General features: G+C 61.4%; 55 protein-coding genes and 2 pseudogenes (2 of these 57 only partly in view). 6 read left to right on the plus strand and 51 right to left on the minus strand.

Annotated features, from left to right (window positions below):
• The 13 genes from rpmC to CXY75_RS15985 form a co-directional block, all read right to left on the minus strand.
• A protein-coding gene (gene rpmC / locus CXY75_RS20815; RefSeq protein ID WP_104083774.1) for a 50S ribosomal protein L29 crosses the window boundary here: on the minus strand, positions 1–215 show its 5' portion. It extends 130 nt beyond the left edge of the window; the window shows 215 of its 345 coding nt (coding positions 1–215); its start codon is at positions 213–215; its stop codon lies beyond the left edge, outside the window.
• The gene (rplP, locus tag CXY75_RS15930) at positions 215–634 is read right to left on the minus strand and encodes a 50S ribosomal protein L16 (protein WP_104083775.1); all 420 of its coding nucleotides are present in this window, start codon (positions 632–634) and stop codon (positions 215–217) included. The genes rpmC and rplP overlap by 1 nt, the downstream gene beginning before the upstream one ends.
• Positions 634–1,416: a 30S ribosomal protein S3 gene (gene rpsC, locus CXY75_RS15935; protein ID WP_104083776.1), complete on the minus strand. Its 783-nt coding sequence runs from the start codon at positions 1,414–1,416 to the stop codon at positions 634–636. The genes rplP and rpsC overlap by 1 nt, the downstream gene beginning before the upstream one ends.
• On the minus strand, positions 1,416–1,781 hold the full coding sequence (gene rplV, locus CXY75_RS15940; RefSeq protein WP_092339439.1) for a 50S ribosomal protein L22: 366 nt from the start codon (positions 1,779–1,781) through the stop codon (positions 1,416–1,418). The genes rpsC and rplV overlap by 1 nt, the downstream gene beginning before the upstream one ends.
• A gap of 26 nt (positions 1,782–1,807) precedes the next feature.
• Positions 1,808–2,089 (minus strand): 30S ribosomal protein S19, encoded by a 282-nt coding sequence (rpsS, locus tag CXY75_RS15945; RefSeq protein WP_092107237.1) that lies wholly within the window; start codon positions 2,087–2,089, stop codon positions 1,808–1,810.
• 9 nt (positions 2,090–2,098) lie between these two features.
• On the minus strand, positions 2,099–2,938 hold the full coding sequence (gene rplB, locus CXY75_RS15950) for a 50S ribosomal protein L2 (RefSeq protein WP_092339441.1): 840 nt from the start codon (positions 2,936–2,938) through the stop codon (positions 2,099–2,101).
• Between the two features lie 22 nt (positions 2,939–2,960).
• Positions 2,961–3,263, minus strand: coding sequence for a 50S ribosomal protein L23 (gene rplW / locus CXY75_RS15955; protein ID WP_092107233.1), 303 nt, complete (start codon positions 3,261–3,263; stop codon positions 2,961–2,963).
• Positions 3,263–3,913, minus strand: coding sequence for a 50S ribosomal protein L4 (rplD, locus tag CXY75_RS15960; protein WP_092107231.1), 651 nt, complete (start codon positions 3,911–3,913; stop codon positions 3,263–3,265). The genes rplW and rplD overlap by 1 nt, the downstream gene beginning before the upstream one ends.
• Before the next feature lie 5 nt (positions 3,914–3,918).
• A complete protein-coding gene (gene rplC / locus CXY75_RS15965; protein WP_092107229.1) occupies positions 3,919–4,578 on the minus strand; it encodes a 50S ribosomal protein L3 in 660 nt (219 codons plus the stop codon).
• An 8-nt stretch (positions 4,579–4,586) separates the two neighbouring features.
• Positions 4,587–4,895 carry a 30S ribosomal protein S10 gene (gene rpsJ / locus CXY75_RS15970; RefSeq protein WP_035834607.1) on the minus strand — a complete coding sequence of 103 codons (309 nt, stop codon included), beginning with the start codon at positions 4,893–4,895 and terminating at the stop codon, positions 4,587–4,589.
• A gap of 482 nt (positions 4,896–5,377) precedes the next feature.
• Positions 5,378–7,222: a DUF4012 domain-containing protein gene (locus CXY75_RS15975; RefSeq protein WP_104083777.1), complete on the minus strand. Its 1,845-nt coding sequence runs from the start codon at positions 7,220–7,222 to the stop codon at positions 5,378–5,380.
• A 157-nt stretch (positions 7,223–7,379) separates the two neighbouring features.
• Positions 7,380–8,846 (minus strand): sugar transferase, encoded by a 1,467-nt coding sequence (locus tag CXY75_RS15980; protein ID WP_104083778.1) that lies wholly within the window; start codon positions 8,844–8,846, stop codon positions 7,380–7,382.
• A 179-nt stretch (positions 8,847–9,025) separates the two neighbouring features.
• Positions 9,026–9,448 (minus strand): VanZ family protein, encoded by a 423-nt coding sequence (locus tag CXY75_RS15985; RefSeq protein WP_158251226.1) that lies wholly within the window; start codon positions 9,446–9,448, stop codon positions 9,026–9,028.
• Between the two features lie 393 nt (positions 9,449–9,841).
• Between CXY75_RS15985 and CXY75_RS15990 the strand changes: the two genes are divergently transcribed.
• On the plus strand, positions 9,842–11,296 hold the full coding sequence (locus tag CXY75_RS15990; RefSeq protein WP_146069501.1) for an oligosaccharide flippase family protein: 1,455 nt from the start codon (positions 9,842–9,844) through the stop codon (positions 11,294–11,296).
• Positions 11,289–12,935, plus strand: coding sequence for a glycosyltransferase family 4 protein (locus CXY75_RS15995; RefSeq protein WP_146069502.1), 1,647 nt, complete (start codon positions 11,289–11,291; stop codon positions 12,933–12,935). The genes CXY75_RS15990 and CXY75_RS15995 overlap by 8 nt, the downstream gene beginning before the upstream one ends.
• Here the strand turns inward: CXY75_RS15995 and CXY75_RS16000 are convergent.
• The 12 genes and pseudogenes from CXY75_RS16000 to CXY75_RS16045 form a co-directional block, all read right to left on the minus strand.
• Positions 12,918–15,143: a hypothetical protein gene (locus CXY75_RS16000; RefSeq protein ID WP_104083782.1), complete on the minus strand. Its 2,226-nt coding sequence runs from the start codon at positions 15,141–15,143 to the stop codon at positions 12,918–12,920. The two genes, CXY75_RS15995 and CXY75_RS16000, sit on opposite strands and share 18 nt — an antisense overlap.
• A gap of 169 nt (positions 15,144–15,312) precedes the next feature.
• Entirely contained in the window at positions 15,313–16,872 is a 1,560-nt protein-coding gene (locus CXY75_RS16005; RefSeq protein ID WP_104083783.1) for a glucosyltransferase domain-containing protein, read from the minus strand.
• Positions 16,873–17,016: 144 nt separating this feature from the next.
• A complete protein-coding gene (locus CXY75_RS21110; protein WP_255411798.1) occupies positions 17,017–17,478 on the minus strand; it encodes an FdtA/QdtA family cupin domain-containing protein in 462 nt (153 codons plus the stop codon).
• Positions 17,479–17,499: 21 nt separating this feature from the next.
• Positions 17,500–17,844: pseudogene (locus tag CXY75_RS21115) on the minus strand (acyltransferase); the annotation flags it as partial.
• Positions 17,827–17,958 (minus strand): annotated as a pseudogene (locus CXY75_RS21120) (isomerase); the annotation flags it as partial. The pseudogenes CXY75_RS21120 and CXY75_RS21115, both read right to left, overlap by 18 nt.
• On the minus strand, positions 17,955–18,305 hold the full coding sequence (locus CXY75_RS16015; RefSeq protein ID WP_158251227.1) for a GtrA family protein: 351 nt from the start codon (positions 18,303–18,305) through the stop codon (positions 17,955–17,957). The pseudogene CXY75_RS21120 and the gene CXY75_RS16015, both read right to left, overlap by 4 nt.
• A gap of 37 nt (positions 18,306–18,342) precedes the next feature.
• Positions 18,343–19,299, minus strand: coding sequence for a glycosyltransferase family 2 protein (locus CXY75_RS16020; protein WP_104083786.1), 957 nt, complete (start codon positions 19,297–19,299; stop codon positions 18,343–18,345).
• Positions 19,296–20,405, minus strand: a complete 1,110-nt coding sequence (locus CXY75_RS16025; RefSeq protein WP_146069503.1) for a DegT/DnrJ/EryC1/StrS aminotransferase family protein — start codon at positions 20,403–20,405, stop codon at positions 19,296–19,298. Before CXY75_RS16025 ends, CXY75_RS16020 begins: the two co-directional genes overlap by 4 nt.
• A gap of 88 nt (positions 20,406–20,493) precedes the next feature.
• The gene (locus tag CXY75_RS16030; RefSeq protein WP_104083788.1) at positions 20,494–21,750 is read right to left on the minus strand and encodes a hypothetical protein; all 1,257 of its coding nucleotides are present in this window, start codon (positions 21,748–21,750) and stop codon (positions 20,494–20,496) included.
• Positions 21,743–22,654: a glycosyltransferase gene (locus CXY75_RS16035; protein ID WP_104083789.1), complete on the minus strand. Its 912-nt coding sequence runs from the start codon at positions 22,652–22,654 to the stop codon at positions 21,743–21,745. The genes CXY75_RS16030 and CXY75_RS16035 overlap by 8 nt, the downstream gene beginning before the upstream one ends.
• Positions 22,651–23,625, minus strand: a complete 975-nt coding sequence (locus CXY75_RS16040; RefSeq protein ID WP_104083790.1) for a glycosyltransferase — start codon at positions 23,623–23,625, stop codon at positions 22,651–22,653. The genes CXY75_RS16035 and CXY75_RS16040 overlap by 4 nt, the downstream gene beginning before the upstream one ends.
• Positions 23,622–24,455, minus strand: a complete 834-nt coding sequence (locus tag CXY75_RS16045; RefSeq protein ID WP_158251228.1) for a glycosyltransferase family 2 protein — start codon at positions 24,453–24,455, stop codon at positions 23,622–23,624. The genes CXY75_RS16040 and CXY75_RS16045 overlap by 4 nt, the downstream gene beginning before the upstream one ends.
• Before the next feature lie 566 nt (positions 24,456–25,021).
• Here CXY75_RS16045 and CXY75_RS16050 point away from each other — a divergent pair.
• Positions 25,022–27,442, plus strand: a complete 2,421-nt coding sequence (locus tag CXY75_RS16050; protein ID WP_158251229.1) for a discoidin domain-containing protein — start codon at positions 25,022–25,024, stop codon at positions 27,440–27,442.
• Between the two features lie 83 nt (positions 27,443–27,525).
• Here the strand turns inward: CXY75_RS16050 and CXY75_RS20120 are convergent, their stop codons facing one another.
• The 8 genes from CXY75_RS20120 to CXY75_RS16090 form a co-directional block, all read right to left on the minus strand.
• Positions 27,526–27,978: a hypothetical protein gene (locus CXY75_RS20120; RefSeq protein ID WP_104083793.1), complete on the minus strand. Its 453-nt coding sequence runs from the start codon at positions 27,976–27,978 to the stop codon at positions 27,526–27,528.
• Between the two features lie 213 nt (positions 27,979–28,191).
• On the minus strand, positions 28,192–29,385 hold the full coding sequence (gene tuf / locus CXY75_RS16060) for an elongation factor Tu (RefSeq protein ID WP_104083794.1): 1,194 nt from the start codon (positions 29,383–29,385) through the stop codon (positions 28,192–28,194).
• Between the two features lie 133 nt (positions 29,386–29,518).
• Positions 29,519–31,633: an elongation factor G gene (gene fusA, locus CXY75_RS16065; RefSeq protein WP_104083795.1), complete on the minus strand. Its 2,115-nt coding sequence runs from the start codon at positions 31,631–31,633 to the stop codon at positions 29,519–29,521.
• Positions 31,634–31,757: 124 nt separating this feature from the next.
• Entirely contained in the window at positions 31,758–32,228 is a 471-nt protein-coding gene (gene rpsG, locus CXY75_RS16070; protein WP_092107221.1) for a 30S ribosomal protein S7, read from the minus strand.
• On the minus strand, positions 32,228–32,602 hold the full coding sequence (gene rpsL / locus CXY75_RS16075; RefSeq protein ID WP_035834602.1) for a 30S ribosomal protein S12: 375 nt from the start codon (positions 32,600–32,602) through the stop codon (positions 32,228–32,230). The genes rpsG and rpsL overlap by 1 nt, the downstream gene beginning before the upstream one ends.
• A gap of 424 nt (positions 32,603–33,026) precedes the next feature.
• On the minus strand, positions 33,027–33,719 hold the full coding sequence (locus tag CXY75_RS16080; RefSeq protein WP_104083796.1) for a spermidine/putrescine ABC transporter substrate-binding protein: 693 nt from the start codon (positions 33,717–33,719) through the stop codon (positions 33,027–33,029).
• Between the two features lie 40 nt (positions 33,720–33,759).
• Positions 33,760–34,251 (minus strand): DUF6121 family protein, encoded by a 492-nt coding sequence (locus CXY75_RS16085; RefSeq protein WP_104083797.1) that lies wholly within the window; start codon positions 34,249–34,251, stop codon positions 33,760–33,762.
• A 164-nt stretch (positions 34,252–34,415) separates the two neighbouring features.
• Positions 34,416–35,540: a hypothetical protein gene (locus CXY75_RS16090; RefSeq protein WP_104083798.1), complete on the minus strand. Its 1,125-nt coding sequence runs from the start codon at positions 35,538–35,540 to the stop codon at positions 34,416–34,418.
• 338 nt (positions 35,541–35,878) lie between these two features.
• Here CXY75_RS16090 and CXY75_RS19875 point away from each other — a divergent pair, with 338 nt between their 5' ends.
• Positions 35,879–36,043, plus strand: a complete 165-nt coding sequence (locus CXY75_RS19875) for a hypothetical protein (RefSeq protein WP_158251230.1) — start codon at positions 35,879–35,881, stop codon at positions 36,041–36,043.
• Between the two features lie 139 nt (positions 36,044–36,182).
• Here the strand turns inward: CXY75_RS19875 and CXY75_RS16095 are convergent, their stop codons facing one another.
• From CXY75_RS16095 to CXY75_RS16145, 11 genes are all read right to left on the minus strand, one after another.
• Positions 36,183–36,830 carry a hypothetical protein gene (locus tag CXY75_RS16095; RefSeq protein WP_146069504.1) on the minus strand — a complete coding sequence of 216 codons (648 nt, stop codon included), beginning with the start codon at positions 36,828–36,830 and terminating at the stop codon, positions 36,183–36,185.
• 2 nt (positions 36,831–36,832) lie between these two features.
• Positions 36,833–37,492 (minus strand): hypothetical protein, encoded by a 660-nt coding sequence (locus CXY75_RS16100; RefSeq protein WP_104083800.1) that lies wholly within the window; start codon positions 37,490–37,492, stop codon positions 36,833–36,835.
• Entirely contained in the window at positions 37,489–38,541 is a 1,053-nt protein-coding gene (pilM, locus tag CXY75_RS16105; RefSeq protein ID WP_104083801.1) for a type IV pilus assembly protein PilM, read from the minus strand. The genes CXY75_RS16100 and pilM overlap by 4 nt, the downstream gene beginning before the upstream one ends.
• 76 nt (positions 38,542–38,617) lie before the next feature.
• On the minus strand, positions 38,618–39,460 hold the full coding sequence (locus CXY75_RS16110) for an A24 family peptidase (protein ID WP_199182482.1): 843 nt from the start codon (positions 39,458–39,460) through the stop codon (positions 38,618–38,620).
• On the minus strand, positions 39,457–41,091 hold the full coding sequence (locus tag CXY75_RS16115; protein ID WP_104083802.1) for a polymer-forming cytoskeletal protein: 1,635 nt from the start codon (positions 41,089–41,091) through the stop codon (positions 39,457–39,459). Before CXY75_RS16115 ends, CXY75_RS16110 begins: the two co-directional genes overlap by 4 nt.
• A complete protein-coding gene (locus tag CXY75_RS16120) occupies positions 41,076–41,651 on the minus strand; it encodes a type II secretion system protein J (protein ID WP_104083803.1) in 576 nt (191 codons plus the stop codon). The genes CXY75_RS16115 and CXY75_RS16120 overlap by 16 nt, the downstream gene beginning before the upstream one ends.
• Positions 41,648–42,034: a prepilin-type N-terminal cleavage/methylation domain-containing protein gene (locus CXY75_RS16125; RefSeq protein WP_104083804.1), complete on the minus strand. Its 387-nt coding sequence runs from the start codon at positions 42,032–42,034 to the stop codon at positions 41,648–41,650. The genes CXY75_RS16120 and CXY75_RS16125 overlap by 4 nt, the downstream gene beginning before the upstream one ends.
• Positions 42,035–42,108: 74 nt before the next feature.
• Positions 42,109–42,564: a prepilin-type N-terminal cleavage/methylation domain-containing protein gene (locus CXY75_RS20825; RefSeq protein ID WP_104083805.1), complete on the minus strand. Its 456-nt coding sequence runs from the start codon at positions 42,562–42,564 to the stop codon at positions 42,109–42,111.
• Between the two features lie 140 nt (positions 42,565–42,704).
• The gene (locus CXY75_RS16135) at positions 42,705–43,934 is read right to left on the minus strand and encodes a type II secretion system F family protein (protein WP_158251231.1); all 1,230 of its coding nucleotides are present in this window, start codon (positions 43,932–43,934) and stop codon (positions 42,705–42,707) included.
• The gene (locus CXY75_RS16140; RefSeq protein WP_304481713.1) at positions 43,934–45,190 is read right to left on the minus strand and encodes a type IV pilus twitching motility protein PilT; all 1,257 of its coding nucleotides are present in this window, start codon (positions 45,188–45,190) and stop codon (positions 43,934–43,936) included. The genes CXY75_RS16135 and CXY75_RS16140 overlap by 1 nt, the downstream gene beginning before the upstream one ends.
• A gap of 32 nt (positions 45,191–45,222) precedes the next feature.
• Complete coding sequence (locus tag CXY75_RS16145; RefSeq protein WP_104083930.1) at positions 45,223–46,944, minus strand: GspE/PulE family protein; 1,722 nt, start codon at positions 46,942–46,944, stop codon at positions 45,223–45,225.
• A gap of 263 nt (positions 46,945–47,207) precedes the next feature.
• On the opposite strand from CXY75_RS16145, the gene CXY75_RS16150 reads away from it, so the two are divergent.
• Both CXY75_RS16150 and CXY75_RS16155 read left to right on the plus strand, forming a co-directional pair.
• Positions 47,208–47,585, plus strand: coding sequence for a hypothetical protein (locus tag CXY75_RS16150; protein WP_146069505.1), 378 nt, complete (start codon positions 47,208–47,210; stop codon positions 47,583–47,585).
• The gene (locus tag CXY75_RS16155) at positions 47,575–48,249 is read left to right on the plus strand and encodes an RES family NAD+ phosphorylase (RefSeq protein WP_104083807.1); all 675 of its coding nucleotides are present in this window, start codon (positions 47,575–47,577) and stop codon (positions 48,247–48,249) included. The genes CXY75_RS16150 and CXY75_RS16155 overlap by 11 nt, the downstream gene beginning before the upstream one ends.
• Positions 48,250–48,407: 158 nt before the next feature.
• Here the strand turns inward: CXY75_RS16155 and CXY75_RS16160 are convergent, their stop codons facing one another.
• The 7 genes from CXY75_RS16160 to CXY75_RS16190 form a co-directional block, all read right to left on the minus strand.
• Positions 48,408–49,103 carry a hypothetical protein gene (locus CXY75_RS16160; RefSeq protein WP_158251232.1) on the minus strand — a complete coding sequence of 232 codons (696 nt, stop codon included), beginning with the start codon at positions 49,101–49,103 and terminating at the stop codon, positions 48,408–48,410.
• Entirely contained in the window at positions 49,093–49,986 is an 894-nt protein-coding gene (locus CXY75_RS16165) for a PP2C family serine/threonine-protein phosphatase (RefSeq protein WP_104083809.1), read from the minus strand. The genes CXY75_RS16160 and CXY75_RS16165 overlap by 11 nt, the downstream gene beginning before the upstream one ends.
• A gap of 3 nt (positions 49,987–49,989) precedes the next feature.
• Positions 49,990–51,303: a DUF5684 domain-containing protein gene (locus CXY75_RS16170; protein ID WP_146069507.1), complete on the minus strand. Its 1,314-nt coding sequence runs from the start codon at positions 51,301–51,303 to the stop codon at positions 49,990–49,992.
• Between the two features lie 3 nt (positions 51,304–51,306).
• Complete coding sequence (locus CXY75_RS16175; protein ID WP_158251233.1) at positions 51,307–53,901, minus strand: transglutaminase-like domain-containing protein; 2,595 nt, start codon at positions 53,899–53,901, stop codon at positions 51,307–51,309.
• A 29-nt stretch (positions 53,902–53,930) separates the two neighbouring features.
• Entirely contained in the window at positions 53,931–55,199 is a 1,269-nt protein-coding gene (locus tag CXY75_RS16180; protein ID WP_158251234.1) for a DUF58 domain-containing protein, read from the minus strand.
• A 151-nt stretch (positions 55,200–55,350) separates the two neighbouring features.
• A complete protein-coding gene (locus CXY75_RS16185) occupies positions 55,351–56,316 on the minus strand; it encodes a MoxR family ATPase (protein WP_104083813.1) in 966 nt (321 codons plus the stop codon).
• Positions 56,317–56,344: 28 nt separating this feature from the next.
• On the minus strand, positions 56,345–57,671 hold the final stretch of the coding sequence (locus CXY75_RS16190) for an Ig-like domain-containing protein (protein ID WP_146069508.1). Its footprint extends 4,733 nt past the window's final position; the window shows 1,327 of its 6,060 coding nt (coding positions 4,734–6,060); its start codon lies off the right edge, out of view — the gene reads right to left on this strand; its stop codon occupies positions 56,345–56,347.

Below are 57,671 nucleotides of genomic sequence, written 5' to 3' on the forward strand. Positions count from 1 at the left end.
CGAATGCCGAGCTCGCGCTCACGGAGAACCGTGTAGATGCGAGCGATGTCGCGCTTGACCGCGCGGAGGCGGCCATGGCTTTCGAGCTGTCCGGTGGCCGACTGGAAGCGCAGGTTGAACAGCTCTTCCTTGGCCTTCTTCAGCTCTTCGAACAGCTTCTCGTTGTCAAAAGTATCGAGCTCGACTGGGGCGAGCTCCTTGGTTCCGATCGCCATTATGCGTCGCCCTCCTCGCGCTTGATGATGCGTGCCTTGAGGGGCAGCTTGTGAATTGCGCGGGTCAGCGCCTCTTTCGCAACGGCGTCAGTGACACCGCTGAGCTCGAACAGAACGCGACCCGGCTTGACGTTGGCAACCCACCACTCAACCGAACCCTTACCGGAACCCATGCGGGTTTCGGCGGGCTTCTTGGTCAGCGGGCGGTCGGGGTAGATGTTGATCCACACCTTCCCGCCACGCTTGATGTGACGCGTCATGGCGATACGAGCGGACTCGATCTGACGGTTGGTCACATATGCCGGGGTCAGCGCCTGAATGCCGTACTCACCGAAGGACACCGTGGTGCCACCGGTAGCGTGGCCGGTGCGACCCGGGTGGTGCTGCTTACGGTGCTTGACTTTACGTGGAATCAACATTATTTAGCCTCCGCGGCTGCTGCGACTGGTGCCGCTACCGCTACCGCTGCCGGAGCATCTGCACGAGGTGCACGGCGCGGTCGATCGTCACGACGCTCGGGGCGGGACGACTTAGCGTTGGCCTGCTCGCGAGCGAGTTCCTTGTTGGTGATGTCGCCCTTGTAGATCCAGACCTTCACGCCGATACGGCCGAAGGTGGTCTTGGCTTCGTAGAAGCCGTAGTCAATGTTCGCGCGAAGCGTGTGCAGTGGCACCCGGCCTTCGCGGTAGAACTCGCTGCGGCTCATCTCGGCGCCACCCAGACGACCGGACACCTGGATGCGAACACCCTTGGCGCCGGCGCGCTGTGCACCCTGCAGGCCCTTACGCATTGCGCGGCGGAAGGCCACACGTGCGGAGAGCTGCTCGGCGATACCCTGCGCGACGAGCTGGGCATCCTGCTCGGGGTTCTTGACCTCGAGGATGTTCAGCTGAATCTGCTTGGCGGTGAGCTTTTCCAGGTCTGAGCGGATGCGCTCGGCTTCCGCGCCGCGGCGACCAATCACAATGCCCGGACGGGCGGTGTGAATGTCAACGCGAACACGGTCACGAGTGCGCTCGATCTCGATGCGGCTGACGCCGGCACGGTCAAGGCTGGTGCTCAGCAGGCGACGAATCTTGACGTCTTCTGCAACAAAATCAGCGTAACGCTGACCCGGCTTGGTCGAGTCAGAGAACCAACGCGATACGTGATCGGTGGTGATTCCCAGACGGAAGCCATAGGGGTTTACTTTCTGACCCATTACTTCGTACCCTCCTCAGGAGTGGTGAGCACAACCGTGATGTGGCTGGTGCGCTTCTTGATTTCGAATGCGCGGCCCTGGGCACGAGCTTGGAAACGCTTGAGGGTCGTACCCTCGTCAACGAATGCCCGGCTGATGAACAGGTCCTGCTCGTCCAGATACGTGTTGGCTGCATCTGCCTTGACCCGGGCGTTGGCGATGGCCGAGGCCACCAGCTTGTACACCGGATCGCTCGCGCCCTGGGGCGCAAACTTCAGAATTCCCAGCGCTTCATGCGCCTGCTTGCCGCGGATCATGTCAACAACGCGACGAGCCTTCTGGGGGGTAACGCGGATGTGACGCACGCGTGCGATCGACTCCACCATTTCTTCTCCTCCTTCACGTCCCCGCGCTAGCGGCGACGGCCCTTCTTGTCGTCCTTCACGTGTCCACGGAAGGTGCGGGTGGGCGCAAACTCGCCGAGCTTGTGGCCGACCATGCTCTCGGTGACGAACACCGGGATGTGCTTGCGTCCGTCGTGCACTGCGATGGTGTGTCCGAGCATGTCGGGGATGATCATCGAGCGGCGCGACCAGGTCTTGATTACGTTCTTGCTTTTGGCTTCGTTCGCCGCGAACACCTTGCGAAGCAGGTGGTCGTCAACGAAAGGGCCTTTCTTAAGACTTCTTGGCATCGTCTACTCCTACTTACGCTTCTTGCCGACGGTGCGGCGACGAACAATGAGCTTGTCGCTTTCCTTATTCGGGTGGCGGGTGCGCCCTTCCTTCTGACCCCAGGGGCTGACGGGGTGACGTCCACCGGACGTCTTACCCTCACCACCACCGTGCGGGTGATCGACCGGGTTCATGGCAACACCACGAACGGTCGGGCGAACGCCTTTCCAGCGCATACGTCCGGCCTTGCCCCAGTTGATGTTCGACTGCTCGGCGTTGCCGACCTCGCCGATCGTCGCGCGGCAGCGAGCATCCACGTTACGGATTTCACCAGACGGCAGACGAAGCTGGGCGTAGACGCCCTCCTTCGCGACGAGACGAACCGACGAACCGGCGGAGCGGGCCATCTTGGCGCCACCACCCGGACGCAGCTCGATCGCGTGAATGATGGTACCGGTGGGGATGTTCTTCAAAGGCAGGTTGTTGCCGGGCTTGATGTCAGCCCCGGCTCCCGACTCGATGATGTCGCCCTGGCTGAGCTTGTTCGGCGCGATGATGTAACGCTTCGTGCCGTCGATGAAGTGCAGGAGCGCGATGCGCGCCGTGCGGTTCGGGTCGTATTCAATTTCGGCGACGCGGGCGTTGACGCCGTCCTTGTCGTTGCGCTTGAAGTCGATCACGCGGTACTGGCGCTTGTGGCCACCACCGATGTGACGGGTCGTGATGCGGCCCTGGTTGTTACGTCCACCGGTCTTGGAGAGCGGACGCAGCAGCGACTTCTCCGGGGTGGAACGCGTGATTTCCGCGAAGTCGGCAACGGATGAACCGCGTCGACCCGGGGTCGTGGGCTTGTACTTACGAATAGCCATTAGTTATCCCTCTGCCTGTCGCTTAGCCGACGGCCGTGAAGATGTCGATGGAGCCAGACTTGAGCGTGACAATGGCACGCTTGGTGTCCTTGCGCTTGCCCATGCCGAACTTGGTGCGGCGCGTCTTGCCCACGCGGTTCAGGGTGTTGATCGAAGCGACCTGCACCTTGAAGATCTTTTCGATCGCGAGCTTGATCTCCGTCTTGTTCGAGCGGGGGTCAACGATGAAGGTGTACTTACCCTCGTCAATCAGGCCATAGCTCTTCTCAGAGACAACCGGAGAGATGATGATGTCGCGGGGGTCCTTGTTGGTCGCGATAGTCATTATGCGGCCACCTCTTCCTTCTTGGTCTTGCTCTCCACAAACGCGTTGAACGCACCGGTGGTGAAGACAATGTCGTCGCTGACGAGCACGTCGTAGGCGTTGAGCTGATCCCACGAGAGGATGTGCACCGTCGGGATGTTGCGAATGCTGCGCAACGTGGTCTCGTCGGTACGCTCGAGCACAACCAGCACGTGCTTGCTCGTGGCGATCTGCGTGAGCAGCTCCAGAGCAACCTTGGTGTTGGGGGTCTCAGCCGTGAACAGTGCCTCGACGATGTGCAGGCGGCCACCGCGGGCGCGGTCGCTTAGTGCACCCTTGAGGGCTGCGGCGATCATCTTTTTCGGGGTGCGCTGGTCGTAGCTGCGCGGGGTCGGTCCGTGGACGATTCCACCACCGGTCATCTGAGGAGCGCGGATCGAGCCCTGACGAGCGCGACCGGTTCCTTTCTGCTTGAACGGCTTGCGGCCGGCACCGGAAACTTCTCCACGGCGCTTGACCTTGCTCGTTCCCTGGCGTGCGGCTGCGAGTTGCGCAACAACGACCTGGTGGATGAGCGGAATGTTGGCTGGAACGTCGAAGAGTTCGTCGGGAAGCTCAGCAGAGCCTGCCTTCTTGCCCTTGGCGTCAATGATGTCGAGTGCTGTAGCCATGGTGACTAGGCTCCCTTCACTGCGTTGCGAACGAATACGAGACGGCCACGAGCACCGGGAACGGCACCCTTGACGAGCATGAGGCCCTTGTCGGCGTCGATGGCGTGCACCTTGAGGTTCAGCACGGTTACGCGCTCGCCACCCATACGACCAGCCATGCGCATGCCCTTGAAGACACGGCTCGGGGTCGAGGAAGCGCCGATGGAACCGGGCTTGCGGTGGTTACGGTGCGAACCGTGAGAGGAGGAAACACCCTTGAAGTTGTGACGCTTCATAACACCGGCGAAACCCTTACCCTTGCTGGTGCCCATGACGTCAACCTTGGTGCCGGCAGCGAAAACACCGTCAACGGTGAGCTCCTGGCCGAGGTTGTAGTCAGCGGCATCCGCAGTGCGGAGCTCGGTGATGTGGCGACGCGGCGTGACGCCGGCCTTGTCGAAGTGGCCGGCAAGGGGCTTGTTGACCTTGCGCGGGTCGATGGGGCCAGCGGCGATCTGAACGCCGTTGTAGCCATCCACTGCCTTGGTGCGAATCTGCGTGACAACGTTCGGCGCGATTTCGATGACGGTAACGGGAACAAGCTTGTTGTTCTCGTCCCACACCTGGGTCATGCCGAGCTTTTTGCCAAGAAGACCCTTGGTGGTCTTGGTATCGGAGTAAGACATCGCGGGCCCTAGAGCTTGATCTCGATGTTGACGTCGGCCGGAAGGTCGAGGCGCATGAGCGAGTCAACAGCCTTCGGGGTCGGGTCAATGATGTCGATCAGGCGCTTGTGGGTGCGCATTTCAAAGTGCTCCCGGCTGTCCTTGTACTTGTGAGGTGAACGGATGACACACACCACGTTCTTCTCGGTCGGAAGCGGCACCGGACCGACGACTGTAGCGCCCGCACGGGTCACTGTGTCGACGATCTTGCGCGCCGAAATGTCGATGACCTCGTGGTCATACGACTTAAGTCGAATGCGGATCTTCTGTCCCGCCATGTCGAACTCTCTCTCTGTCGAGGCGTCTTACATACAACGGCACGATTTGCCGAGGTTGCATTGGACGCCGTAGTAGCACTGCTGCTGGAAGCACCACTGTTCAAATGTCAATTTCGAGTCACGCCAAAAACGACGCTCATCGTCAACGCCGACTCCCAGAGCAGAACCTGGGGGACGACACGGTTTTACCCATGCCGACCAGATCGTTGATTTACGCTGCGCTCTGCTCCCCGCGGCCTAGCCTGCAATCTGCGCTCATCCGACAATATGTTTTTCGAAAGAACGTGACGCGACTATGCACTGCCTGGCAGTGATTCCGGCAACGCGATGCGCACCGAAAGTGTTGAACTAGAAGAGTCTGCCACACAGTTGCCACTTCATGCAACCCGGGCGTGTCGCGCGCGGCGTGTCGGCCACTTCTGGCGACGGATGCCTGCCGCTCGCTGGCCGCAACGGCCAGCGACAGGCGATTCATCGGGCTCTTACCGAGCCGCTACCGTCGTGCAATCCAAGGTCGCCACCTCGACCGGCGTCGGATAGACCAGCGGAGTGACGAGGGCGTTCAGTTCGCGATGCCCAGGCTGGCCGGCAACGATATCGAAGGTGATATTTTTGGTCTGCTCTGGCGCGATCGAGACTCGCACACGCGCTACGGGGTAGTTCTCGTCGTGGAAGCTGGTGAACTCGACCGGCTGTCCATCCACCCGGATTGCGCTGATCGTCGACCCAGGCGGCGCGTAGGCCAACGCATCGATGCGAATATCACCGGCTGTGACTCCTTCACTGCCATCGCCGACAATGTAGAAGGTCAGTCCCTCAACCTCGTCCGGGGTGAGGATGTTGGTCACGTCGGTACTGATCCGGTAGGTCTCAAGCTCATCTGCGGCACAAGACGCCTGACTGAGGGTTACTTTTTGCTTCAGGTAGTAGGTCATCTTGGATCCGATGGCGTCCTGGGTGTACAGACCGACACGCTCGACCTTGTCATCGCTGATCGGCAGGGAACCGTTCAAGTCACCGTCCGCGATCAACGCCGCTTCGTTCTCATTCGCACTCCAGAGCAGGAGTCGGCGCTCGTCTCCGGCCTGAATCAGGCCCTCAGCGAGGGATTGCGGATTCGTGCCGCCGCCGAGCAGCGCTCCAAACACGGCATTGACGACCTGAGCGAAAAACTCACCCTGCTCATTGCGCGATTCCTCCGTAAGGCCGGGATATCTCAGGTACACGTCGTTCAGGAGAAGAGAAACAGCATTGTCGCTGGTGAGACTGTCACCCGAGGGAAGCGGGATGGCGCCACTACCGCGCAGCAGGTAGCTCATGGCCACTGGATCGAGGGAGATGACTCCGTCAATTTCTTCACCGAACGAGTCTCGCCACATTGCTTGAACGACGGCCGCCGCCGACGCGAAATCAGGCCGAACCGTGGAATTGAGAATCGAGGTGCCAAATGCGAGTGCGTAGAGATCACGGACGCCATCCGGCACAGGCACGATCGACTCCGCAAATTTCGCAAAGTCTTCACCGTCTGCCGGGGCTCCCAGACTTATTTTTCCGGCGTCGACCGTGAGGGGAACAATCGCTCCAGGAATCCCACCCAGGCTCCGCGCCTCTGCGTTGTTTTGAAATAGCACCACGTATTTGCGGGGCCCTTCCGAGCCCAGCGCAGGGAGGACGATAGGCAGAATTTTCTGCGCCTCGTGCAGAGCCGGCGTCAGCGTGGCGAGCAGCTGCGCCATCGTCGCCTTCGCGTCGGTCAATTGCGAAATTGTATGTGCCGTGTCGATGTCGCCGACTGCGGCTTCGGCTTCGTCGAGCACCTCCGTCGCGGCGTCGACGTCGGGCAGCACGCCCGCAATCACGTCAAGGTTGAGACCACCATCAACGGGAGTGAGCCCACCGTCGAACAAGGTGCCGGCTACCTGCATGAGGGGGGGAATCGCATCCGTCACTATGTTGTCAGTGATAGCAGCCAACTCGCGCACCGCCGTAAGGTTCGACCCCACGAATGGCGTGTATTCGGCCGCCCGCCAGACAATATCGCTCGTTAGGCTGCGCGCATCAGCGACCCGCGGAGTTATTTCGTCGAGGGTTTTCTCGGCGGCGGTCACGTCTTGAGCCAACAGTTGGTCCTTGAGCTGACTAACCAGCGGCACGGAGGCCTCCAGCTGCGCCTTGGCTTGCAAGCCGCGGATGGCGAGCCAGGCACCGGCCGCGATCAGCAGAACGAGGAATGCGACCGGAATCCAGAACCGTTTGCGTTTCAGGAGCCGTTTGCGCTGCGGCTGCTGGGCACGGGCACTACGGCGGGACTCGCTGGGGTGTGGCATGTAACCAATCAGGTGGGTAAGTCGCCTGGTGTCAGCGACTGTACGAAGAGGACAAGGCACGCATGCGAGTCAACGGTCGACCGATGCGAATCCCCAATTGACCCTACCTGCAGTTGCATCCCCGTCCCGACCAGCGTGCCGCTCTGGCGACGATGGCCTAAACGGCACCCTCCGGCCGGGCCACGGCCCGAAATGTGCGCCACAGAATGAGGATATCGCCGGTCAACGACCAGTTCTCGACGTAATACAAATCGAGACGGATGCTGTCTTCCCAGTTCAAATTGGATCGGCCACTGACCTGCCAGAGCCCACTCATTCCCGGCTTCATGATGAGGCGTCGGTGGGCGGCGTCGTCGTACAGGGCGACCTCGGCCGCGCGCTGCGGGCGGGGTCCGACGAGGCTCATCTTTCCCACCAGCACGTTGAACAGTTGCGGCAGCTCATCGAGCGAGTACTTACGAATAAACATGCCGACCGGCGTGATGCGGGGATCGTTGGTCACCTTGAATAGCGGCGTGTCTGACGTGCCCTGGGCATCGAGCAAACTCTCCAGCTGGTCGTCGGCGTCTTGCACCATCGACCTAAACTTCAACATTCCGAAGGCCGCGCCCGCTCGGCCCACGCGCACCTGGCGATAGATGATGCCCCCGGGGCCCGAACGCTTGACCGCGATAGTGACACCGATGAGCACCGGGAAGCTCAGCAGGATCAACAACGATGAACCTAGAATATCGAAGGTTCGCTTGGTCCACCGGCGAGCACCTTCAAACGCGGGGTAGCTCACGTGAATGAGCGGAAGGCCGGCTACCGGACGTGCATGGATGCGTGGCCCAGCGACGTCGGTGAGGGCCGGCGCCACGATGAGCTCAATATCGCGCGCGTCGAGTTCCCACCCAATGCGCCTCATGACCACCGGATTAATCTCGTCTGCCCCGGTTAAAATCACCGTGTCGGCCTGGGAATCATCGACAGCCTTCAGCAGATCATTGTAGCCACCGAGAATCGGTATTCCGTAGACGGGGCCGTTGTGCACCTTGTTTTCTTCGGTGAGGGCTCCAACCAGGAGCAGGCCCGACCCGGGCGCGCGCATGATCGTCTTCGCAAAGTGCGTTGCCTTCTGCCGCTCCCCCAGCAGGAGCGCCCGCGACAGGTAGCCGCCTGCCTCCTGCCGCTTGCGCAGCCATTGACGCCAACTCCACCGCGACAGCACGAGCACTACTAGCCCGACAGGAAGGGCCGTGAGAAAGTATCCGCGGGCAACTTCGACCTTTAATAAGTAAGCGATGATGGCGAAAGAGCCAAAGAGTCGAATCGTCGAATCGGCCACTCTCTTGTATTCCAGAGTGCCACTGCCAATTACTTTATGATCTCGGGTTGCGAAAACATCGAGCATGAGCATCCACGCGACGGCCAAGACGACTGAAACCGTGAGGTAACTAGCGCGCAGGTCGGGGCCACCGTCAGCGGCGACCTCAACCGGGGCGAAGCCAAACCACAAAAGCTGAGATCCAAATACCGCAAAGGCCACGACGAGAGCATCCGTCACAAAAAGCCTCACCGCGAACGCGCGCTGCCACGAGTTACGCCGAGTTGCGCCTTCCGTGCGCCGATCGGTTACTGCCACCCTGAGTTCCCCTTGATGTTTTCAAATCGTCTGGTTCACGCACTTGTGAAGCCGACAGACATGCCACTATCGTTTCACATGCCAGGCTCAGGTCGCGCGTTCACGAGCTGTATCAATACCCCCATTCAGGGGCTATTGCTCGTGCCGGCGGCATCTCCCGATGTTACAACAGCGCTTCTCTACACGCGCGCTCTGTGCTCCCAGAGCGCGCGAGCCACCAGCTTTTCGTCGCGCGAGTAAATTATGGCACGCAGAAGTACAGCCATAAAGATGCCACAGAGTGCCCCCGTGGAGTTCGCGATGACGTCGCTGATCGTGGCGAATCGCGCCGACAGCGCCACGGACTGCGTGAGTTCAATGCCGATGGACATTGCCGGACAGATAAGCAGCGCCAACCACCAGGCCTTGGCCGGTAGAAGTAGGGCAATGAGAAAGCCCAAGGGCACAAACATCAATATGTTGGCCGAGAACTCGAGCTTGTTGTAACCGAACCACATTGGAATTCCGTTGCGGTGCAGCACCGCCAGAAACTTATCGACGGCGGCGGTGTAGTCCTGGTCAAGTGGCGTTGGCCACATCGTCGCCAGCAGTACTATTCCCACGCAGAAGAAGAGCGTAACCGTACCCAACCATTCGCGCGCTCTACTCTTAGGCGGCTTGCCATTCATGTGCGATCCCCCACTGTGCATCAAAGACGAGTATGCACCCCACTGCTGCGTAGCAGCATTCCAACGGCTGCCTGAGTTGTCATTCAGACGTCTGCCCAGGTGACCATGACTGATATGGTCGGCTCATCAACAAAACTTCCGCGGGCCGAAGGGGCTATACAGTTGAATCTGTGGCCGTGGCGAGAGCACTTAAGCCGGCCGGTGACGGACATTGCTCCTGGCTTACAGCCACACGTTCACACGATGCTACCGCCGAAAGTACCGTGCCGAGGAACGCCCCAGGCTGGGGTTCTACGACACGCGTCGTTTAAACTTTAGGACTAGCAAATGAAACGAATTCTCTGGGCAACTGCAACAGTGGGGCTCAGCTCTATTATGGTGGTTGCGCTTGGGGCAGTGCGCTACAAGTTCATCGCGCTGGAGGTCGGAGCACCCGGAGTCGGCTTGCTTGGTATTCTCACGTCAGCAGCGAACTTCGGCGTGATCCTGTTCAGCCTGGGAATGAACACCAGTGGCGTTCAGGCCACGGCCGCGGCCGCAGCCGACGGGGCCAAGTTTCCGAGAGTGAAGTCCGCACTCCTCATCGCGTCCAGCTGGTTTGGTGGGTTTGGCGGACTGGTTTTCGTTCTGCTCGGCCTCACGCTCGGTGGGGTCCTCCTCCCCGCCTACGCTGACCCAGCCACTATGGTGGCCCTTGGAGCAGCTCTCACCGCCATGGTCATCTCAGGTGCCCAGATCGCTCTATTAAACGGGCTGGGCCGCGTCAAATCGCTGGCTGTCTGCAATACTTTTGGCGCTCTCGTGGGAACTGTAGTAACTATCGGAGCACTTCAGATTTCCGGCCAAGCGGGCGTCATCGCCGCTCTCGCGGCTGCGCCCATCGCGACTTTGGCGTGCAGTTCATGGTTCGTCTTCCGGCAGCCCAAGACGACGTTCCGACCCACCCGCAGTCAATGGTGGCCAGAGTTAAGGGGATTGGTCACACTCGGCGGAGTTGTCATGTTTGGCCTTCTTCTAACAAGCGGCACTCAATTGGCTATCCGCGTCTGGCTCGAGCAGGATCAGGGCGTCACCGCAGCGGGGCATTTCCAGGCCGCTTGGACGATCACCACCATGTATCTCGGCTTCGTACTCACCTCTCTCGCAGTCGAGTATTACCCACGCATCAGCGCACAAATCGACGATCTTCGCAGCTTAAATAAGAGCGTCGACGATCAAGTTCGTATCGCATTACTCTTGGGCGGCCCGGTCCTGCTCTGGATGATTGTGTTCTCACCGGTTGTTCTGCACATACTCTATGCGGAAGATTTTCAAGCCGCAACGGAAATCCTCCGTTGGCAGCTCTTCGGCGATATCTTCAAGATTGTCGGCTGGGCGGTGGCGTTCTTGCTTCTCGCGCGCAAGGCCCGTGGCGCATTCTTCATTGGCGAGTTCAGCTTCAACGTCGGCTATTTGGCCCTCGGAATTCCGATCGCCTCACAGGGCGGACTTACGGGGCTCGGTGTCGCCTATGTAGGCGCGTACGCGTTCTATGTCTGTGTAGTCCTCATTCTCGCGTATCGAGAGACGGGATTCGCGCTTCGTCGAGCCTCTTGGATACTGACGCTTGCACTGCTCGTCGCTGGTGCCGTCACGATGTGGGGTATGGACGCGGACACGACCGTTGGCTTGATCGTCGGCATCGCGGTCACCGCAATCGTTTCCGCCGGTGCCCTTGCTACTCTGTTTCGCTTGCGGGCGAAGGAGAGACAAGCCGAGAAAAAGGAGAGTCTCCTTGTCTAATTCTGTTGCCGATAGCGCTCGTGCCCATGCCCATGCCCATGCCCATGCCGCTGAGAACCGTATTGCATTCGACGGGCTCGTGGATGCCGCATCACACGCCATCAAAAAGTCCCGCTTTCGAAGCGCCGCCGTCTCACTGCAGTCGGCCGCGAGGTTCGCCTGGTACAACCATCCGGGAATATTCCGGAGTGGGAGATTGGAGACGCTGGCTGCAGAGATAGGGGAGCATTTACCTCCATCACGCGGGATGAGAGTTGATCTCACAGACCATGTCGTGCACGTGCTCTCGCAGGCCTATTCAGCGGGCGGCCACACCCGGTTGGTGTGGCGATGGATTGAGAACGACGACGCCCGCATCAATTCCGTCGTTCTCACGGGACAGCAAGGCATTCCCGTGCCGCACCAGCTGAAAGACGCAGTTGCGGCGTCAGGCGGCAGCATCATTTCGCTCGGAGAGACGTCGAGCAATCTCCTCGTTCGTGCCACCGAACTGAGGCGCATAGCCGAGAGCGGCGCGGACACGATAGTGCTTCACGTGCACCCGTACGACGTTATCCCGTCAATCGCCCTGGCAAACGTTCCTGCCAAGATCGTATTTCTTAATCACGCAGATCACGTCTTCTGGGTAGGCGGCGCGATAGCGGATGTGGTGGCGGACATTCGGCCGGCCGGTCAACAATTGTCGATCGCAGAACGGAATCTGCCTCGTTCACTCTCGACCATTCTGCCGATTCCCCTAACTGCTCCCCCGCACGCTGACAAACGGCTTGCGCGTGAACAACTCGGCATTGAACAGGACGCGGTCGTGATCATTTCCATCGCATCGGGCTACAAATACGGAGCATTGCCCGGGCACCATTTCATTGACATCCACCGGGAATTCGTCTTGGCACACCCCGAGGTGACATTCATCGTAATCGGCCCTGAACCGAAGGGACGGTGGCAAGAGATCAGCGATGAAACTGGTGAGCGGTTCAAAGCCATCGGGATGGTCAAGGGGCTGGACTCGTACTACGGTGCCGCTGATATCTATGTCGACTCGATCCCGTTTGCGTCGCTCACGTCGCTGCTGGACGCCGCAGTGAGGGGCATCCCCGTCTTGGCGCTCAGCGAGAGTGTTGCCGACTCGGTTCTTACGTCGAACGATTCTTCTTTAATAGGCAAGGGCGTGCACCACTCCAAGCGACGAGAGTACCTCCAGGCGCTGGACGCTCTTGCGACCCAGCCTGAGGAACGTCGACGGTCAGCGGAAATGAGCCGAAGTTCCGTTGAGGACGACCATCTCTCCCCGGGGTGGAACCAACACCTTGAGGGCTTGTTCGCGAAGCTAATCGTCTCCGCACAAGACACAAACCCATCCGCGCGGATCGACATTTCCACCCACGGGTTCGATGACTCAGATGAACTAGAAAAAGCCCTTGTCGATCTTCAAATTGCGTCTGGACTAGCGGAGCCATCGTGGGCCTGTCGACTACGAGATGCGCCGTACATGCCAGCGTCCGACCGCATACGTCTACTGATGTCAGTCCCAACCGGGCAACGCATCAAGTCCCTGAAATTCATGGTTCCCGACGCGTTACGTTCAAGGCTAAAAATCCAGCTGGCGGGTCTCGTCAAAATGTCACGGCGCGAGCGCTGACTCGACGCTGACTTCTTCCGCCGACGTCGAATTCCGCCCCAGGATTTTCGAGCGGCGGCGACAAATGAGCACCCAGGCCATCGCTGCAATGGCTGTTACAGATCCGCCCCAGAAGAGTAGCCAGCCCGTTACGGCTCCACGAACAACATAGTCGAGGTGGAGCAGGTACGTGCCTTCGGGGACTGCCACTGAAACCAAACCCTGTGCGTTGCGGCCCGCAGGAAGAGCTTGACAAGAGCTGTCTATACACGCTTCAGCGGTCCACCCTTGGTAGTACGCTTCATTGAAGATTGCATCGAGCTTTCCGGGGCTCGAGAACTCATAGGTCAGATGCCCAGGAGTATATGAAATTGGCGTGACGCTGGCGTCGCCACACGAGCTACTTTCGACGCAGGCGGACAGCTGGCCGGCATCAACCGATGAGCCAGGCACGACTGTCACTGCGGTGCCCGGTGCGGCGAGGAAAGCTGCGAACTCGGGCGAGGCGTTCGGTCCCACTAACGACTCCACTAGGAGAGCCTGCGTCACGGAACCCTTCAAGTTGATGTACGAGACAATCGAGTCGAGGTTGAGATACGAGTAACGATTCGAATAGCCACTCATCACACCGGATATCGCAGCGTCCTCCGGAAGGGGCACACGCGATGCACGCTGCACGGTTTCGCCGATAGCAGGACGCACTGAAATCAGTGTCTCCACTGTTTCGCCAAAGGTCGACAGCTCACCTGCAATGCGATCTGTTCGCCACGGCAGCTCGGTTTGAAACGCCCACACGGTACCTGTTACCGCAGTCATGATCGCCAACACTAAAAGAAGCGCCGACCCTGAATTGTGTCGCAGCCTAATTCGCGAAACGAACAAGGCAGAAACGCTAGCGAGAGCGAGGAGCAGCAGAACGAATCCGGGAATTCGCTCGTCGTTTGAGTAAGGTCCGAGCTTTCCCAGCAGACCGATCACTAGCACGAAGACCAGTGCACTTCCAAGTGAAATCCACATCTTCCGCGGCAATCGTACACGTGAGCCATTTACAACCAAGGCCGTCGCGCCTGAGCAAGCTAGCAACACGATCCCAAGCACCATAAACACTTTGAAGTCGCTGAGTCCGAATCGACTAAAGCCCAACCCTGGCAGTTTCTGCGCAGCTTCTGCCCAGGGCAATCCGGGCATGCCGAGCACGATAGCGGGGACCAGCAGCGCGATGGCAAGCTTTGTAATCCGGTCCCGCCAGCAGGCAAAGAAAGCGAGAATGAGCATCGTCGACGGCACAAAAAGTGACCTCATCGAAATATCGTTGCCGATCTGATCGCTCGAATACCCGAACACTAAAGTACCCAGCAGCGCAGGGCTGAACGATGACGACTCTTGCAAACTGCCCGCCGCATCCTCCTGAAGCATTGCGTAAGGCAACAATCGAGGCATAGAGAGAAGTCCCGCAATTAGAACGGAGATTACTAGTGGCACCAAGAAACTACGCAACGGGTATCGGGTCGATACCTGGTGAGTGACGACCCAAACCGCTCCGACGTACACAAACGCGATAGTCATACCGGGGTACATTCCCGTCACCGCCTGCCAGATCACCAGCGCGGCCACAGGAATCGCCCATACGCGCTGCCATGGGAATGTCGGCGCGAATACGAGTAGGAGCCAAGGTACCCACGCGTATGCACGACTGATGTCCACGTGCTGGGCATTGCTGTAGTAGCCAACCGCAAAAAATGCTGCAACCATTGCAAGCACCGCGATTGGGAACCGCACCTTGAACGAGCGAACGAGAAAGTAAGTACCTAACGCACCAAAAGCGACGTGCAAAGCGGCGAGAATGGCGGACGCGTGCAAAGTGAATGGGCCGAACGCGCTCGTTAAGCCCACGGGCAAGTACCATGCGCTGTTTTGCAAATTCAATGCCGATGGATATCCCGCCCACGCGTTCGACACCCAGTCACGCGGCGAGAAGAATCCCCCCAGCTCCCACCACTGATACGCCTCTGTGTTGTAGGGGCCAAAAAAGTCCCAAGGCGGGGCGATTCTGCCCACGAAATAGGAGCGAAACACGAGTAGTTCCAGAGCCACGAGGACCATGAACACAGCAAGCGCTCTATAGCTGGTCAATCCGAAGTCAACTTGCCGAATCCAACGAGCAACTCCGATCGGTCCAGTCACATCGATCTGATCCGGCAGCTCACTTTTCTGCGCCGTGCTGCTCACAATACCTCGTCTCTTAGGCTCCGCACGCGAGGACGTTGGAGCCAATAGCTACCGGAAAAATTCAAATCGAAGGGTCTACGCACCAGGCCAGTCCGCCTAGGTCATGAACACAGTGGAGGCTAATGTCAGGGGGTACTGGGCTCTCATATTTGCCCTGGAGCGGGGGGGGCTATCTCACATCAGGTGTGCCGAAATTTATCAAGAGAACCCCACCCTCATATGCCATCCAGCCCGGCGCAGGGTAGCTTGGCATCGCATCGAGCGACGCGTTGGCACCTTCGGCTTCCAATTCAGTGGCTGCACGCACGGCTACGCCCTGGCTTCGTAGGAACGCAGCGTTTCTTTGCTGGAGGTTGTCGGTTCCTCCGAGTCCTGCGAAGAACGAGATACCTAGGGTTTCTCTGGCCGGAACCAGCGACGCCTCAGACCAACTATGCGTGCCAGCAAAAACAACTGGGATGCTCTCCACTTTGGGCCTGTCCGTCAGTCGTTCTTTCTCCAGCCCAATGAGGAATGCAAGATTCTGGTCTTGTGCGTAGGTCATTTCTGACGCAGCGAAGAGTCGGTTGGAAATGGTTGCCTGCCCGACAATAGCGAGAATGATGGCTGCACCCACAAACGCGAGGACAGAATACTTCACCCGGGCCGAAAATAACTCGGCGCCCTTGACCGCGAGACCCGCGAGCACGACCACAATGATCGGCAAGTAGATCATCGAGCGCAAGAGGACGGGCGTCGGCGCCACCGCTTCGATGCCCACTGGAAGCAGCAACAAGACTGCCAGCGCGGAAAGGCGCGTCGCTTTTGCGCGCCTCCCCACCACCCCAAATGTACTGACGGCTGCGAGCACTATGAGGGCTCCAAGTGCAATCGCAAGCCACGGTGAATGCAGCCCGAAACGTTCCGCAGAGAGAGTTACGACTTGTCTGACGCTTGATAACGCCTGTCTGACACGTCCTGCTGGATCTGAGATGAGGCCGACAAGATCAATAAATTGATTCGTGTATGAGTCTGGGGACAATCCTCTGATTCCTTGGCCGACAGTTGCAACCGCCTTCGACACGAAATAGGCGAGTCCGAGTGACGCCACTGCAAAGCCAGCTGTGGACCACTGGGGTCGCTTGAAAAGGAGTGCAACTGCAAGTGCCGCGCCCGCAACCAGAAAAGAATCGTAGATTCCGACAGCGAGCACCAGGGCGACGACGCCAATCCCGCGGTTGAGCCATTTCGACGAAGACATTCCCGCGAAGTAAATGACCAGCAGGATATTTCCAATACCGATCCCATACGCGATTGTCGAGAAGGAGAACATGAATGCCAGGGTCGGTATGGTTGCTGCCAGCGCTCCGGACAACACGGTTTGCCACGGCCCCATGTGAAAGTATCGCCGACAGAGAGTCCAGAGCGCCAACCCCGTCAGCGTGACGCCGATAAAGGTCGATACAACTGGCACCACCGGACTCGGCACCAAGAGCGTAAGCGCTGCCATTGCCCAACGACCTTGTGCAAGCCAGATCTGCGCATATTCAGTGCTTGAGGTTTCACCGAAACTCTCCTCATCAAGAGTGAGGTGGAAAGAGAACACCTCAAAGCCATACGCCATCGCTAAAACGAGGATAAAGGTTAAAGCGGGTGCCAGAGTGCGTCCTACGGGCGCCGTATTGGCTACCGAGGCGTCACCCGTCTCATTACCGACCGCCGGCGCTTCGGCCGTGCCAGTGTCGACCATCAGTTGGTTTCGTGAGTGCGTGATTGGATGATTCCTTTATTTATCGGCGTAGCCAGACAAATTTGAGCGTTATGTTGTGAGTCCAGTGCCGCTCAAAATCCGCCATCAGGCTGCTAAATGCTAAACTTGAATTGTGCCTAGTAACTAGTTCTGCACGAAGGCAAGTACCACGGCGTCCTGGAACTCGGAGTACGTGCGGATGTAGTCCGTTCCGTCATACGGGAGCGACGCAAAGACGGCTAACACGGCGTCTGGGCTGTACGCGTATTGCGTGCCCCATGTCATGGCCGGCATGTACAACCCGAAGCTGGGGCTGTCGAGCAGGAACTCCTCACGGGTCAAGCCATCGTCGACGATGGCCTTGACGGAGCCCTTGAGGCAGACGAGGAACTGCTCGCACTGTCGGTGGGCATGCTCGCCTCTCACATCCCGGGACGGCACATCGAAGACCGTAAAGAATCGCTGAGGGGTGAACGGTAGATCGTCAGTGAATTCGGCCACAACCAAGCTGCCCCGCATGTCTGTCGCTTTGCGCAACGGCACCAGTGAGCTCCTAAGTGCGGGCACCACAGATTCAGTCGCCACGGCAGCACTCGGCGCGCCCATTCGTTTGCCAGTGGAATCGGCATACCCGGTAATTCGCGCCGGATTCCCGACGACGATTGCAAATGGCGGTACATCGCGCGTGACGATTGCTCCAGCGCCGATCATCGCATTCTGTCCGATCCGAATGCCCGGAAGGATTACCGCTCCGCCACCGATGGACGCCCGCTTTTCAACGATCGTTCGCGGGAACTCATCGGGGTATTGCTTACTGCGCGGAAACCGATCGTTCGTGAACGTGACGTTCGGCCCGACAAAGACGTCATCATGGAGTTCGATTCCATCCCACAATTGCACGCCGGACTTTACCGTCACCCTGTCACCCACAATGACGTCATTCTCGACGAAGACGTGATCGTTGATGTTCACGTTTCGACCGATAACCGCACCGGCCAGGACATGGGAGAACGCCCAGATCGTGGTGTCGTCTCCGACTGATTCCGAATCACAAATGCCCTGCGGGTGAACAAAAGGTGATGTCATGCGTGGGCGACCTGTCTGGATTGTGGATTGGAGAAGATGAACTTACCGGCAAGGAAACTTACTGGTGCGGTGATGAGAACGCTCGCCCCATTCAGCCACGGGGGCCCGTTCCAGATCGAAACGAGGGATACAAAGCCAAGACCAACGAGGTAGATCACGACGTACGCACCAATGAACGACACGGTACGTTGCGGCGTCAGATGGGAGCTGAAGACCCAACGGCCAGTCACAATAACGGAAAACGCAAGCCCCAGGGCGTAGGCAATCGAAAAGGCCAGCCAGCCGGGCAAGACGAAGGACAGCAGTATGACTATTGCTGCGGTCGCGGCAGTGTTAGTCCCGCCCACGATGAGGAATCGAAAGATTGGCGCGCGGAACCACCGTTCAGACATCGGCCCGGACATGGGACTCCCACCGACTCATGACGATCGCGCCGGGGCGTCGCTTCGTGTTCTCGAACGCGCGCCACACATAGGAACCAACGATGCCCAAGGCAATGAGCATGGTGAATGTCGAGAAGAGGATGACCATCATCAATGGCGTGTAGCCAGGTTCCTGGATTCCACCCAGCAGGAACGCGATCAAAACGACTGCACCGGCGACGAGAGTAAAGAAACTCCCAATCGTCCCGACCGCAATGAGGAGGCTCAACGGAATATCGGTGAATGAGAAGACACTGTCGAGCAAATATCTGAGCTTTTTCGAGAACGACCAACCGCTCTTGCCGTGCTCACGCGGCTGTCGTCGATACGAAATCTCAGCCCGACGGAATCCTACCCAATAGAGCAATCCAACCAAGCTTGAGTGCGATTCGTCCAGCGCAAGGATTTCATACGCGACGGCTCGGTTACACGCGAAGATATCGACCCCGCCTTCAGGCATATCAGGAAATATCCAGCGCTTGTAGACCTTCCAAAACGCACCAGAAGAGAGACGGCTGAGCAGCGGATCGTCACGCCCCTCGCGGCGACCGACTGCAACGTCTGCTTCGCCAGTGCTTAGCACCTCGAAAAAGTCTAGGACAAGCTCTGGTGGCTCCTGGAGATCGGCGGCCATAACAGCTATGTATTCACCGGCCGCGTGAGTCATCCCCGTGCGGATCGCGGCGAAGGAACCGAAATTGCGAGAATGCCGGATCAGTTGGCTGCGTAGCGCAACGGTCGGAAGGGTTTCCGCGAGGATCTCGTACGACCGGTCTGGAGAGCCGTCCACGACAAAAACAACCTCGGCGTCTGAGCCGAGCGACGCGGTAACTTCAACCAGACGTTCGAGTAAAAGCGGTATTCCGTCTTCGTTTCCGTACACGGGAACGACGATGGAGTATTTCGCTGGAGCGATCATTTCAGCGATTCAATCGCGTCGCACACCTGCTGGATTTCGACGTCGGTAAGCTCGGGAAAGCACGGGAGCGACAGGATCTCTTGTGAGATGCGTTCCGTCGTGGGCAGCGCTTGACGATCCGAGCCGAATCCGGGCTGAGCGTAGTCGGGAATCGGAAAATGCACATCGGTCTGAACGCCGAGTGCCAAAAGTGCTGCACGTGCATCAGCACGATGGGATGTAAGCGCGACAGCTAGATGCCCCACGTGATGTTCACCAAGGGCAGGAAGCACGCGAAGAGGTCCGCTCTCAGCAGCAGCACGGTAGCGCTCGATGATCTCTCGACGTCGGGTGTTAAACCCGCTTAGCAGGGGCAATCGCTCAAGAAGAAACGCCGCCTGCATCTCATCGAGACGTGAATTCGTACCGCCAGGGATTTCCACGTGATATTTCGTGGACCAGCCGTACTGGCGAAGCTGCGCTACTCGCGCTGCGAATTCATCATTGGACGTCGCAATCGCACCGCCGTCACCGATCGCACCCAAGTTTTTCGTCGGGTAAAAGCTTGTCGCCGCAATATCTCCGAATGAACCCGCAAACTTTCCGTCGAGCGTTGCTCCAATCGCCTGGGCACAGTCCTCGACGACTCGGATCCCGCGCGCGTGGCAGTACATCACGAGGTCACGGATGTCGGTCAGGTTGCCATAAAGATGCGTCACAACAACAACTCCGACATCGTCCGCGAGCGAGGGGACAAGCGTTTCCAGACTGACGCACAGTGACTCTGGATCGACGTCGGCATACCGGACGCTGTATCCAGCTCGCTTTGCCGCCACCGATGTGTAGCCGCCTGCATTTGCGGCCGTAACAACGGAAGTACGGCCTGTCGGCATGACTGCCTTGATAGCCAATTCGAGCGCGTCTGTTCCTGAAGCGACTCCGAGCACGTGCGTGACTCCCAGATAGACCGCCAGCGCGTCTTGGAATGCGTTGTGATTGGGGCCCATCACCACGTATCCGGAGTCGAGGACCCTTGCAAACGCGGAAGCAAGACGTTCACGATCGCGGGCGATTCCGCGAGCGAGGTCATTCATAGGAATGGTAGGGATGTCAAGTATTGCGGTCACAGCACTTCTTTCGTGTTACAAAATGAGGGTCGGTCTTTAACGAATAATTCTGGCGGTTTCCGGTCGAATGTTTCGGGGAAATGACACATCACACTGTATGCATCCGGTTCAGATCAGGAATAAGCGGGAGCTTTCGACCCGCTTGCCGTCGAACCCTGGGGATAACCGCAAACCCCAAGCACACGCCCAGAAGGGAATACCACAATGTGCTCATCGCGTCCCAGCCATGAAGGGCCAGAATGAACCCCAGCGACGTAAGGCTCAGCGCCGACAGCCCAATTGCTACGTCGTGCTTGATCGCGGCGATCGAGACAAACACCGCCACAAGGAACAACACCAGCCCAATCCAGCCCAGTCCGAAGATCGCATACACGATCTCGGAGTCCACTGATCTAGCGATGTCGACGGCACCATGCAGTTCTGAATCGACTACCCACCGCCCTGCGGGAGCCGTTTGCAGGAGGTAGCCGAATGGACGGTCTGCCAAGAATTGCGGCACCAACGAATAGATTGCACCACGATAGTTGGAGCTGTACTCCAGTCCGGTTGCTCCAGCAATAAAGGGAGCCCACACAAAAAGGGACAGATAGGCAAGGCCAGCAATCGCAACGGCTGCGAGGGTGTGGGCAACCCACACGAAGCGTAGTAAGAGGGCGCGCAGCACCGGGAACAGCTGAAAAGCCGCGACTGCCGTGCAGATAATCGCCGGGGCACGACTGCCCGTCGCCCAGACACCAAGCACCAAAATTGCGCTGACCATCAACTGAAACCGGAGCCGGTGCAATTTGAGCGACAGAGGGACCATGGTCGCCAGGATCGCGCCTAATACGAGTACATTTTCAGAACCGACGAGTGCTCGGGTGAGTCCTTCTCGTTGGCTCGTCGCGAATTCGTATGTACGGCCAAAGAGCGATTGACCGAGGAGAGACTCAGAAATCGCCAGAATCGATACCAAAGTCGCAACACTGAGCAGTACGACGATGTAGATTCGGCCCTTCCCTGATCGATAGAGGACCCACCCAAGTAGCGCGAACAGCGGGAGCATAACGAGCAGGTGTTCAGCGTTTACTGCGAAGAGTCGATCGTTAATCTGGCGTGCCACGACCTCAATTGCACCCACAGCCACAGCCAAATACCCAGCGCCCACAGCCACGTAAGCGATTCGCCGTCTCAAAGAAAACTCCATGAGGAAAACCTCGAGCGCTAATGCCGCAAAACCGATCGCCACAGAAAAGAGTCGCAAGCTACCGAGCTGCTCAAGGTAATAGGGAAAGAAAAGGCCGAACGAGAGCAGTAACGCACTCGCGATCCGCAGGTAGGATCGCGTGCGTTCACGTCTAACCAAGGGCTCGACCTGCCGAGACTGAGGGTTCGGCGCTGTCGGCGACAGCTGTCATTCGCTCTCCCTGCCGCCAACCCCGTGCGATCTCCGGGAACGCGGCCCACCGCCCGCGCTTTGTCAACAGGGCACGAGCGAGCGAGCGGCCGAGCTCAAAAGCGACGGCCATTCGCCCTCTGGTCAATGAGAACAACTTGCTATGAAAGACAAGTAGGTTGCGACCGAGAAGACGAGACGGGATCCCGCTCGAGCGCTGTGAAACTCTGGCGCGGGGTACCCACACGACTCGGCGACCGGCGCGCCGGAGGCGGGTGTGCAGGTCCGTTTCCTCAAAATAGAGGAAATACACCTCATCAAGCCTGAAGGCTTCAAGATCAGCAGTGCGATACATCGTGAACGCGCCATCAAGCCACTCGCGATCAACGACAGGTTCTTGCATCCTGGCACCTGCGTTTACATGGTGCCGCGGTAACTTCAGTAGCGGCGTGAGCCGCCCACCAACAGACCAGATCTGCATATCTAGATCGGCGTTCAACAAGGTGGGCCCTGCCACAGCGATACTGGGATCAGCCAAAAGTTCGTCCCTCAACGCTCGCACTGCATCCGGCGCGGCAAGCGACTCGTGGGTCGAGATCAGGGTGAAAGGCCGAGCGAAGTCTTTGGCATTCAGATGGGCGAGGCCGTCGTTTACGGCCGCCGCGTATCCACGGTTGCTTGTGTACAAGACCGAGAAGCCTTCGGCCACCAGCGACGCGGTCGATGGAGTTTCGCTGCTGTTGTCGACCACGAGAATTTGAGCACGTGGCACTCCGCTGGCACAAAGCGCCTCCAGAGTGCCAACGAGTGTCGCAGGGCTGTTGTGATGCACCACAATGCACGCGACATCGTCCACGGCGTCGTTCACGCTCATCGGATTCCGTTCGCCCGAGCCGCTCTCCAGAGCAGCCCAACCGGATAGCCCGCCATTTTAGCGAGATCGCCGACGACGACGATTACAGGCACGAGAGCGAGCCCCCGAAATACACCGGCGCCAAAGCTCAACCGTCGATTCCAGACGCGAGACCAGAACTTATGCATATAGATGACGAAACCAGCCACTAGAGGCACGATCGCCCAGGGAGTGATGAACGAAGTGCATAGCATTACCAGCCCGACGACGTACGCAAGGTATCGCACCATATGGCGCTTCCACCACAGGTTCGCTTTGCCGTCTCCCCGCGCGTACCGAAAGTACTGCTTCACAAAGGACGGGATGCTCGATCGAGCAGACCACGTAACGATGGCATCAGGCACGAACGCGAACTTGAAGCCACGATCCTTCATATTGATGTCGAAGACGAGATCTTCGCAATAGTCGAGCCATTCAGGGTATCCGCCAGCACCTTCCCACGCCTCGCGCACGAAGGCGAGGGACCGGCTTGACGGCAGGAACGTAGCCGGATCGATTTCGTGAAGTTCGGGGGTGACGGTAAAAGCGATCGCGCGTTCGAGGAGGGTGCTCCCGACTGGCCGAAAGAACCCGCCTACCACGCCCGGAGCACCAAGCGTGTCAAAGGCAGCCAGCATCCGCTCTACCCATGCTTCGTCAAGAGTGGTCCCACCGTCGGTAACCAGGATGCGCCGGTATGACGCCTGCGTCACGGCAAGATTGCGACCCTCCGAAATGGTTGCCCCCGGCTCTACAATTACTCTGAGCTTGCAGCCAGCTGGCGCCGTCCAGGCGCGGAGGATATCAGCCGTAGTGTCCGTCGAGCCGCCGTCGACGACAATAATCTCCGTTGGAAGCACCGTTTGTGCCAACAAGCTGTCCAAAAAGGTATGTAGACTCCGCGCTTCGTTCAGAACTGTTAGCACTAAGGAACCCTCCCGATTCACCGTCACTCCAAGGCTCCGTAGACTTCGCGATTGATTCGTGGGTGCTTTCGAACCGCAATGCCCTTGGGCATGAGAAATTCGGGATAGCGGCGATAGAACTTGAACATCGACCCCAGTTCGCGTTTCCACGGCATCGCGTTCAAGCTCGATGTTTCACGAGCCCAGCCGTGCGTCCATTTAGCACGCGGAACCAGTGCCACGGGGATGTCGGCCTTCCAGGCCCTCAGGGAGAAATCCTTGTCTTCGTAGTAGAGGAAGAAATGCGAGTCCCAGGCACCAAACTTTTCAATACTCGTACGCAGTCCAAAGACCGACGCGCCCATCAGCCAACACACCATTCTGGGCTCATCGTTGTCGCTGAAGAGCAAGTAACTGCCGCGTAGCTTTTTCTCAGGGCCGAGCCGATTCCGCACTTTGTGCCACAGAAAAGGAAAGCCACGGCCGTTCGGCTGCAAAGTCCCATCGGCGTTGACGAGCTGCGGCGACACCACTGCTTGACGTTCGTTTGCAACCTGCTCAAGCATCTTCAAGTCCGCATATCTTACGCGAACGTCTGGGTTGACGAAGCCGATGAATGTGCCTTGGGCAGCCTTCAGACCTCTGTTGTTGGACGAGGCAAAGCCCAGGTTCTCAGTGAGCCGGATGACGCCGGTAGCACCGAGACTTTCGGCAACATCAGCGCTTCCATCGGTGGAACAGTTGTCCACCACGATCCACTCAACGCCCGCAGGAACTTTGTCATTCTTACCCCAGAACTCTTCAAGAGCTCGTCGGCTATTGTACGTTACCGTGATAAGGGAACACCATGGCTTCTCAGTTCTACCAACGATGCTCACGATCGTTTCACCACTTACTTTCATCTACGTGCTGCCATGAACGGCATGCAACCATCCGCGCGGCTCGGATCAGATGCCCCCTGCTCCCCCGCTAGATTCTCAAACGCTAGCTGAAGGGAATCGTTCACAGCCTACAGCACGGGCAAAACAGCAGCACACCGTGCCGCACGCGCTGTCCCCCCGAACGCTGGTCCGAAGTGAGTACGCTATCAGCGTGGGAGATCCCAGGTGAAACGGGACGACCATCTGTAAGTAGCGCGAATTCTTACCCACGCAATCCAGTACGATCGAAATTACTCAGGGGGCAGGCTGGCGGAGCGATTCTCCGCGCTTAGTGATGTCGCCGCCAACGCAGGGGGCGCATTGCTCAGAATAACCGCGGCGCCAGCACTTCATGATCGCGCCAATAACCGACACCTGCCAGCCATAGCCGAAGCGCCGCACGCTGCGGGGTCTCGGCTTCAGGCGGTGACGCGATGATGTGCCGGGGCAGGCTCGTAGCATCAAGTATCGCTGCCGCGGTTGCGGTTGCAATGCTCTCCGCCTGCACCGCGGAAAAGCCGATCGTGTATCCGCCGCAGCCGGCCTTCGCCGCATCTTCTGAGCTGCCGGGTGCATCCCCTGTTACTGCCGCTGGAACGAATGCGACATTATCCGCGGACCTTGCCGCCGACGGCAGCACACTGAATGTCGCTAACCTGCTGAATGCATCACAGGGAGGCTACGGCGCCACCCGAAACCTCAACTGGTTCTCTGGGCAGTCGGCCCAGATGTCGAGCATGGGGCTCACGGAGATTCGCGTGGACCATGTCTTCGACGACGCTTACTTCCACGTTGTTAATTTGGATGCGACCGGCGCAATTGCCTACGACTTCACGGCGCTCGATCGGGTTCTGTTGCCACTGATCGAAAACGGCCTGCAGCCATTCATCTCCCTGTCTTACATGCCCAGTGCGCTCGGTGCAGACACGTACGGCCCTCCTAAATCCTTGGATGCTTGGGGCGCTGCCGTGTCGGCGCTGGTCACCCACTACAGTGACCTCGGCCATTCCGGCTGGGGCTACGAGGTGTGGAACGAGCCAGACACGTTCCATTGGAACGGCACGAACGCCCAGTACAACGAGCTGTACGCGGCCAGTGCCGCCGCGGTGAAGGCGGCTGACCCCACAGCGCTCATCGGGGGAGGGTCAACGTCGAGCCTCGATTCATTCGGCAACATTCCCGCAAAGCTCGGGTTAGCAGCGCAGTTCATCGCCTACTTGGGCGCTAATCCCTCGGTGCCCGCCGACTTCTTCTCGGTGCACGGGTATTGGGCGCCGGACTGGCCCGAGATTCCGCAGGCGCGCCAGTTGCTCGACGCTGCAGGGCGCACTGGTCTGCCCATCTACGTCACCGAGTGGAGCGAGCTGCCGTCGATGGAGCAGGGAGCGGGAAACGGTGCAGACACCAACGCAAGCAATGGCGGGGCGAGCTTCGTTGCCAAACGCATGTTTCTGGCCATCGACTCTGGCGCCACGAAGATCTTCCACTTCACCCCCATTGAGGGCTACTCCCCCCAGCTTGCCTACAACGGTGACCTCGGTCTCATTACCGTGGATGGCCACCGCAAGTCCGCCGGCAATGTGTTCGAGCTCTATTCCCGGCTGGGACAGACGCGAGTTGCCGCTGAAATCACCGGAGCTGGCACGGATACCAACGAAGTTTCTGGGCTGGTAACGAAGGACTCTGCCACGTCGAAGGTTTCCACTCTGCTCTATAACCACACGGCGAGCGACGTGACCATGGCGGTTGACCTCGCCGGCTTGCCCTTTGAGGACTCAAACTTTCGAGTCACCGAACGCGTCGTCAGCTCCACGCAGGGCAACGGCTTCGCCGACGGATCCGACTTCATCGTGCCCAGTTACCCGAGCCAGAGCGAGAATGCACCGATCGTGAGCGACACGGTGCACAGGAGTGCACAGTCATACGCGCAAGACGTGCGGGTGCCGGCGCACGGCGTCGTCACCGTGGAGATTGCGGCCAGTTCACAGGCGGCCGGAAAACTTGCCATCACGGCCCAGCCAGCGCAGACCAATCTCGCCGCCACCGCTCTCGGCGGGGTCCCAACGGCGAGCACCTCGCTGGAACAGCCCGAATTCGGCTGGGGCATTGCCAGGCTCACCGACGGTCAACGTCATGAGATCGAGTTCGGGGCGCATCCGATCAGGGGCTACTCCTCGCAGCCGCAAGCCGCAGCGGTCGCGAACGAGTGGGCGCAGATCGACCTCGGGAGCGAACAGCCTGTTGACACTGTGGTTCTCTGGCCACGAGACTCACAGGTGCAACAGGGCTCGGGGTTTCCGGATGACTTCACCATCGAAGGCTCAAGCAACGGGATCGACTGGAACGTGCTCACGACGAAGACGGGATATACCGCTGGCGTAAACATCGTCGGTGCACAACAGTTCGAGTTCAAGGCCACCGAGCTGCGGTATTTGAAGGTGGCTGCAACGCTGCTAACGGATGGAGCCGGCGAGCAGGCCGCCCAGTTCGCGTTGCAACTCGCCGAGATCACCGCCTACCGCAACGGCTTGGTCGACGGCGGGTTCGAGTCGGGAAACTTGAAGGCGTGGAAGGTGACCGGGGACGTCACCGTGCAGTCAGCATCCGTTCGAGGCGGTCTACATGCAGTAGCACTGTCCGGCGATGATGCGAGTGTTTCGATGCGAGTAGAAGGGCTGCTGCCCAATACGACGTACACCTTCGGCGGTTACGTTCGGCCCGAAACAGCGGATGACGTTGCCGTCATCAGCGTCTCTGGCTTTGGGTCCAAGACCCAAACGGCCACCATGAAATTGTCTCAGTGGGCGCCGACCTGGGTGACCTTCACCACCGGCGCAGCGAAGACGAGCGCGGTGATCGAGTTCTCGAAGCCCGCCGGCGCCGGTAGCGCCTGGGGCGACGACTTCGTGCTCACGCAAGGAACGACCGCGCCGGAAGCCGAGTAACCGAGTAACCGAGCCTAATAGACGGCCCCACTAGCACCTCAGCGGCGCCTGGTGGGGCCGTGTAGCCGTCCACGCCTCAGGTACTAGCTCGTGATGCCGGTGGCGATGCGGGCGCTCTGGTCGGTGCAGCTCTTCGCAGCCGATTCGGTCAGAACGCGCTGAGCCATGATCTGACGCGAAGCATCGGACAGACCCGTCGTTGGGTATTGCGCAAGAACCTTGGTGATGATTTCCGGAATCGACATGGCTGCGTATTCATTGAGGTTATTGCAGACCAGCACACTATAGACGCTGACCGTGGTCGCTACGATGTCATCGAGAATCTGCTGCTCCGACTGTGCCGTTGGCGTCGGGGTGGGTGTCGATGTTGGAACCGCGGTCGCTGACGGGGTCGGCGTTGGCGTCGGGCGGACCAACGCAGATTGCGAAGCGGGGGCGGACCCGGCCAGGTGCGGCACGACCACGACGGCCAGAATTCCGACGACGATGGCCGCGATCACCAAGAGGATGCGCATTTCGAGCTTAGATATCTGCATGAGCAGACACTAACGCACAACATGAGGATTCCGCACGTCAGGCTGGGCATTGCGTCGCTTACGAAACGGGTGTGACGTGGGAGTGAGGACCGGGTGGGCCGCGAGCATCCGCTTGGCCGTCGGCGGTGTAATGAGCTGGTGAGAGAAAAGGGTACACAAAAGGGGGCCGAGCCCGAAGGCTCGACCCCCTTTCAGAGATCTAAGTACAGAAAACTACTTGATGATCTTGGTCACCGTGCCGGCGCCGACGGTGCGGCCACCTTCACGGATAGCGAAGCCGAGGCCCTCTTCCATGGCGATCGGCTGAATCAGCGCGACAGTCAGGTCGGTGGTGTCGCCAGGCATAACCATCTCAGTGCCCTCAGGCAGCGTGATGACGCCGGTGACGTCGGTGGTGCGGAAGTAGAACTGCGGGCGGTAGTTCGCGTAGAACGGGTTGTGACGGCCACCCTCGTTCTTGCTGAGGATGTACGCGGTGCCCTCGAAGTCGGTGTGCGGCGTAACCGAACCTGGCTTGACGACAACCTGTCCACGCTCAACATCTTCGCGCTTGGTGCCACGAAGAAGAAGTCCACAGTTCTCGCCGGCCCACGCCTCGTCAAGCTGCTTGTGGAACATCTCAATACCGGTAACCGTGGTCTTCTGCGTCGGGCGGATGCCGACGATCTCGACCTCGGAGTTGATCTTGAGGGTTCCACGCTCGGCGCGGCCCGTAACAACGGTGCCACGGCCGGTGATCGTGAAGACGTCTTCAATGGGCATCAAGAACGGCTTGTCCTTGTCGCGCACGGGATCGGGGATGTACTCGTCAACGGCCTTCATGAGCTCAAGGATGTTGCCGGTCCACTTCTCGTCGCCCTCGAGGGCCTTGAGTGCGGACACCTGGATGACGGGGGCGTTGTCGCCATCGAAACCCTGGCTGGAGAGAAGTTCACGAACTTCGAGCTCAACGAGCTCCATGATCTCTTCGTCGTCAACCATGTCGGCCTTGTTCAGCGCGACCATGAGGGACGGCACGCCGACCTGCTTGGCGAGAAGAACGTGCTCACGGGTCTGAGCCATCGGGCCGTCAGTAGCGGCAACCACGAGGATCGCGCCGTCCATCTGAGCAGCACCGGTGATCATGTTCTTGATGTAGTCAGCGTGGCCCGGAGCATCGACGTGCGCATAGTGACGCTTGTCGGTCTCGTACTCAACATGCGAAATGTTGATCGTGATGCCGCGCTGGCGTTCTTCCGGAGCCGAGTCGATCGACGCGAAGTCGCGCTGAACGTTGATCTTGGACGGGAACTTATCGGCAAGAACCTTGGAGATCGCTGCAGTCAGCGTGGTCTTTCCGTGGTCAACGTGACCGATCGTTCCGATGTTTACGTGCGGCTTTGTCCGCTCGAACTTGGCCTTGGCCACTGTGGGTCCTCCTCAGGACTCGCGTGCAAAATCTCGGCCGCCGTTATGAGCGGCCGGTATGCGCTGGATTGTGTCTACTTATGTTACTCGGGCCAGGTGGCCTAAGCGATTCGGCCCGAAGGCCACCTTAGGGCTATTCGCCCTTGTTCTTGTTGATGATCTCGTCGGCAACTGCCTTCGGGACCTCTGCATAGCTCTCGAACGTCATCGAGTACACCGCACGGCCGCTGGTCTTCGACCGCAGGTCACCGATGTATCCGAACATTTCCGACAGTGGAACGTGAGCGCGAATTACCTTCACGCCCTGCGCATCCTCCATGGTCTGGATCTGCCCACGACGCGAGTTGAGGTCTCCGATTACGTCACCCATGTATTCCTCAGGGGTACGAACTTCGACCGCCATCAGCGGCTCGAGCAGAACGGGGTTCGCCTTACGAACGGCTTCTTTAAAGCCCATCGATCCAGCAATCTTGAACGCCATCTCCGAGGAGTCGACGTCGTGCGCAGCGCCGTCAAGCAGGCTGGCTCGAACGCCCACCATCGGGTAGCCGGCCAGGATGCCTACGCGCAGCGCATCCTGAATTCCAGCGTCTACCGAGGGGATGTATTCACGCGGGATACGGCCACCGGTGACCTTGTTGAGAAACTCGTACGACTTCTCAGCAGTGATTTCCATCGGCTCGATCGCGATCTGAATCTTCGCGAACTGGCCGGATCCACCGGTCTGCTTCTTGTGCGTGTAGTCGTGACGCTCAACGGCCTTGCGGATCGTCTCGCGATACGCGACCTGGGGCTTGCCAACGTTCGCCTCAACGTTGAATTCACGCTTCATGCGGTCGACGAGGATATCCAGGTGAAGTTCGCCCATTCCCTTGATGACCGTCTGGCCAGTTTCCTGGTTCTGTTCGGTACGGAAGGTGGGGTCTTCTTCGGCGAGCTTCTGAATGGCAAGGCCCAGCTTTTCCTGGTCCTGCTTGGTCTTGGGCTCGATCGCGACCTCGATAACCGGGTCAGGGAACGTCATGGACTCGAGTACGACCTGGTTGTTCGGGTCGCACAGGGTGTCGCCCGTCGTGGTGTCCTTGAGGCCGATGACCGCGTAGATGTGACCGGCGGTAACAAAACCGACCGGGTTCTCTTTGTTGGCGTGCATCTGGAAGATCTTGCCGATGCGCTCCTTCTTGCCCTTGGTCGAGTTGATGACCTGGGCTCCGGAGTCGAGACGGCCCGAGTACACGCGCACGTAGGTGAGGCGACCGAAGAACGGGTGCACCGCAACCTTGAACGCGAGAGCCGTGAACGGCTCCTCGGCGTCGGGGTGACGCATGATGACCTTCTCCTCGTCGCGAACGTCGTGCGCCTCAATGGCGGCCACGTCGAGCGGGGTGGGGAGGTAGTCAACAACAGCGTCGAGCATCGGCTGAACGCCGCGGTTCTTGAACGCAGAACCGCAGAGAACCGGGTAGATCTCACTGTTAATGGTGAGCTTGCGGATGGCAGCTTTAATCTCGGCAACCGTCAACTCTTCGCCGGCGAAGTAACGCTCCATCAGGGCGTCATCCGTCTCGGCGACGGTCTCAAGCAGAAGCTTGCGGTACTCGGCAGCCTTCTCGACGAGGTCGGCGGGGATTTCTTCGATGGCGTACTTCGAGCCCATCTCCACGTCACCCTTGGAGTCGCCGCGCCAGGTCAGTGCGCGCATCTGGACGAGGTCAACGACACCCTCGAACTCAGACTCTGCACCGATCGGCAGCTGGATGACCAGCGGCTTCGCGCCGAGACGCTTGATGATGGTGTCGACCGTGAAGTAGAAGTCGGCGCCGAGCTTGTCCATCTTGTTGACGAAGCAAATGCGGGGCACGTCGTACTTGTCGGCCTGACGCCACACGGTTTCGGACTGGGGCTCAACGCCCTCCTTGCCGTCGAACACGGCAACGGCACCGTCGAGAACGCGGAGCGAACGCTCCACCTCCACGGTGAAGTCCACGTGTCCGGGGGTGTCGATGATGTTGATCTGGTTGTTGTCCCAGAAACACGTCGTCGCAGCGGAGGTGATCGTGATGCCACGTTCCTGCTCCTGCGCCATCCAGTCCATCGTCGAGGCACCGTCGTGGGTCTCGCCGATCTTGTGGTTGACACCCGTGTAGAACAGGATGCGCTCAGTTGTGGTGGTCTTGCCAGCATCAATGTGAGCCATGATGCCGATGTTGCGGACCTTACTCAGGTCGGTGAGCACGTCAAGTGCCACAGGGGTCCTCCGGAAGGATAGGGGTGGAAATGCGGAACGAGGCCGTAAGCATCCGCTTGTCAGTAGTGCAGGCGCGTGCTTTACCCGCGCCTGCTCACTGATTTGGAATGCTCGATGGATCTAACTACCAGCGGTAGTGAGCGAAAGCCTTGTTCGCTTCAGCCATCTTGTGAGTGTCTTCACGACGCTTGACAGCGGCACCGAGGCCGTTGCTCGCGTCGAGGATCTCGTTGGTGAGGCGCTCGGTCATGGTCTTCTCGCGACGCGCCTTGGCGTAGCTGGTCAACCAGCGCAGGGCCAACGTGTTGGCGCGATGCGGCTTGACTTCGACGGGCACCTGGTAGGTGGAACCACCAACGCGGCGCGAACGCACCTCGAGGGTCGGACGAACGTTGTCGAGTGCCTTCTTCAGCGTGACAACGGCATCGAGTTCGTTCTTGGCGGAGACTCCGGCGAGGGCGTCGTAAACGATGCGCTCGGCGAGGCCCTTTTTGCCATCGAGAAGAATCTTGTTGACGAGCTGGCTGACGATGGGGGCACCGTAAACCGGGTCGGCAATGACAGGGCGCTTGGGAGCTGGTCCTTTACGGGGCATTACTTCTTCTCCATCTTTGCGCCGTAGCGGCTACGTGCCTGCTTACGGTTCTTGACGGCCTGGGTGTCCAGTGCGCCGCGAATGATTTTGTAACGCACACCGGGGAGGTCCTTAACACGGCCGCCGCGCACGAGCACCATGGAGTGCTCCTGCAGGTTGTGGCCCTCGCCGGGAATGTAGGCGGTGACCTCTGTGCCGTTGGAAAGCTTGACGCGGGCGACCTTGCGCAGAGCCGAGTTCGGCTTCTTCGGGGTGGTCGTGTACACGCGGGTGCAAACGCCGCGCTGCTGCGGGTTGGACTTCAGGGCGGGAGCCTTGGTCTTGGTGACCTTGGGGCTACGGCCCTTTCTGACCAACTGCTGAATGGTGGGCACTAATTACTCCTTGTTATTGCTGCACGGTGACAGCTTTGTGATGGTTAGCATTCGACCTTTTACCGTCGAGTTCATCTGGACCCACTTGAACCCCGCTCACGCGTGTTTTGGTGGGTATGCCGTGGGGGCGTGGTCGAAGACTCGCCCTACATGTGTGGAATATCGACCTGTGCTCTCAAGAGGGCATCATTCAGGCGCACGACAAAGCGCACACCAGATAATTCTAGCCCGGTGCGGCCTCCACGGTCAAATGGATTGCGCGACGCGCGAGCGGGTGCCGCCGGCGGGCCTTTTGCCCTGTTTGTTCTACCCGGGCCCGGCCTATGCGGACGGGGCCCGGGCCCCGTCCATGGGCCCAGTCTATAAACTGGGCCCGTGTTCATACGGTGGGCCCGGCGGCGTGAGAGCGGATGCCGCGGCTCGGTTAGGGGTTGCGGGGCCAGAGCGGGGAGTCGAGGGTGCTTTCGAGGTCGGCGAGGAGCGCCTGCACCTGGGGCTCGACGTACTCGGCTACCGCGGCGAGAAGACGTGGCCGCTCCTGGGTGAGCTGGGCGCAGACTCGGCGGCCGACCTGACTGGCGAACTCGTCGGCGAGGGCGATCTCGGCCGTGAGCGCAGCCTTCTCCTCCGGGGTGAGCGGCGGGAGTTCGGCGGGGTTGGCCGTGCTGCCGGGCGCCAAGAGCTGGTCGGCGGGCTGCTGGTCGGCGAGCTGCTGGTCGGCGAGCTCGCTGAAGGTGAAGAGGTAGGGGGCATCCGCTGCGGGTTGCGGATCGAGGTCGAGGCCGCGGAATTCCGGGTCGAGGCCCTCGGTCGGGCGGTAGGCCTGCGCGGATTGGCGGCGTTCGTGGAGGTTTAGCTCGAAGGCCAGCAGCGGCAGGTTGAGTTCGGTGTATTCGTCGACGGAGGCCTCGATGACGATTTTCATGCGCATGGAGAGGGCGTGCTGGACGACGTGCGGTACGTCGACGGCCAATCCGGCGGATGCGATCATGGGCGATCCCAGGCATTGGCGGCAGATGCGGGACCGGCCGCGATGCGTAGCCGGGTGCCAGCGGGTGATCCAGCGCAGCCAGTTCTCGACCTCGTGGCTGACGCGCGCTTCGATGGACCGTTCCATACTGCACAAGGATACTCGACTGGTGTTTTGCGCGTGGCGGCTAGTTCGGATCGTTCTTTTCCCAGGGCCACTCTGGGGCCCCGGATCCGGCTGGCTTGGCCAGCAGCACGACAAAGTAGAGAAACGCGGTGAGCCACCCTGTGACGGCAACGGCGATGGCGAATGGGCTTGTCATTTCGTCGCCAATGAAGGTGACCGAGCGGAACAGTTCGCCGGCGCCGAGGCTGTAGGCCACTCCCCCGAAGATGCAATAAGCCAGGTACGCGCTGGCGCCGGCGATGAAAATGGGCAACGGTGGGATGTGCGTCAGGCGTTCGGGTGAGCGCAAGACCGAGCTGAGGATACCCCAGACCCACGCGAGTATCGCGGCGGTGACCATGCTGGGGCCGAGGAGGGCGCCGGCATCCGTTTCGTTGATGACGTCACGGTTGAGTAGCAAGCTCAGCACCCCCAATGCCGCGACGATGAGAGCCACATACAGGACGACCGAAAAGGTCGCCAAGGTGATCGCGTACTTTCGGTATTCCCGCATGGCTCCAGCGTAGGCCAGTGGGCGCCGCCCTCGGCCTAGCGTTCAGCGCGGACCCGTGGATTCCGCGGCACAATATGACGCGCTACGGACTGGGCCCACGTTATGAACAGGGGCCCAGTTTATAAACTGGGCCCCTGGACGGGGCCCGGGCCCCGTGCAGGGGATTACGGGCGGGAGACCTGCGGGCCGTCGGCGAGCAGGCGCTCGTATTCGGTGCGGGCTTCGAGGTTGCGAGCGGTGACGCGGCGTCCGCGGCGGGCGATCCAGGCTCCAGCCCAGATCGGAACCTCGCGAGCGATCAGCCCAGCGGCGATGGCTCCGGGGTTCAACCAGAGCGAGGCGACAAAGCGGCTGATGTCTGCGGCGGCGACGTTGTCTGACGTGCCATCGAACACGAGGCCGAGCAACGCCCCTCCGATGTAGGAGAAGTAGACCACGACGCCCACGATGAAGCCGAAGAGCACGTAAGCCCACCAACCGCCCCGGTTGACCAACGCGATCAGGCCGGTATAGGCGAGGAAGAAAAAGACTACCGGCACGTAGAAGACCGGCAGCGCAGCGAAGGTCGTGAACCCGGTGACGGTCGCGGCGATGGTCGCACTCGTCACTCCGATAATGATGAACGCTGCGACGGCGTACAGCGCGGCGAAAACCACCGTGGCCAGTAGGGCGATCAGGATGCCGCCACCGCGGTTGCTGCGATCGCGTGGCTTGGTGGGAGCCTGCACGTAGATGGGCGATTGCTGCGCTGGCGGCGTATACGTCGGCGTTGTCTGGCCGTAATCGACGGGTGTCGCTGCGGCAGCGGCCGGTGCAACGAGGAGTGGCTCCGCAACGATCATGGTCGCTGGCTCAGCTGTTACGGCCGTGCTTGTGGCCGGCACAGTAGTAGCCGGCAGGGCATTGGACAGCACCGTCGCCTCGGCGGAATCTGCGTAGTCATCGGCAAGGCTGGGCCCGGCTGCACTGGCCGCGTCAACCGGCGCGGCCGGGGAGCCCGACGGCAGATTGCGAGCGGTCGCCGCGCCGCGCTCGGTAGCACTGAACGCATCAGCACGCTCGACGGCGCTCAGGTCGGCGTTGATGGCGTCATAGTCAATGACGAGAGGCTCCTGCTCGGGGGCAGCCGATGCTGCGTCTGCGGGCACGTCGGCCGGCTCGGGGGCGGCATGCTCGGGCGTGCGCTCGGGCTCGTGCTGGGACGTGGGCTGCTGCGCGGCGGTCAGATCAGACGATGCAGCATCCGTTTCAGCATTCTTCTTGCCGTCGGTGGGCGTATTGTCGCTCATGTTGAACTCCTCGTGGCCTTCGCCGTGACTGGCCTCTATTGTACCAAGGGGTACCGCAGATGGCGCGGAGGCTCGGCGCGGCGCACAATTTATCCAGCGGATGCCGCTTCCGGCGCCACCGGCGAAGTTCTCGGCTTTCGAGTTCAGTGCACCGTGCAGACAGCGGCCGGTCTAGGAAAAGCCGGTGCGGCCAACACCAGCCGACCGATCGCTCGAGGTCATCGGTCGCGCCGGTCGTTGCCTTGCGAATGAGACTGGCAACGGCCGGAGTCGTCACAAGAATCTCGGTGGCCACAACCCGCCCGACACGGGTCGCCGAGATGACGAGGACCTGACAAATGACGCCCTGCAGCGTCATGGTCAGCCCGTGTGCTGTTGACGCGGTCGATGAGGGCGGTGAGGGTGGGGTGATGCCCGCGGTGGGCCAGCACGGAGAGGGTAAGTCGTATTCGCCGAGGTCTACTCAAGGCGCAACGCTGATGACAGGGCCGGTCGCCTGGTAGTCCCGCAATCTGGGGGTCTGAGTTGGTTAGGGACCGATTTGGCGGACTCGCTGATCGAGGCGCGAGCTTGCGAGTGATCGAGATCACTGAACTGGCAGGCCTCGACCGGCGAGACGGGGCGACCTGAAACCCGTTCGGGCTATTCGGTGAGGGCTATTTGGTTCGCATCCAGCAGCACGTAGATCATTCCCGTTATCGCCAGGTCCATGTCGTCTGTGCCTGCGGACCCTTCGGTCACCAGCGTGGAGATCGACACGGTGCGCTGGCCGTGCTGCAGACCGGCAACGAAGTCAAGCAGGTTGCTCTGCGCTCCCTGAACCGACAGCGCGATGGGTAGCCCCAGGTAGGTCCCGTCGCTGAATGGACTGGTGTCAGCAGCGGCGGCATCCGAGTCAGCTGGCTCTGGCGCAGCGTCGGTCGGCGGAGTCACCTCCTCGTCGGATTGGTAGGTGACCGCGTCGCCGAACGTCAGCGCATCCAGGGTCACGTTGTTCTGACGAGCAATGACCTCGAGCTGACTGACGAACGCGGGAATGGCCGCGTCCGGCGGGACTGCAGTCTGCAGGGTGACGAGGTAACTGCGCAACTCTGCGATGCCGTCAAACTGCTGTTTGAGGGCCGTCAGGGCGAGCACATACTCGTCGTTTTGCGACTCAACCACCTCACGGTGGGCGGTCACCACACGAACTTCTTCAAGCTTCGGTGCAACCCCGAGAAGTCCGCCCAGGATCACGATGGCACCCACGGTAAGCGCCATTCCCCCACCGAAGATTCGATTCCGATTCACGCTCAGTTCCCCCCGGCGATGCGATTCGCGCGCGCATCCGCGTTGATGTTGATTTCAATGTCGACGACGTAGCTACCGGATTCTGAACGAGTGATTGAACCGGGGCTGGCGTCGGCGAACCCGGGAAGCATCTTCAGATCGGTCAGCCATTGCGGCACGGTCGGCAGTGTCGGACTGGTCAGACTCAGGGTGAGTGTGGCAACGCGCGGGTTGTGCAGGGCAACGGTACTCTGGGCGTATTCCTCCCACGGCGAGCCGGAATCAATCGAGACTGCATCGATGGTGGCTCCGCTGGGTATGCTCGCCCGCACTGCGGCTAGGTAGGTACGCCAGTCAATTTCGGTTTCGGCACCGACCTGTCGAGCAGCGGTCGTCAGGTCGATTTGGGCCTGCACAGTGCGCACTTGCGAATACTTGGCAGACTCCAGCAAGAGTTCGTTGGTGCGCGCCTCTGCGTCAGCGAGGTCACCTTGGGCGACCCCCGCGTGCAGGGAGACGGCGCCAATCCACGCCGCCATGAAAAGCGCAACGCCAGCGGACACGGCAAGAATAAGATGCCGCAACATCCTGCCCTGCCGCTTAGCCGTGAGCTCGGGCGGCAGCAGGTTGGCTCGCGGCTGGCCACCGAAAATGACCTCGCGTCGGTTGCTGCCGTGTTTCATGGTTTACTCCCCAGGGCCAGGCCGAGCGCGGCGACGAAGGTGCACTCCGAGTCGCGCAGTTGGGCCTCGTTCACGTCGGGCCCGAGCTCTAAACCCGCAAACGGATCGGCCTGTGCCACCGGAAAACCAGTGCGAACGTGCAGGGCACCGGAAAAGCCGGCGAGCCGCGCGCCACCCCCCATGAGCACGATGCGATCGATCGGCAGCTCCGGCCAATTGTTCGTGAAGTACGACATGGTAGTGCGCAGGCTTTCGAGCAGTTCGGCCGTGACCTCGCGAATGACCGTGGCCGCGATCGCGTCGTGCGGTGCCACCACCTTCGACAGGCCGAGCTTTGTCTTGAGCGCCTCCGCAGCGGCCTCGTCGATGCCGAGCCGCACCCGCAGAGCCTTGGTGAGCTGGTTACCGCCGGAGGGGATGACCCTCACAAACTGGGGCACCCCCTGGGACGAGATGAGCACGCTCGACGACCCGCCACCGATGTCGATCTGCACGATCACGCCGGGATCGGTCACTCCGCGGTGAATGGCGCGGCTGCGCGCAAACGCCATGATGTCAACGTTGAGGGTGCGCAGACCGGCCAATTTGGCAGCCTTAATGTGTGCCTGCACGACGTCTTTCGTCGAGGCAATCAACAGCCCGGAGATCTGCGGCTCCGACTCGCCCTCGGTTTCGACCTCCTTGATGGGGTAGAAGTCGAGTAGCGCGTCAGCAGTCGGAAACGACAACAGGTCTTGAACCTGAAAGGGCAGCGACTCGCGGATGCGTCGAAGCGACATCGAGGGCACGGTGAGGTTTCGCACCACCATGCGGTGATAGCCCATGCCCAGAACCACCTCTTTGCTCGTGAATCCACCCGTCGACCAGAGTCGCTTGAGGGCAGCGCCGACGACGGCCGGTTCGAGCACCTCGCCGCGGCTGACGGCGCCGAACGGCAGCGGTTGTTCGAGGCATCGCAACAGCACAGGGTTGTCCGTTTCGGCGTCGCGCACCTCGACGGCTCGCACGGCGGTGGTGCCGATATCGATTCCGACCACACGTGTCGTCATTGTTGTTCCCCCGGTGAAATGTGAGTGTGCACGGTGATGGTGAGTGGATGGTCCAGCTTGTGCGGGCGCGCAGCGCCTAGATCAGGCCGAACAGAGTCAGGTACCCGGCGGCTATCCGCTCTCCGAAGAATGCACCGAGCCAGGCGCCCAGGAGCATCCACGGGCCGAATGGAATGCTGCTGCGCCGCCCGGCCTTGCGGGTCACGAGCAGCCCGATACCGAAAAGTCCGCCGAGTAGAAAAGCCCCAAACGCGCCGACGACGAGCGGGGCCCAACCCAGCCACCCGAGGTAGAGGCCGAGCACCCCGGCGAGTTTCACATCGCCAAGGCCCATGCCGCCCGGGCTGATCAGGGCCAGCGCCAGGTAGAGGCCGAAGAGGGCTGCCGCACCGATGAGCGCGGTCAACAGACGGCCCGGCTCTCCCGCTGCGAGCGCAGCGGCTGTCAGTAGCACGGCCGCCACCGGATAGGCCGGCAACAGAATTCTGTTGGGCAGGGTGTGAGTGTCAATGTCGATCATGGCCAGCGCTACGCTCACAGCTGCAAGGTACAAGAACGCGACGAGCACGATGATCTGAGCCAGGAGGGGGCGGGTCCATGCGAGGGCGGCTCCATCGCCGGCGACCTGGCCCGGGAACACCCACAGTGTGACGATCGCGAAAAACACGCCGGTGCCCAGCTCCACTAACGGGTAGCGCACCGAAAAGGCGGCACCACAGTCCCGGCATTTGCCCCGCAGCAGCAACCACGACAGCACGGGAATGTTGTCATACGAGCGGATGCGCGCGCCACAGCTCCCGCAGGCGCTCGGCGGCGACACGATGGACTTGCCCGCCGGAATCCGATAAATGACGACGTTGAGAAACGAGCCAATCAGTAGGCCGAACAGGGCCGCGATCACGGCCACTGCACTAATCACTTGGCGTTCCTGTCTCGTACCGACAATTGTTTACCCAGTCCAGTATCGTTACCATCGGACGCGAAGTTGCCGTCGCCTGGCAATCCTACGTACGCATACTCAAGCGTTGAGTTTTTCAGAATGTTCACCGACCCGCCGTAGAGCTGGCCGCGCCAGGAGGCACCCTCGCCCAGCGTAATCTCGCACGGAGAGTAGATCATGGCTGTGACCCGGTCGCCCAAGACGTTCTTTCCAATTAATGAATGGGCGAGTTTGCCGTCGGCGTTGCCGTTACAAGACCCATTTCCGATGCCGCTAATGTCGAAGTCGTTGGGCGTTATGAGCCACAGGGTTCGGGTGTCGGCCGACGTCGCTGTCTCCATGGACGCTTGGAGATCGAAGCCTTTAGCCAGGATCACAAGATCGTTCGGTAACAGTAAAGCCTCGTCGAGAGTCAATCCCATCTTGCAGGCGAGTGCGTCGAGAACTGTCGGTTCGGTGACACCCTCGAGCGCCGTTTTCACCTCGGTGGTGGTGCACTTACCGTCGGTCTTTGGGGTTATGGCGAACTTGTTGAACGCCGACCACTCACTCTCGGACTGACCGACGCTAACCCAGTCGGAAACAACGGGCGCAGCCGGTACTGCGGGAGCAGTCACGGTTCCGTCATAGCTAATCTGGCCTTTGACATCCGTCTCCTCGCCCGTGAACGTCGTCGTGGAAAGGTCCCCCAGAATGGTGGACGATCCACCTTCAAGAGTCGTATTTGCGGCCGACCAGACATTCTTATGAATCACTGCACTACTCTCCAAACGGATGCTCCCCGCGGTCGTCGAGCCGAGAATGTTGACCGACGACTTTAGTCTTACCGCGCCGGTCGTCCACACGCTCCCGTGGATTACAACGCTGCTGTCCGCGAGGAGAGTTTTCGCGACCAGATTTCCCGATATCTCAACCGATGAGTTCAGCACCACGTCCCCGGATGCCCAAACATTTGCCGAGAGCTCACACGAACCGTCGACCGACATCCCGCCGTCGGCGATGACCAGATCAAATGTGGGGCTGTAGACCTTGCTGGAGTCGTCGTCGTCTGCGCAGGACGGGTCCCTGGTTCGAATTTGGACCACTGGCACGGAGCCGTCTGCCGCTGAGAGTTTGGAGGAATGGTCGAAGGACCCCCCGGAATATGAATAAATGGCCGCGTCCGAGGACGGCGTCTCGGTGCCCTCTGCACTAAATTCAAAGAGACCTTCCATGGTGCGAGTGTCTGCGGTCGAGGTGGTGGCCTGACCGGGGTTCGCGGCGGTGCCGGTCGAGACAATCTTCAGCCGCACGGCTATAGCACAATCGACCTCGGAATCGTCCGCCGAAAGGTAGACAATGCTCGCCGTGAAAATTGGTGCAATGGTCGACTTCATCGGTACCTGCGGGCAGGCTTCCGCAGAGCCCAAATGCGTCATGGCAAAGGCAATGCCGGCCTCGGCTGCGGCTTGGGCCTGCACGCCGGCGCGGGTTGACGTGGTGATGGTCAGGGCTTGCAGGGATGACGAGGTTACGGTGAGCGTGATGATCAAGAGGACCGCCATCACGCCAATGACGGCCATGAGGGCGCTGCCGCGTTCACCGCTCTCTCGACTCAGTCTGCGAAACATGTTCCCTCGGTGTCGATTAGTAGTCGTGCTGTCACGGAGGTCTTCACGACGACCGGTGGGACTCCGCTGACGGTGAACGACAAGCTGACCGAGCCGTCCACGGCGGTAAAGACACCGACTGGCTCGGTGGGGTTGATCCGGCTGATTCCCTGGCCCTGCGCTGTCCAGCTGGCCAGCAGGTCGTCGGTCATCGGCTCGGACTTCGCTCCCGCCTTCTTGGCATAGATGGCTTGCGTTTCCTCATCGAAGAACCAGGCCCCGCAGGTTGAGTCGGGCACTTCTCCCATTCCAACCGTCTTGACGACGAGCAAGTTGTGGTTATCACTCACGTTGACCTCGGTGGCATTTCGCACGTCTCGTTTGATCGACTCGGCGATTAGCTGCGCGGTGTTCGCGGCCTGTGCAGCGGAGGTTACGCCGCGCTCGGCGCGCACCCCGTTGAGCAGAAAGCCTCCGACGAGGGAGAGGATCAAGACCGAGAGACTGATGTAGACGATCAATTCGACCAAGGTGAAACCGGCCTCGGCACCCTTGGGGCCGGTCGAAAGCGGCTCACTCACTCTGTTACCAGAATGAGTGTGACCGCATCGGCAAGAACCTTGTTGGTCTCGGCATTCTTGACAGTGCTCGAGTACGACAATGCCAAGGGAAAGTCGCCGACACACGGACCCCATACGCCAATGACTGTGAATGGGCCCTCGTTGATGTTCACATCGCCGGAAGCACAGGACGCAGCTGAGTGTCGGGCGCGGTCGAGGTCGGCGCTGAGCAGCTGCGTAGCCGTGGCGATCGACGCGTTCACCCGAGACACCTGCAGAGCCTGTACGAGCACCGGCAGAAATGCCATGGCCATCAGGCTGAGCAAGAACATCGAGACGATGACCTCAACGATTCCGAAGCCGGAATCGTTGATGCGGGGCGCGGCGGGGAGAGACCTGATCATCTCGTCGTATTTTCTCTTAACCTCTGTGCACGCAAGGTGGTTAGAACACTCTTGAGTTGGCTCCCGTCACTTGCTTACGGCTTCGTCGCTGCCGTCGATTGCGTGATGACGTACGTGTGCGTGGTGCTGCCCACCCAAATACCCGTGAGACTGAAGGTGGCCGGGACCGCTGCGGTAGTTCCGCTCGCTGCGGTGCCATTGCTCGTCTTGGTTTTCGCGGTCACGTCAACGGTGATGTCGGTGCTCGGTGAATAAGTATCTAGAGTTCCTTCAGTGAGCTTTTTGACAGCAGCCGTCATTGACGCCCCCTCGGCCACTGCAACCGCGATCGCGGTCTTGGCCTGGGTCAACTGCGCCGCCACGGCGGAATTCTTGGCGCCGTCCTGCTGGTTCAAATAGATCGGAACGGCGATGGCGGCGAGGACGCCGAGGATGACCACGACGACGAGAAGCTCGATCAGCGTGAAGCCCTTGTCCGTGCGACCGAGGCTTGAGTGTTTACTGCGGAGGCGGGATGTGCAGTGGTGCATGGCGGGTCCTTTGCGTAAGTGTGTGGGGAAAAGGGTGATGCAGCTGCTCGCATTTCAACCTAGGTTCTACCTCCGGCGAAGCGCGTCGTTTTTGACGAGTGGCCTACCCCCAGAGGGAGTGAAACCCTAACTGGGGTGGACTACTTCACATAGTCAAAAACGTTGAACATGGGCAGATACAGCGCCACGACCATCCCTCCTACTACGAGGCCGATAAAGGCGATCATCAGGGGTTCAATCAAGGCCGTAAGTTGTTTGGTCGTTGCGTGCACTTCTTGGTCGTAGAAGTCAGCGATTTTGCTCAGCATCTGCTCGAGCGCGCCGGCATCCTCTCCCACCGCGATCATCTGGGTGACCATGGCCGGAAAGACCGGTTCAAGCGCGAGTGGGGCGGCAATGGACCGGCCGCGACTGACCGATTCCTGCACCTTCTGCAGCGCTTCTTCGATAACCCAGTTGCCCGAGGTCTCCCCTACGATCTTGAGCGAGCTCAAAATGGGCACGCCGGCACCGATCATGGTCGCGAAATTGCGAGTGAACCGGGCGATCGCGAGCTTGGCGAGCAGCGGCCCGAAGACCGGCAGCTTCAGTTTGAGCGGATCGACGACGTGACGCACCCGCTCGGTGTGGCGGTTCTTGCCCCACCAGATCCATGCCGCTACACCGCCAACGATGAGCATCGGGCCGACCCACAACATGACATTGGAGAGGTACACCAGCACTTGGGTAACGTAGGGCAGCTCACCACCGAGCTGGGCGAACATGTCGTCAAACACCGGCACGATGAAGATGAGCATGCCGATGACAGCGAGTACCGCCATGATCATCACGATCATCGGGTAGGCCAGTGCCGACTTGATCGTGTCCTTGAGGCGCACCTCGGTCTCGAAGTTGTCGGCGATGGAATTGAGAGAATCTTCGAGAAAACCGCCGATCTCACCGGCGCGAACGAGGTTGATCATGATGGGAGGGAAGACCTCGTCGTGCTTGTCGAAGGCATGCGAGAGCGACATGCCCGTTTCGACGTCGCTGCGAATGACCGAGAGCACCTGTGCGAGCCGGCGGTTCTGGGTCTGCTCCGAGAGAATGATCAGGGTGCGTAACAGTGACAGGCCGGCCGCGGTCATGGTCGCCATCTGGCGACTCATGACGGCCAGATCGGCGAGCCCGACCGGCTTCGTGTAGCCGGGCAGGCGCAGGTCCATATTGAGGCCGCGAATCGGGCGTGCCGGAACGATCGAAATGGGCGAGAGGCCCATGGTGCGCAGCTGTTGCAGGGCGGCACGCTCCGAACCGGCATCCAGTCGACCCTTGACGACCTTGTCGTCGGCATCCCGACCGGAGTAGGCGAAGGAGAGTTCAGCGGCCATTAGCGCCTCCTCGGCGAGAACGAGTCGTTGAAGTCAATCTCGGCCAGGCTCAGGTCGCCCAGCGACGGGTCGGTCGGGTCAATCGTGCGCACGAGTTGCTTGAGCACCTCAACGTCCTGGGCCTTCTCTTCCGCCGCCTGTCTGGTGATCGCCCGGGACTCGACCAACTCGGCGAGGTGCTGGTCCATGGTGTGCATGCCGAGGGTGCGTCCCGATTGCAGCGCTGAACCGATCTGATGGGTCTTGCCCTCCCGTATCAGGTTGGCGATGGCGGGCGTTGAAACGAGGATCTCGGTCGCCACCACGCGTCCACCGCCGACCTTGCGCACCAGGGTCTGACAGAGCACCCCGCGCAGGGTCACGGCAAGTTGCGCTCGCACCTGGGCTTGCTGGTGCGCGGGAAAGACGTCGATCATGCGGTCGATGGTCTGGGCGGCATCCTGCGTGTGCAGGGTCGAGAAAACCAGGTGGCCGGTTTCGGCGGCGGTCAGGGCAACCGAAATGGTTTCGAGGTCGCGCAGCTCGCCAATGAGAATAACGTCGGGGTCCTGCCGTAGCACGTGCTTGAGCGCCGCGGCGAAGCTGTGCGTGTCCTGCCCGACCTCGCGCTGGCTGATCACGCACTTCTTGGACTCGTGCACGAACTCAATCGGGTCTTCTACCGTAACAATGTGGTCGGTACGGGTGCTGTTGACGAGGTCGATGATGGCCGCGAGCGTGGTGGTTTTGCCCGAACCGGTCGGGCCGGTGACGAGTACGAGACCTCGCGGCAAATGCGCAAACCGCGAAACGGATGCCGGAACCCCCAGTTCGGCCAGCGACCTGATCTCATTCGGGATCAGCCGAAAGGCGCCACTGACGGAGCCACGCTGCTGATAGAAATTGACCCGAAACCGACTCGACTCGATCGTGTAAGCGAAGTCGAGTTCGAGCTCGCGAGCAAATTCCTCCCGCTGCCCCGGCGAGAGGATGCTATCGAGAGCCGCTGCGACCTTGTCCGGCGACCAGCGCGGCCACCCGACGATGGGCCGCAACGCTCCGTCGATACGCACGCTCGGCGGCGCGCCGCCGGCGACGTGCAGGTCGGAGCCTCCTTCCACCGTGAGCAGGCGCAAGGCAGCGAGCAAGTCCGGGTCGAAATCGGTGGACACGGTGCGCATGGCGTGCAGAATGCGAGCCGGTGGGGTGGGGTCTGCAAAGCCGTCGCCGGTGGGCATCCGGTCGGTGGGCATCTGGTCAAAATCTGGCTGACTCATGCGAGTGCATTCACTGGGCAGCGCCGACGGTTCTAAGAGACAACACGGAGCACCTCATCAACGGAGGTCAGTCCGAGCGCAACCTTGGCCCAGCCGTCTTCGCGCATGGTGATCATGCCCTGTTTGCGGGCGGCGGCTCCAATTTGCGCGCTCGAGGCACGGGCGACGGTGAGGCGCTCGATCTCTTCGGAGACCGTCATGACCTCGTGAATGCCGAGTCGACCGCGAAAACCTGTGTTGGAGCAGCTGGAGCATCCGGCCGGCTTGTAGATGATGGTGCCGGTGGTGGTGGGGTCGATGGCCGGACCAATTTCGGGCCTGATCGTTGACCGGTTCGAGACGTACCCGACCGTCGGGTTGACCACAAAACCGAGATAGGACAGGTCGGTACGGTTGTCGGGAACCTTGCAGCGGTCACACAGCCGTCGGGCGAGGCGCTGGGCCACAACACAGTCGAGAGCAGAACCGACCAGAAACGGTTCGACACCCATTTCGATCAGTCGGGTCATGGCGCTCGGCGCATCGTTGGTGTGCAGGGTAGACAGCACGAGGTGACCGGTGAGGGAGGCCTCGATCGCAATCTTCGCCGTCTCCTTATCGCGAATCTCGCCGAGCAGCACCACGTCGGGGTCTGAACGCAGAATGGAACGCAGCGCAACAGCGAAGGTGAGGCCAGCCTTGCGATTCACCTGCACCTGATTCACCCCCGGCATGCGATATTCCACCGGGTCCTCGACCGTGATCACGTTGATTTCGGGCCGAGAGATGGCGTGCAGAGTCGTGTATAGCGTGGTCGATTTGCCCGAACCGGTTGGGCCGGTGACGAGGATCATGCCGTACGGCTTGGTGTATGCCATCTCGAACTCGTTGAAGTTGTCGGTGAGCAGGTTGAGACCGTTCATGCTCATGCTCGACGTGGCGTTATCGAGAATGCGCAGCACGACCTTCTCACCCCAGACCGTGGGCAGAATGGCCACCCGCAGATCGACCGTTCGGCCGTTGTGGTGCACCGACATGCGCCCGTCCTGCGGTTTGCGCCGCTCGGCAATATCGAGGTCACTCATAATTTTGATGCGGGAGGTGACTCCGCCGGCAATCGTCGACGGCGCCTTCTGCATCTCGTGCAGCACGCCGTCGATGCGGTACCGCACCCGCACGCCGTCTTCGCCGGGTTCGATATGGATATCGCTGGCCTTGTCCTGAATCGCCTGGCTGACCAACAGGTTGACGAACCGCACAATCGGGGCGGCGTCATCCGTTTCGGTGGGGCTGACGTTCTCGTCGGCGTCGTCGATTTCGGCCGTCAGTGTGGAGCTGAGGTCGATCAGTTCGTTGTCGGCGCGGTGAAAGCGGATGATGGCGGCCTGTAGGTCAGCCGGTTCCACCACGACCGGGGTGACCCGCATGCGCGACGCCTCGCGCACGTCGTCGACGGCGAACACATCGCCGGGGTTGACCATGGCCACCACCAGACGACCGCCTTCGAACGCGATCGGCAGCACCTGGGCTCGACGGCAGACGGCGGCCGGAACCTTGGCAACGGCAAGCCGGTCAACCGGATAGTCGAGCAGCTCAACGAACGGCAGGTTCTTCTGCTCGGCGCGCGCCTTGGCGAACTGCAACTCGCTGATGGTGCCGGCTGTAACCAGCCCGCGCACGGACGCTTCATCGGCCCGGTCGCCGGAGCTCACCGCGTCGAGCCGTTCGATAGGAAGCAGACCGTGCACGATGAGAATTTCGGTCAAACTTGGCACGTACGCGCTCCCCAGGTACCACGTCGATGCCGCGCCGGATACCGGCACACGAGTAGGCTCTCAGGTTAACTCGCGGGCGAATCAGCTGGACAGCCCCAATTTATGGGGCGCTCCTTCGGGGGTGCTGAGCAGAGTGGGCAGCGTGCGTCTGCTCCGCTTTTCGCGAGCCAGACCCTACACACCCTCACCGTCAGTTTCTTATCAGGTGACTATTACCTGCCAAGTACCTGCCTTTTCTGGTGTCTGCTTGATACGCTGAGTGCATGACAAATTTGGCAATGCGCCCACTGGGACGATCTGCGCACAAGGCATCGGTGGAGTTAGCATCGACGGCGATTGTGGCGCGCCTGCAAGAGGTTCTGGGACGCGATGTCGTGGCGATCATCACGGGCAAGACTCCACGCCAGGTCTCACGATGGGTAGCCGGCGAGGCGAAGCCTCCCCTGCAGGAACAGCGGCTGCTGCGTGACACATTCCAAGTTGTCCAACTCCTGACCGACGTCGACCCGAACGAAGTCGTGCGGGCATGGTTCATCGGAATGAATCCACAACTCGACGACGCGGCACCCGCAGAACTCATCGCCGAAGGCCGAGTCCGTGACGTGATGGCTGCCGCACGCGCATTCGTCAATGCCGGTTAAACTCGCCCTGGTCCTCGCCCCCTCCCCACTCTGGCGAGTTGAACGCACCGACCCCGCTCTGCGCTTCTCCCTACTCAACCCCGTCGATGTCATGAATGACCGCGCCGGAAACCGATTCGATATCCCCGGCGCTGGTGTTCTCTACGGTGCGACAACCGCCGAAGGCGGCTTCGCCGAGACACTGGCCGGTTTCCGGCCACGAGCATCAATGGTCGGAGCATTCTCCCAACTCACGCCAGAACCCGGCCGAGTACTGCCCGGGCAGGTGCCGACGGCCTGGCTCACCACTCGCAGACTGCGGATCTTCGACGTGATGGGATCACTCCCTTTCGTTGACCTCGAATCTCCAACCACCCACGCCTACCTCACCGAGCATGCCCCAACAGTTCTCCTCCATCAGGGGTTACACAACCTGGACGTCGCGGCCATACGCGGTCCCAATCGGCTCCTCACGCGCGCAATCGCCAGCTGGCTCTACTCCCGCACCGACGAACACGCACACCCGCTCTACGCAGGCATCCGCTACGTTTCTCGCCTTGGCAACTTCGAATGCTGGGCCATCTTCGACGGCACACCCGTTGAACTGCGCTCCTCAGTCCCGGTGGATCCGACAAATCCGGCGCTCAGGAATGTGATCGAACTCTTCGGCATGACCATTCCATAGTTTCGATCAGGGGCTAGCGGTCAATCTGTGACGGCGCAGGCGGCTGAAGATCGTAGCAATACGGGGAAGAGGCTGACCCCCGAGCAGTCGGGCGGCCCGATCAATAACCAGAGCAGGGCGCTGAGCCTCGGTCATGATTCGGTTTGATCAGCGGATGCTCACCTGCTGGCCAGGGCCCAGACGGTGAACGCGGCAACCGCGATCAGCACGAGCAGGGTGCTCGCGATAATCAGGCGCAGCGTGATCCGGCGACGACGGCGGCTCGCTGCTGCAGCCCGTTGACGAATCTTCGCCGCGGCCTCGGCGAGAGCGATCCGGGCCGGATCGGGAACGGTCGGCTCCGACCCGGCTGTGGACTGTGGTCGGATGACAATTTCCGGGGCCGGCCTGGCCGGGTAGCGCTCGCTCCTGCCGCTCTGCACCTGCGGCGGCTCATACCGGCGCTGCAGGGCATCGACCGGGGGCGGCAGCACGGGAAGGGTGGCCCGCCGGCTGCCGAGTTGGGTGTCGGAGGTCGCGTTGCCCCGCGCCGAGCGCACGGTCGCCTCGTCGTCTGGTTCTGGAGTTGCCGGGGAAGCAGGGGCCGTGACCGGGGCGGCGGGCGGGCGACCGGCTCGGGCTCGGCGCGGCACCAGACGGGTGTCCTCGACGTTGGTTTCGTCGGAGTTGGTTGTGACGTCGGTGTCGGGAGCGGTGCCACGCCGAACGATTACCGTGCTGTCGTCGTCAGCTTGATCGTCGTCAGCTTGATCGTCGTCGTCGGCCGGGTCGCCCGTCGCGTTGGCGACGTGCCGCGGGGTTCGGCGACGCACGATGCGCGTCTCGTCGTTTGCATCGGAGTCGTCAGTCCGCACGGGGCCCGGCTTTCGCATGAGCACGCCGTTGCAGCGGTCGAGTGTCGTCGGTGCAGGTATCCATTACGTTCGCTGCGTCGTCGTCGATCGCGACTCCGTTCCACGAGGTCACTCCCCCAGCCGTGACGTCGATGACGATCACCGAGATGTTGTCGCGGCCGCCGTGCTCAAGGGCACGGGCCACCAACAGGTCCGCCGTCTGCTGGGTGGTACCGCCGAGAGTCAGCCCAGCCTTGATGCTCTCGTCGGAGAGCTCCCCGCTGAGGCCGTCGGAGCAGACCAGCAGCCGCTCGCCGGTCACCACCGGGCGCAACCAGTAGTCCGGCGGGCTTTGGTCAGAGCCCATGGCCCGGGTGATCACGTTCTTGCGGGAGAAGGTGGCGACATCCGCTTTCAGTAAAGTTCCTTCGTCGATGAGCTCCTGCGCGAGGGAATGGTCGACCGTGAGCTGGGTCAGTTCGCCGCGATGCAAGCGGTACACCCGCGAGTCGCCGACGTTGATGATCAGCCAGTGCGGCGCATCGTCATGATCGATTAGCACGACGCCGGTCAGGGTGCTGCCTGCTCCACGCGCGGTCGACTCCGACACCGCGCGGGCCGCCGCGTGAGCGCGTTCGACCGCGGCCACCACGTCGTCGGCACCGATACCGGCGCCAGTACTCGTGCCAGTTCCGCTGCCAGCGACGCCGCCCTGAAATTCGGCGACGACGGCAGCGCTGGCGCGCTGGCCGGCCTCGAGTCCGCCCATGCCGTCGGCCACGATGAAGACCGGGGAGTCGGCCAGCAGGCTGTCTTCGTTGTGCTCCCGTTTGCGCCCGACATCGGTGCGAGATCCCACCTGCAGGGAGACCTGCGCGCTCGTGGCGTGTTCTACGGCGGCCATGATTCAGGCCTCCAGGTAGATGCGGGCGGCGAGTTCGCCGAGCAGAAAGCGCTCGGTCAGGGCAGCGCTTGCGCCGCTCGCCAGCTCGTTCTCGTCGCCGCCGTTGTCGATGAGAACGACGCCGTTGGTCGAGTTGAGGTCGCGAATTCCCCAGGCACCATCTACGAAATCGAGCCGTGCGTGCGTCTTTGAGACCGTCTTGTCCGGGTCCTGCAGCACGACCAACTGCGAATTGGGATGTGCGCTGCCGCGCATCGGGTTGCGCCCGAGCAGCACGACCGGTTTGGTTAGCGAGATTCTCACGCCGTGTTCGGTTTCGAGCGTCCATGGCCTAATGCGGCGAACCACGATCATGGTTTCGTCGAGGTCGTCGAGGTCGTCATCGGCGGCGGGTGGTGCCGCAACGACCGGTGGGGCTGCGGGCGAGGGAGGGGCTACAGCGGCGGGCGGCGGCGCCGAGCTCACGTAAAACGGCGGCGGCCCGGTGGGGAGGCCGCGTGGCACGGGCGGCGCACTCTCCATGGTCGGCACCAGCGGAGCAGTGGTCGATGCGAGCGGTGTCGACACGACGGTCGGCACCGGCCGAGCCACGGTCGGTACAGGCGGAGCCACGGTCGGTACAGGCGGAGCCACGGTCAGCACAGGCGGAGCAATGGGCGGGGCCGGAGGCGCTTGCACCACGGGCGGTGGCGTCTGCACTGCTGGCTTCGGCGCTGGCACGGGCACGGGCACCGGCCCCGCTGGCACGTCCGGTGCTGGCGTAGCAGGAACGGATACCGGCGCCGGCACGTCGCGTGCTGGCGTAGCAGGAACGGGTACGCGTACCGGCGCAACGGATTCCGACACCGCCGCTCGTGTCGCCGCCGCCACCACTCCCGGAGCCCCCGCGCTCATCAGTGGCGTCGGCACCGCAAACGGAACGTACCCGGTCGCGGCAACGGCTGGTAGCCAGCCGGTATCAACGGACCGGCCGAACCCGAGCACCCCGGCCCAGATCGGGTAGCCGAACAGGCACAATGCCGTCAAGCCGCCCCCGTGGCCCAGACGTCGATTCACATTGTGAACGGCCAACACAAAGACCACCAGAGCAATCAGGTTCAGGGCCGGAATGAACAGGCCGATCACCCAGAGCGCTGAGTACCGACCGAGTTCAAACAGCGTGATGGTGTTGACGATCGGCACCCAGCCCTTCCAGGGCTGCTCACCGAGCTTGACGAAGATTTTTGCGAGTGCGATCGACGTGAACACGTACCCGCCGATGCCAATCAGCCCGGCAACCACTCCAAGAGTGATCTCCGCCCCAAATTCTTGGTCCATGTGTTATTTGCTCCCGCGCTGACGCGGTCGCTCCCCCATTCTGCTGGTGCCCGAATGTTCCGGGCTCGTGGTGTTCAGGTCGTATCGAGAAGACTCGCACCCCGCGATGCTGCGCCTAACCGAGCGTTGCCGCGCCGATAACAGCCGGCCGGCATCCGCTAGTCGTGAGAAAGAGCGCAACGAGAGCGCGGCCCGCAGTCGTTCGCGGCGTGTGCCGCTCGCGGCGAAGCTGGCACGTTCGGCGGCGACGAGCGCCCAGAAGGCGTCGCTCTCGCTGATGGTCGGCGGCACGGGCCCGAACACGGCCCGGTCGGCCAACGCGGCGAGCACGCCGCCACCGGGCGACCGGTACTGCGTCGCTATCTCAACCCGGGTCAGGCCGCCCTGGTCGGCGAGGCCGCGGTCGAGCGCAGCGTCGACGTATTCGTCCCAGCCTCCGGCGAATCGGGCCGACACGTCGGCGGCCCCGGCCCTGTCATGCCGGCGTTTGAGTTTGGCGCCGAGAATGACCAGAAACGGCGTGCTCAGGGCGAGCAGCGCGGCCAGGCTGACGCCGCCGATCGTGAGTGCTGTGAACAACCAGCCAAGATCGGGGTCGGTGACCGGCTCCTGCTCCTGCTGGTCTTCGCCGTTGGTCGGGTTGGCGTCTGGCGCGCGTTGTTCGGTGGCGCCCTCGGCAATGACCTCGGTGTTGTACTGCGGGTCGCGGGTCGCGTCGTCGATCGGGGAGATCGGGCTCTGAAATTGCGGTGTGGCGTCGACCGTGACCCAGGCGCCGTCAGTCCCGGCCACTTCAACCCAGGCCGCGAGGTTCTTACCGGAGCAGACGCCGTCGACACAGGCACCGGATGCCGCCTGATCAAGGGTGAATCCCACGACGACGCGCGAATCGAATCCCAGGTAGCGGGCCAGCAGCGCCGCGGCGACGGCAAACTGTTCGTCGTCGCCGACCGCCGCGACCAGCTGGGCGTTGTCGGTGGCCGTCGTGCTGTTCTGCTTCTCGAGCAGCGCGGTGAACAGGTCGTCGATGCGGGAGACCGAGTGCCCAGACAGGCTCGGCGAAAACTGGTAGTCGCTAAGATCTGCGGTCCACGAATCGGCGGCGGGCGCGGTCAGGGCATGGCTGAGATAGCCGCGTTCGCGCAGCCGGGTCACCAGTTCGGAAAGGCCGGCAGCGTCGCTAGACACCTCCTGCGCGGTGACCCAATCGCCCAGGCTAACCGGGATGAGCGCAGCATCGATCACGGGTTCCGCAGCGGGACGGCCCAACTCGGCCGCATCCGTTACTGGCAGCGAGACGATCGAATAGCGGTCACCGTTCTGCAGGGCATTCAACGCGATACCGGATGCCGTCGCCGCGTTGTAGAAAAATCCGTCATTCAGGCGCCCCGCGCGGTCGCCGGCGAAGCGGATGCTCGACAGCTCCCCCGCTCCCGGCATCCACACCCCGGAATACCCGGCGATCTCAAACGTGGTCGTGACGCTGTCGGCCGTGACGCCCCGGGTGTATGGCACCCGCGCAAAGGCGGACGTCCGGTCGCCAGCGTCGGCGTTCGGATCGACGATGCGAAAGGCCTCACCGTCGTAGTAGCTGAGCACGGCGAGACGCACGCGCGGCGCGGCGCCAGCGGCATCCGCTGCAGAAACGCGAAACTGCTCGGTGTTGTACTGTGCGGCACTGAAATAGCTGCGGTATTGGCTGAGTGGACTGACATATTCGCGCAGTTCAACGGCGGGGTCGATGCTGCTGCGCAGTACCTGGCGCTCCGGCGTCGCTGCGACAGCGGAGAGTCCGCCAAGCGTGACGCCGACGGCGAGTACCAGTACACCGCCGGCGAGCGCTGCCCGGCGCACACGACCGCCGAGGCCGCCAGCCCTGCCTCCGCGCCGGGTGCGCCGCACTCCGGTGCTGCGCACGGCCAACGCCAGGGCCTCGCTGCGGCAGAGGTGGCTGCGCCAGGCCAGAAAACCAAAGCCGAGCAGCAGTGCGGCCAGCCCGATCAGGCTCTCCCGCGGGGCCGGCAGACTGATTCCAAGCAGACGAAATGGAATGCTCTCGGCACTCGATCCGAACACCAGCCCGAACAGTTGCACGGTAAACAACAGCGGAACGGCCAGGGCGTAGAGCCGGCGGCTGCGCCACACCAGGGACAGCGCCGCGGTGCTACCGCCGAGAAAGAGGATGAACGGGGGAACGAGCAGGCTCTGATACGAGCCAACCGGCACCGCAATGGTGACGAGTTCTTTCCAGCTGAACACCGTGGCAGTGACCAGATCGAGCAGCCCGCCGAGCACACCTTGCACGCTCGTCGATCCGCTGCCGAGGGCGGTCGGAACCGCGAGCGGAACCCCGAGCAGCAGGTAGGCGCCGCCGGCGGCGAGCAGCAGGGTGAACCACGACCAGCGCCTGGCCAGCCCGAGCCAGGCCAGCCCACCGCCAGCCGCCAGGGCTCCCGTCGCCATGATCAGGTAGCTCACGTGCGCATAGATCGGCCAGGCCGCCCACACCGCGACGAGCATCATCAGCGCCACGAACAGGGCGTTGATCAGCACGGTGTTGATCGGCACGGCATTGATCAGCACGGCGTTGATCGGCACGGTCCGGCGGCGCCCTTGCGCAGGCGCACTCATGCTGCCCGCCGGTTCAGCAGTGAACGAAAGTCGTCGATCACACCAATGGTCAGCACGGTCGTGCCGGCGAGGTCGCGAAAGCTTGGCAGGGCGGTGGGGTCGCACACGACGGCGACGACCCGCGCGTTGCCGGCGAACTTCAGGGTGAGCGCTTGCAGCTGCCGGGGCGTCTGCGTGGAACCGCACACCACGAACGCGATTGACATGTCGGGCACCACCTGCGCGGCGAGCACGCAGACATCTTCGACTCGCATGGCCCTGGTACTCGTCTCGATCGCGGTGAGGTCGTCGAGCAGGGTACGCGTCGATACGACATTCAAACTGCGAACCGAACGGATGCTGCCGCGCACGATATCGGGGATCTCCACGCTTGCCACAACGGCGAGGTCGCGCCCGTCGCGAATGGCCCGCACGCCAAGCGACCCTGCCGCGCTGACAGCCATCTCGAATTCCTCGGCGGAGGCGTATTCCGCCTGGTGCAGGCTCAGCACGATAGCCAGTCGCGATCGGCGGCTCTCCTCGAACTGCCGCACCATGAGCGTGCCGGTCTTCGCGGTGGACTTCCAGTGAATGTGCCGCTGCCCATCGCCCGGCGCGTACTCGCGAATGGCGTGAAACGAGATATCGGAGTCGACGATGTCGCTGGTCGGGTTGCCCTCGAGGTCCCGCACGAATCCGCCGCTCGTGCTCGGAATTGACACCGTCACCGGGTGCACAAACAGGCGGTGCACGTCGGCCAAGGTGCGTGAACGGCCGAGCACGCCGAGCGGGTCACTGCGCACCGTCGTGACCGGTCCAACGTCGATGATGCCGCGGCGGTGCGCGGGAACGATCACGCGCTCCTCGTGCACGCGACCGGCACGCAACAGCGGAACGTAGACATCAGCGAGCCCCTTGCCGATGGGAACGTCAACGCGGCCTGGCAACTCGAGGCGCTTGGACACGTTGGTCACGGCGAGCGTGCCGATCACCTCGGAGCCAGCGACAACCCGATCGACGGGCAGAACGAAGTCGACACTGTATGCACGGCCGCCGGCCAAAAACGGCAGCGAGATGGCGATGAGTGCCACCGCTACCCAGCCGATCACCACCAGTTCGGTCCAGCCGAACACCAGACCAAGCGGCAGCAGCACGACGGCCGCGCTCACCACGACCCAACCGGCCGGCGTGACCGTTTCGCCGACCCACTCAGCGGATGCCCGCACACCGATTCGCACCCATCGCGCCAGGCGCATCCCCAGCACCACGGCGTCAACGAGGGTCACCGACGTTGACTTTCTCGTGTGCGTAGTGCTGTACCGGGTATGCGTTGCAGACCTGGTCTGGGTGCTAATGCGCCGCGATTCGGTGGGAAACTTCACGCCAGATCGCTCCCAATATTGGGTGTGCGCGGCCGACTCTGCTGGAATTGAAAACTCACGCCAGATCGCTTCGACTGGGCGGCAGCACGTCGAGCAGAATCTGGCCGATGACGGCGCTCGCGGTGACGCCGTCGAACTCGGCCTCCGCATCGAGCACCATCCGGTGTGCGAGCACCTGCTCGGCCAGGGCCTTCACGTCGTCGGGGGTGACGAAGCTGCGCCCGTGCGCGACGGCCCAGGTCTTGGTGGCCTTGGTGAGAGCACGGGCACCACGCACGCTGACGCCCATGCGCACCTGGCGGGCGTTGCGGGTCGCCTCGACCAGGCGGCCGATGTAGTCGTAGATGAGCGGGTTGACAAACACGCTGCGGGCAATGTCGCTCATGCTCACGAGCGCCTGCGGGGTGATGACCGGGGTGAGGTCGTGCCGCACTTCGGCGGTGCCCTCGAGAATACGAATGGTCGAGGCGAGGTCGGGGTAGCCGAGCGACGCCTTCATCATGAAGCGGTCGAGCTGGGCTTCGGGCAGCCGGTAGGTTCCGGCCTGCTCGATCGGGTTCTGGGTGGCGATAACGAGAAAGGGCACGCCGGTGGTTCGGGTGACGCCGTCAATGGTGACGGTGCCCTCTTCCATCGCTTCGAGCAGCGCCGATTGTGTTTTCGGGCTGGCCCGGTTGATCTCGTCGGCGAGCACGACATTGGCGAAGATCGGTCCGCTGTGAAACTCGAACTGACCGGTCTTCTGGTCATACACGGTGATTCCGGTCACGTCGCCGGGCAGCAGATCGGGGGTGAACTGAATGCGAGTGGATACGCCCTGCACGGTCTGTGACATGGCGCGGGCCAGCGAGGTCTTGCCGGTGCCCGGATAGTCCTCGAGCAATAAGTGCCCCTCGCTGACCATCGCGGTGAATGCCAGTTCAATGACGTGGCGCTTGCCGAGAACGACTCGTTCCACGTTGTCGACCATCATGGTGAAGGTCGCGGAGAACCAGTCTGACTGCTCGGGGGTGATTGTCATGTCTGTTGCTCTTTCAGCGTTGCGAGATTTACGGGGTGGCTGCGGTGCAGCCGGTAGCCATGGTCTGGGTGGTGCCGGATACCGGGTTGAGGCCGGATGTTTGCGGGGCCGTCCAGGTGATGGTCCAGTCCACGTTTCTGGTCTTCGTTGCGTCAGTGGGAACTTGATCGCCGGCGACGTATTGCCACTGGCGACCGTTCACGCCCGGCAGGTCGTACTCGGCGCCGTCGACGCGGGCCTCGGCCAAACCGGCGCTGGAAGTGTCGGCTGCAACCTCGAGCGTTTCGCCCACAATGCAGCCCTGGGTCGTGAGGTCACTCACGACGTAGCGCACCTGCCAGGCCCGCGACTCGTCAGCGGCGCCGACCCGCGACCAGTCGCTGCACAGGGAGGCGTCTGTGCTCGTGCAATACCTCACCCGGATGCCCGGGTCGGCTCCGAACACGGCCGACCCGCTACTTGCATCAAAGTTCTCAAACTGCGCCGCGAAGTCGCTGCCAGGGCCGGATCCGGTCACACGCGGCTGCTCGATCAGGTACTGACCATCTACGGCGTCGCCCACGGCGTAGCTGTACGCCTCGTCCCCCGGAGCGGCCGGCTTTACCCACGTCGTAATCCCGCCGGCGTCGGCGCTCGTTGCGCCGTATCCGTTGGAATAGCAGACCGTTACATAGTATTTCGTGTGCTTAGTCAAGCCATTGATCGTGGGATCGGTCGAGGTGATCGCGCCAGGTGACGTGAACCCAGCAGGCGTCAGCGTGCAGCTCGCGCCGGGCGTGGTGGCGGCGACGTAGAGAATATTTTCAGGCAACCGGCTGGAGTTCGCATCGAACGCCGTGCCAGCCACGGTCACCGACCGGTTCTGCGACGTCAGCGAGCCGGCCGCATCGATTGCGGGCGAGCCGGCTACGAGCACCGACCGGGTCGTGCTCTCTTCGGTCGGTCCGCTGCCGGCCGGCTGGTCGTCGCGGCTCAGCGGCGTCACCGTCACGGTCTGGGTGCCAACGGACAGGGCGAGGGTGAGCGTGGTCGTGCCGACTCCCGGCGTGCCCACACGAGTCTCCGTACCGTTCACGCTATACCGGTTGGTCGATCGGTCGGTGTTCTCGATGGTCACGGTCACGGCCCCGGTGCCGGGGCTCGTGATGCCCTCGGAGTAGGCCGGCGCAGCGGTGAGCTCGCCCATGCCCGGGGTATTGTATGACCAGGCGGTGACGCCCACCGCGCTGCGCGATTCGCCGACGGCGTTGACGGCTTTCGCCTCGTACCGGTCTTTCTGACCGTTCTGGGTGGTGGTGATCTTTCCGCAATTGCCCGACTTGTCGCAGCGCGCGACGGAGAGACCGTTGCGGTAC

Source organism: Cryobacterium sp. Y11 (genome assembly GCF_002929535.1).
GTDB lineage: Bacteria > Actinomycetota > Actinomycetes > Actinomycetales > Microbacteriaceae > Cryobacterium.

Coding starts and splice junctions, on each gene's coding strand:
- rplP (WP_104083775.1), bottom strand. CDS start 634: ATGTTGATTCCACGTAAAGTCAAGCACCGTAAGCAGCACCACCCGGGT.
- rpsC (WP_104083776.1), bottom strand. CDS start 1,416: ATGGGTCAGAAAGTAAACCCCTATGGCTTCCGTCTGGGAATCACCACC.
- rplV (WP_092339439.1), bottom strand. CDS start 1,781: ATGGTGGAGTCGATCGCACGCGTGCGTCACATCCGCGTTACCCCCCAG.
- rpsS (WP_092107237.1), bottom strand. CDS start 2,089: ATGCCAAGAAGTCTTAAGAAAGGCCCTTTCGTTGACGACCACCTGCTT.
- rplB (WP_092339441.1), bottom strand. CDS start 2,938: ATGGCTATTCGTAAGTACAAGCCCACGACCCCGGGTCGACGCGGTTCA.
- rplW (WP_092107233.1), bottom strand. CDS start 3,263: ATGACTATCGCGACCAACAAGGACCCCCGCGACATCATCATCTCTCCG.
- rplD (WP_092107231.1), bottom strand. CDS start 3,913: ATGGCTACAGCACTCGACATCATTGACGCCAAGGGCAAGAAGGCAGGC.
- rplC (WP_092107229.1), bottom strand. CDS start 4,578: ATGTCTTACTCCGATACCAAGACCACCAAGGGTCTTCTTGGCAAAAAG.
- rpsJ (WP_035834607.1), bottom strand. CDS start 4,895: ATGGCGGGACAGAAGATCCGCATTCGACTTAAGTCGTATGACCACGAG.
- CXY75_RS15975 (WP_104083777.1), bottom strand. CDS start 7,222: ATGCCACACCCCAGCGAGTCCCGCCGTAGTGCCCGTGCCCAGCAGCCG.
- CXY75_RS15990 (WP_146069501.1), top strand. CDS start 9,842: ATGAAACGAATTCTCTGGGCAACTGCAACAGTGGGGCTCAGCTCTATT.
- CXY75_RS16005 (WP_104083783.1), bottom strand. CDS start 16,872: ATGGTCGACACTGGCACGGCCGAAGCGCCGGCGGTCGGTAATGAGACG.
- CXY75_RS21110 (WP_255411798.1), bottom strand. CDS start 17,478: ATGGGCGCGCCGAGTGCTGCCGTGGCGACTGAATCTGTGGTGCCCGCA.
- CXY75_RS16020 (WP_104083786.1), bottom strand. CDS start 19,299: ATGATCGCTCCAGCGAAATACTCCATCGTCGTTCCCGTGTACGGAAAC.
- CXY75_RS16035 (WP_104083789.1), bottom strand. CDS start 22,654: ATGAGCGTGAACGACGCCGTGGACGATGTCGCGTGCATTGTGGTGCAT.
- CXY75_RS20120 (WP_104083793.1), bottom strand. CDS start 27,978: ATGCAGATATCTAAGCTCGAAATGCGCATCCTCTTGGTGATCGCGGCC.
- rpsG (WP_092107221.1), bottom strand. CDS start 32,228: ATGCCCCGTAAAGGACCAGCTCCCAAGCGCCCTGTCATTGCCGACCCG.
- CXY75_RS16080 (WP_104083796.1), bottom strand. CDS start 33,719: ATGGAACGGTCCATCGAAGCGCGCGTCAGCCACGAGGTCGAGAACTGG.
- CXY75_RS16085 (WP_104083797.1), bottom strand. CDS start 34,251: ATGCGGGAATACCGAAAGTACGCGATCACCTTGGCGACCTTTTCGGTC.
- CXY75_RS16090 (WP_104083798.1), bottom strand. CDS start 35,540: ATGAGCGACAATACGCCCACCGACGGCAAGAAGAATGCTGAAACGGAT.
- CXY75_RS19875 (WP_158251230.1), top strand. CDS start 35,879: ATGACGCCCTGCAGCGTCATGGTCAGCCCGTGTGCTGTTGACGCGGTC.
- CXY75_RS16100 (WP_104083800.1), bottom strand. CDS start 37,492: ATGAAACACGGCAGCAACCGACGCGAGGTCATTTTCGGTGGCCAGCCG.
- pilM (WP_104083801.1), bottom strand. CDS start 38,541: ATGACGACACGTGTGGTCGGAATCGATATCGGCACCACCGCCGTGCGA.
- CXY75_RS16115 (WP_104083802.1), bottom strand. CDS start 41,091: ATGTTTCGCAGACTGAGTCGAGAGAGCGGTGAACGCGGCAGCGCCCTC.
- CXY75_RS16125 (WP_104083804.1), bottom strand. CDS start 42,034: ATGATCAGGTCTCTCCCCGCCGCGCCCCGCATCAACGATTCCGGCTTC.
- CXY75_RS20825 (WP_104083805.1), bottom strand. CDS start 42,564: ATGCACCACTGCACATCCCGCCTCCGCAGTAAACACTCAAGCCTCGGT.
- CXY75_RS16135 (WP_158251231.1), bottom strand. CDS start 43,934: ATGGCCGCTGAACTCTCCTTCGCCTACTCCGGTCGGGATGCCGACGAC.
- CXY75_RS16140 (WP_304481713.1), bottom strand. CDS start 45,190: ATGAGTCAGCCAGATTTTGACCAGATGCCCACCGACCGGATGCCCACC.
- CXY75_RS16150 (WP_146069505.1), top strand. CDS start 47,208: ATGACAAATTTGGCAATGCGCCCACTGGGACGATCTGCGCACAAGGCA.
- CXY75_RS16155 (WP_104083807.1), top strand. CDS start 47,575: ATGCCGGTTAAACTCGCCCTGGTCCTCGCCCCCTCCCCACTCTGGCGA.
- CXY75_RS16165 (WP_104083809.1), bottom strand. CDS start 49,986: ATGGCCGCCGTAGAACACGCCACGAGCGCGCAGGTCTCCCTGCAGGTG.
- CXY75_RS16170 (WP_146069507.1), bottom strand. CDS start 51,303: ATGGACCAAGAATTTGGGGCGGAGATCACTCTTGGAGTGGTTGCCGGG.
- CXY75_RS16185 (WP_104083813.1), bottom strand. CDS start 56,316: ATGACAATCACCCCCGAGCAGTCAGACTGGTTCTCCGCGACCTTCACC.